Origin of the sequence: Streptomyces changchenzhani (assembly GCF_039766235.1) — a bacterium.
In the GTDB taxonomy this organism is placed as follows: domain Bacteria; phylum Actinomycetota; class Actinomycetes; order Streptomycetales; family Streptomycetaceae; genus Streptomyces.
Map to the genome: position 1 here is coordinate 1 of NZ_JBDHNH010000005.1, position 57475 is coordinate 57475.

Here is a 57475-nt window from a genome sequence, read left to right on the forward strand (position 1 = left end):
AGGGAGCTTGACTGTGAGACCGACGGGTCGAGCAGGGACGAAAGTCGGGACTAGTGATCCGGCAGTGGCTTGTGGAAGCGCTGTCGCTCAACGGATAAAAGGTACCCCGGGGATAACAGGCTGATCTTCCCCAAGAGTCCATATCGACGGATGGTTTGGCACCTCGATGTCGGCTCGTCGCATCCTGGGGCTGGAGTCGGTCCCAAGGGTTGGGCTGTTCGCCCATTAAAGCGGTACGCGAGCTGGGTTTAGAACGTCGTGAGACAGTTCGGTCCCTATCCTCTGCGCGCGTAGGAATATTGAGAAGGGCTGTCCCTAGTACGAGAGGACCGGGACGGACGAACCTCTGGTGTGCCAGTTGTCCTGCCAAGGGCACGGCTGGTTGGCTACGTTCGGAAAGGATAACCGCTGAAAGCATCTAAGCGGGAAGCCTGCTTCGAGATGAGTATTCCCACCACCTTGAGTGGTTAAGGCTCCCAGTAGACGACTGGGTTGATAGGCCAGATGTGGAAGCCCGGTAACGGGTGGAGCTGACTGGTACTAATAGGCCGAGGGCTTGTCCTCAGTTGCTCGCGTCCACTGTGTTAGTTCTGAAGTAACGAACTGTGTATACACCGGTTGGTTAACTTCATAGTGTTTCGGTGGTCATAGCGTTAGGGAAACGCCCGGTTACATTTCGAACCCGGAAGCTAAGCCTTTCAGCGCCGATGGTACTGCAGGGGGGACCCTGTGGGAGAGTAGGACGCCGCCGAACAATTATTCAACGCTGGTCCCAGAACTTCGGTTCTGGGACCAGCGTTTTTTTATGCCCTGTCACTTGTTGTTCACGTTGTGCGACCACGATCCGAGTCATGGGGACGATCGGAATACTGAAGTGCGCAGGTGTCGGTGCCGGCGACGAGGTCATCGTGTCGGCTTATGGGAACGTCGAGGTGACAGAGGCGGTGCTCGCCGTGCGGGCGCTGCCAGTGTTCGTGGACATCGATCCGGACAGCTACTGCCTGGATGCGGGCGCCGCTGCCGCCGCCGTGACATCGCGTACAGCGGCCGTCGTGGCCGTGCCTCGATTCGGCTGTCCGGCCGATCTGGGATGGCTGCAGGATCTCGGGCGCAGGCATGGGCTCCTGGTTCTGGAGCACCCCGATGCGGCCGACGCCGAGGAGAGCGCGTTGGTTCAACGGCGGGCTCAGGCCGCGTACTTCGACGAGAGGCTCACCGGAGTACGTACTCCGGTGGCTCGCGCAGGGCACGCGTACCAGCAGTACGTCGTGCGGGTCCCCGGCAATGGGCGGCCCGACCGTGACGCGTTCGCGCGCGCCGTGCGGCGCAAGGGCGTGGACTGTCACGTGCCGGTGAAGACGCCCGTCCACCGGCTGCCGGGATTTCGGCAGCCGGTGTGTCTGCCCGAGACGGAACATGCCGCGGACGAGACGCTGGCGCTGCCTGTCGGCGGCGGACTCTCGCGGCGGGACCTCCAGCGCGTCGTGTCGGCGTGCAACGCGCTCGGGGGACTTCTTCAGCCTGCCTTCTGAATGCCCTGCCTGGCAGGGGCGGAGGGGGGTGGTCCAGAGGAATGGGCGGTTTCGAAACGCACGCAGACTCGGGTATGATCGATTCCGTTGCCACAGAGCAACAGGCCCCAATAGCTCAGTCGGTAGAGCGTCTCCATGGTAAGGAGAAGGTCTACGGTTCGATTCCGTATTGGGGCTCAGGACGAAAGGCCCCCGCCTGTTGGCGGGGGCCTTTCGCGTACCCACTGGGCCTTCGGGGGGCTTACTGGGCGTGCAGTTCGGGGACGCGCATGGCGAGGATGGCCATGTCGTCGGAGGCCGGTTCCGCGGCGAAGCGCTCGACGGCGCGCAGGATGCGGGCGGCCACCGCGCCGGCCGTCAGGCCCGTGCAGGTCGCGAGGACATCGGCGAGACCGTCGTCGCCGAGCATGCGGGTGCCCTCCCGGCGCTCGGTGACGCCGTCGGTGACGCACAGGAGTACGTCGCCGGGCTCCAGGGTGACGGTCTGCTCGTACAGCTCCAGATCCTCCATGACGCCCAGCAGCGGCTGCGGTTCGGCGGCGGCTTCGACCGAGCCGTCCTGGCGCAGGCGCAGCGGCAGTGGGTGGCCCGCGCAGACGATCTTGAGGATGGAGCTGCCGTCCTCCTGGGGCCACAACTCCCCGTACAGGAGCGTCAGGAAGCGGCTGCGGGCTCCCTCGTCGAGGATCGCCGCGTTGAGGCGCTCCAGGACTGCGGGGCCGGAGAAGCCCTCGCGGGCGAGCAGACGCAGGGCGTGGCGGGCGAGGCCGGTGACGGCGGCCGCCTCCGGGCCCGTACCGCAGACGTCGCCGATGGCGAAGCCGTACGCCCCGTCGCGGATCGGGAAGAGGTCGTAGAAGTCGCCGCCGACCTCATTGCCCTCGCCCGCGGCGCGGTAGATGACCTCGACCTCGACGTTCGGGACGTGTGGCAGCTCGGGCGGCAGCAGGCTGCGCTGGAGGGACTGGCTGATGGCCATGCGCTCGGAGTACAGGCGCGCGTTGTCGAGGGCGAGCGCGGCGCGGCGGGAGAGGTCCTCGGCGAGCTCCAGGATCTCCTGGCGGAAGTGGTCGTCGGTGGGCTTGCCGAGGGTGAGCATGCCGATGACGCGGTTACGGGCGACCAGCGGCAGGACCACGGTCTCGCCGCCGACCGCGGCTGCGGTGGCGAGCGTGGTGCCGATGCCCGAGCCGAGGTGCGGGGTGGAGCCCAGACCGAGACTGCGCATGGACGTACGCAGCGCGGACTGGTGGGCCGCCTCGCTCGGGGCGGTCCAGATGCGGGCGCCCGGCGTCGGGACCGGATCCGGTGGGTCGATCTTGGAGAGCAGGGCCTTGAGCCCGTCGATGCGCTCCTCGTCCTCGTGGAGTACATAGGAGAGGTACGGCTCGGAGGACTGGTCGGCGATGGTGTAGACGGCGCACCAGGTGGCGAGCGTGGGCACCGTCATTTGGGCCATCAGCGCGAGGGTCTGGTCGCGGTCGAGTGTGCCGGCGAGGAGGTCGGAAGCCTCTACGAGGAACGAGAGCGAACCGCGGCGCAGACGCTCCAGCTCGCCCAGCCGCGCGGACTCGACGGCCAGTGCGATGCGGTCCGCCGCGAACTGCAGGCGCAGCGCCTCCTCGTTGGAGTAGCGACCTGCCGCCTCGGCTGCGACGCCGAGGGACCCGGTGAGGCGACCCTCGACCTTGAGGGGGACGGTGACGACGGAGCGCATGCCGGTGCCACTGAGGAGCGGGACAGCGCCTGGGACGGCCGTGAGGTCCTCGTGGACGGCGGGCATCCTGGCGGAGCCGTAGCGGCCTGTGCCGGCCTCCACAGGGACGCGGGCGAAGCGTTGGCGGGCGGAGGGCAGGCCGGTGGTGGCCCGTACCTCCAGCTCCGTCTCGTCGTCGGTGGCGAGCAGCAGGAACGCGGAGTCGGCGTCGAGCATGTCGCGGGCGCGCTCCACGGTGCGCTGGAGGAGGCCGTCGAGGTCGTCGGGGGCGGGAGAGCCGATGAAGACTTCGAAGGGGTCAGCGGCGCGGCTGTCGGTGAGCCCGCCGCCCGGGGTGTCCGTGGGGGTGCGCTGCGGGGACTGGATGACGGCGCGCTCCGCGTCGCGCACCAGCAGGCAGACCGTGGACGGCTCGCCGTTCACGTCCCGGACGCGCAGATGGGACGCGTAGACGGCGATGACGCGGCCGTCGGAGCTGCGGATGCCGTAGCTGCCTTCCCAGCGGGACAGCTGCAGGGCGTCGGCGATGCCGGTGGCGATGCCGGGGGTGTGCGGCCAGGCGGCGAAGTCGGTGAGCTGCTTGCCGGTGACCTGCTCGGCGTCGTAACCGAAAAGCTCGTCCGCGTCCTCGTTCCAGGCGCGGATGGCGCCGGTGCGGTCGATCTGGACGACGGCGACGCGCACCCGGCCGTCGGCGACCGGGAGCAGCTCGATGGGGAGCACGGGGCCGGCGGAGCGTATGCCGACGGGGCGGTGCGGGAGGTCGAGTTGGAACCAGACCTGCTTCCGGGTGGGGGCGTACTCGACGCCCCAGCGGGAGGCGAGGGCCGCGCAGAGCAGGAGGCCGCGACCGCCTTCGCGGTCGGGGCTGCCGAATTGCTGGGGGGTCCCCTGGAGGGGCACCTCGCGCTCGGGGTAGCGGTCGGCCACCTCGACGCGTACACCGTCTTCCGTACGCAGGCAGAGCACGTCGGCGGTGGTCCCCGCGTGCACCACCGCGTTGGTGACCAGTTCACTGGTCAGAACGACCGCGTCGTCCACGATGTCGGAATAGCCCCACCCCTGAAGGGTGTCCCGCACAAAGGCGCGGGCGGTCGCGACGGACCGCCCGACAGGGTCGAAGCTGGCAGCGGCCCGCGCGGTGATCACAACGCTCCTCGTTCGTGTCTCGACGCCCGGTTCTGCCATGGTCGGCCCGCCCCTCCGGTGCCCGGTGGTGGATCTCACGTCACCGCCCCCGCCGGGCGGACCGGGGCGGCTGGACAGCCGGATGCCAGGTTACTTACCTTCGCAGTCCGTGCGGATGCCGGTCACCGGTGTTTCCGCCCCCGAGGTGCGGGGATGGTGTGCGAAGCTGCCGAACTGTTATGGCCGGGTTCGGCCAGGGTGAAACACTGGGAAAGCTTCGGGAGAAGCCCGGTGCGTAAGCCGGTGAGTACGGTCGACCCCTGCGGGAGGGACACGGTGGAGTCTGGCGCAGCCGCGCGGAGCACAACTTCGCGCGCAAAAGGCGGACGGTCCCGGAGCAATGGGACAACCGAAGTGGACACGGCGGCCCTGAATAGGCTGCTGGCGGCACTGGTAACGATGAGAGACGGCAACTTCCGCAAGCGCCTGACGGTGTCGGGCGATGGGGTGATGTCCGAAATTGCGGCTGTTTTCAACGAGGTCGCCGACCGGAATTTGCATCTGACCGGTGAGATCGCCCGGGTGCGCCGCATGGTCGGACGTGAGGGAAAACTGGCCGAACGGCTGGAAACAGGCGCCTGTGAGGGTTCTTGGGCCACCGCGATCGATGCCTCGAACGAGTTGGTCGACGATCTCGTACGACCGGTTTCCGAGGTCGGACGGGTGCTGTCGGCGGTCGCCGACGGTGATCTGGACCAGCGGATGGAACTGCGCTCGCAGGTCGCGGAGGGCTCCGGGCACCCGCTGCGCGGGGAGTTCCTGAAGGTCGGACGTACGGTCAACAACCTTGTCGACCAGCTCTCCGCGTTCACCGACGAGGTCACCCGAGTCGCCCTGGAAGTGGGTACCGAGGGCAAGCTGGGCGGTCAGGCCCAGGTTCGCGGAATGTCCGGTTCGTGGAAAGATCTCACGGATTCGGTCAACACCATGGCGTACCGGCTCACGGCTCAGGTACGTGACATTGCTCTCGTCACGACAGCGGTCGCCAAGGGCGATCTGTCGCGCAAGGTCACCGTGCATGTGGCCGGCGAGATGCTTCAGCTGAAAAACACCGTCAACACGATGGTCGACCAGCTCTCCTCCTTCTCGTCCGAGGTGACCCGCGTCGCACGCGAGGTCGGTACCGAGGGCGAACTGGGCGGGCAGGCCCAGGTGCCCGGCGTGGCCGGCGTGTGGAAGGACCTGACCGACTCCGTCAACCTCATGGCCGGGAACCTGACGGCGCAGGTACGCGGTATCGCCGAGGTGACCACGGCGGTCGCCAACGGCGATCTGTCGCGGAAGGTCACGGTGAGCGCCAGGGGCGAGGTCGCCCAGCTCGCCGAGACCATGAACCAGATGACCGAGACGCTGCGAACGTTCGCGGACGAGGTCACACGAGTGGCGAGCGAGGTCGGTGGCGAGGGTCTGCTCGGCGGTCAGGCGCAGGTGCCGGGCGCTGCGGGGACCTGGAAGGACCTCACCGATTCGGTGAACACCGTCTTCCGTAACCTCACCACACAGGTGCGGGACATCGCCCAGGTGACGACGGCGGTCGCCAACGGCGACATGTCGCAGAAGGTCACCGTTGATGTCGCGGGCGAGATGCTGGAACTGAAGAACACCGTCAACACGATGGTGGACCAGCTCCAGTCCTTCGGCTCCGAGGTCACCAGGGTGGCGCGCGAGGTCGGTGTCGAGGGGTTGCTCGGCGGTCAGGCGCAGGTGCCGGGCGCTGCGGGGACCTGGAAGGACCTCACCGATTCGGTGAACACAGCCTTCCGTAACCTCACTGGGCAGGTCCGCAACATCGCGCAGGTGACGACGGCGGTCGCCAACGGCGATCTGTCGCAGAAGGTCACCGTGGATGTCTCCGGCGAGATGCTGGAGCTCAAGAACACCGTCAACACGATGGTGGATCAGCTGTCGTCGTTCGCCGATCAGGTAACGCGCATGGCGCGTGACGTGGGTACGGAGGGCCGCCTCGGCGGCCAGGCCCGGGTGGACGGCGTCAGCGGCACCTGGAAGGAACTGACCGACTCCGTCAACTTCATGGCGGGGAATCTGACCTCACAGGTGCGTCAGATCGCTCAGGTGACGACAGCGGTCGCCCGCGGTGACCTGTCGCAGAAGATCGACGTGGATGCGCGCGGCGAGATCCTGGAGCTCAAGAACACCATCAACACGATGGTCGACCAGCTCTCCTCGTTCGCCGACCAGGTGACCCGGGTGGCCCGCGGGGTGGGTACGGACGGACGGCTCGGTGGTCAGGCGCAGGTGCCCGGCGTCGCCGGTGTGTGGCGTGATCTGACCGATTCGGTGAACGGCATGGCCGGGAATCTGACCGCTCAGGTCCGTAACATCGCGCAGGTCGCGACAGCGGTCGCCCGTGGTGACCTGTCGCAGAAGATCGACGTGGATGCGCGCGGCGAGATCCTGGAGCTCAAGAACACCCTCAATACGATGGTCGACCAACTGTCGAACTTCGCGGAGCAGGTGACCCGGGTGGCCCGCGAGGTGGGTACCGAGGGCATGCTCGGCGGCCAGGCTGAGGTCCAGGGCGTCAGTGGCACCTGGAAGGATCTCACCCAGTCCGTCAACTTCATGGCGAACAACCTGACTTCGCAGGTCCGCAACATCGCCGAGGTGACGACGGCGGTCGCCAAGGGCGATCTGTCGAAGAAGATCACCGTTGATGCCAAGGGCGAGATCCTGGAGCTGGTGACGACCGTCAACACGATGGTCGATCAGCTGTCGTCGTTCGCCGACGAGGTGACCAGGGTCGCCCGCGAGGTGGGCACCGAGGGAATCCTCGGGGGCCAGGCCCGGGTGCGTGGGGTCACCGGCATCTGGAAGGACCTCAGCGACAACGTCAACCTGATGGCGAACAACCTGACTTCGCAGGTGCGCAACATCTCGCAGGTCTCGGCGGCGGTCGCCAACGGAGACCTGACGAAGAAGGTGACGGTCGAGGCACGCGGCGAGGTCGCGCAGCTCGCCGACACGGTCAACACGATGGTGACGACGCTGTCGTCGTTCGCCGACGAGGTCACCCGGGTGGCCCGCGAGGTGGGCACCGAGGGCGAACTCGGCGGCCAGGCACGCGTTCCTGGCGTGTCAGGTACGTGGAAGGACCTCACCGAGTCGGTGAACTCGATGGCGTCCAACCTCACCGGTCAGGTACGCCAGATCGCCATGGTCACCACCGCCATCGCCAAGGGCGACCTGACCAAGAAGATCGACATTGATGCGCGCGGCGAGATCCTGGAGCTGAAGACGACCATCAACACGATGGTCGACCAGCTGTCGTCGTTCGCCGAGCAGGTGACGCGAGTCGCCCGCGAGGTGGGTACGGACGGCCAGTTGGGCGGCCAGGCGCGGGTACGTGACGTGGACGGCACCTGGCGCGACCTGACCGAGTCGGTGAACGAGATGGCGGGGAACCTGACCCGTCAGGTGCGCGCGATCGCCGCCGTGGCCACCGCGGTGACCCGCGGTGATCTCAATCTGAAGATCGACGTCGATGCGGCGGGCGAGATCCAGGTCCTGCAGGACAACATCAACACGATGATCGCCAACCTGCGCGACACCACCCTGGCCAACAAGGAACAGGACTGGCTCAAGGGCAACCTGGCGCGGATCTCCGGCCTGATGCAGGGCCGCCGTGACCTCGACGACGTGGCCTCGCTGATCATGAGCGAGCTCACCCCGGTGGTCTCGGCGCAGCACGGGGCGTTCTTCCTGGCGCTGAGCAGGCAAGTGGCCGCCGAAGTGGGAGCCGACGCGGACAGCGCGTACGAGCTGCGCATGCGGGGCAGTTACGGCTACTCGTCGGGTTCCATGCCGACCTCCTTCAAGCCCGGGGAGACACTCATCGGCACCGCCGCCGAGGAGAAGCGAACCATCCTGGTGGACAACGTGCCGCCCGGCTATCTCAAGATCTCCTCCGGTCTCGGCGAGTCCCCGCCGGCGCATGTGATCGTGCTGCCGGTGCTCTTCGAGGGGAAGGTCCTCGGCGTGATCGAGCTGGCGTCCTTCCAGCCCTTCACTCAGATCCAGAAGGACTTCCTGAACCAGATCGCCGAGATGATCGCGACGAGCGTCAACACCATCAGCGTCAACTCGAAGACCGAGGTGCTGCTGGAGCAGTCCCAGGAGCTGACGGAGCAGCTGCGTGAGCGCTCGGAGGAGCTGGAGAACCGGCAGCGGGCGCTCCAGGTGTCCAACGCCGCACTGGAGGACAAGGCCGAGCTGCTGGCGCAGCAGAACCGCGACATCGAGGTGAAGAACACCGAGATCGAAGAGGCCAGGCAGGTTCTTGAGGAGCGCGCCGAGCAGCTCGCGGTCTCGATGCGGTACAAGTCCGAGTTCCTGGCGAACATGTCGCACGAGCTGCGTACGCCGCTCAACTCGCTGCTTATTCTGGCGAAGTTGCTCGCCGACAACGCCGAGGGGAATCTCTCGCCGAAGCAGGTGGAGTTCGCCGAGACGATCCACGGCGCCGGTTCCGACCTGCTCCAGCTGATCAACGACATCCTCGACCTGTCGAAGGTCGAGGCGGGCAAGATGGACGTCAGTCCGACCCGGATCGCGCTGGTCCAGCTCGTCGATTATGTCGAGGCGTCCTTCCGGCCGCTCACCGCGGAGAAGGGCCTGGACTTCTCCGTCCGGGTCTCTCCGGAGCTGCCGGCGACGCTGCACACCGACGAGCAGCGGCTGTTGCAGGTGCTGCGCAACCTGCTGGCCAACGCGGTGAAGTTCACCGACACGGGCGCCGTCGAGCTGGTCATCAGGCCGGCCAGCGCCGATGTGCCGAACGCGATCCGTGAGCAGCTCCTGGAGGCCGGCTCGCTGCGTGACGCGGACGCCGACCTCATCGCCTTCTCGGTGACCGACACCGGCATCGGTATCGCGGCGAGCAAGATGCGGGTGATCTTCGAGGCGTTCAAGCAGGCCGACGGGACGACCAGCAGGAAGTACGGCGGTACGGGCCTGGGGCTGTCCATCAGCCGGGAGATCGCCCGGCTGCTCGGCGGCGAGATCCACGCGTCCAGCGAGCCGGGCCGCGGCTCCACCTTCACGCTGTATCTGCCGCTGCACCCGAGTGAACTGCCTCCGCAGGGCTACCCGCAGCTCGCGCCCGGCGCTCTGGAGCCGCTGCGGGGGAGCGCCACCGAGGACGGTTCCCCGGTGGAAGCGCTGCCGCCGGTCGACCCGGACTCCCGGCCCGGCTCCTCGCAGCCCGGTTCCTCCGGGCTGTTCAGGCGGCGCCGCAAGGCGCTGAGCGGCACCGGGCAACTGCCCGCGCTGTCCGCGGGCAAGCCGTCGGCCGCACCCGCGGAACAGCTTTCCCAGGAGCCCTGGGAGCTGATGAGCCAGTCGACGACGCCGGAGCCGCGTCGCGGCATCCAGTTCAACCATGAGAAAGTGCTGATCGTCGACGACGACATCCGCAATGTCTTCGCGCTCACCAGCGTGCTGGAGCAGCACGGACTTTCCGTGCTGTACGCGGAGAACGGACGCGAGGGCATCGAAGTCCTTGAGCAGCACGACGATGTGACGGTCGTGCTGATGGATATCATGATGCCGGAGATGGACGGTTACGCGACGACTACGGCGATCCGTAAGATGCCTCAGTTCGCGGGCCTGCCGATCATCGCGCTGACCGCCAAGGCGATGAAGGGCGACCGGGAGAAGGCCATCGAGGCCGGCGCCTCCGACTACGTCACGAAGCCGGTCGATCCCGATCATTTGCTGTCGGTGATGGACCAGTGGATGCGTGGGGAGTGATCGTTGGTTGTACGAAAGTGAGCTGGTTGCTGACTGACTGTGGCCGGAGGCGTGTGAGGGCGCGGTATTCGGGGAACCTTCTGGTCTCCCACTGCGTTTCTGCTACGTGCACGGTGACATGGCGGTGACTGGGTGTGGCGACAGGCGGGGTGCGGCTAGCATGACCGGCACAAGGACGGGCGACGCAAGAGAGTCGTCCCCTGGGGCGGCGCCCGGTGCACTGCCGGGGCGAGGAGGACGGGCCATGGTGCAGAAGGCCAAGATCCTCCTGGTCGATGACCGGCCGGAGAATCTGTTGGCGCTGGAGGCCATCCTCTCTGCGCTCGATCAGACACTGGTACGGGCATCGTCAGGGGAGGAAGCGCTCAAGGCGCTGTTGACGGACGACTTTGCGGTTATTCTGCTGGACGTTCAGATGCCGGGTATGGACGGTTTTGAAACCGCGGCCCACATCAAGCGGCGAGAGCGGACCCGGGACATCCCGATCATCTTTCTCACCGCCATCAACCACGGCCCGCATCACACCTTCCGGGGTTACGCGGCGGGCGCGGTGGACTACATCTCCAAGCCCTTCGACCCGTGGGTGCTGCGCGCCAAGGTCTCGGTGTTCGTCGAGCTGTACATGAAGAACTGCCAACTGCGGGAACAGGCCGCGCTGCTGCGCCTTCAGCTGGAGGGCAGCAACCAGGCCGGCGGCGGGGGCGACGTCAAGGAGCCTGCCGGGCTCCTCGCCGAACTCTCGGCGCGGCTCGCGGCCGTTGAGGAGCAGGCCGAGGCGCTCTCCAAGCAGCTCGACGACGACTCGGCCGACGCGGCCGCGGTCGCGACCGCGGCTCACCTGGAGCGCAAGCTGACGGGTCTGCGCCGGGCGCTCGACGCGCTCGAACCGGGCACCGGCGGCAATGCGCCTCCGCTGTCCGCGCAGAACTGACGCCCGGAAGCGGCACGCAGGACCGACGCCCCGGCTCGGCGCCGGGAATTGGCGGTCGGGACTGGCGGTCAGGATTGGCGGTCGGGACCGACGCGCAGGAATGGGCCCGGCACCGGGCAACGTGCCCTGGTGCCCGCCCTGTCGGCCGCTTGAAGAAGTGTCAGACCCACCGTCAGTTCCGGGCCACTTGTCACACGACACGAACGGGTGAAGCAGTGGGCACACGTGTCCGCCGGGGTCCGCACAGGTAACCTCTAGCACCATGGCCTCACGTACGTCCGGCAAGGGCTCCCAGGGCACGGCGGGCACCGCGAAGCCGCGCGCCGGCCGTACAACTGGCGCCGCGAAGAAGGCAGCGCCCGCCAAGAAGCCCGCGCCCGCGAAAAAAGCGCCCGCCAAGAAGGCTGCGGCCAGGCCCGCACCCAAGGCCGCGCCGTCCCCCACAGGGGGCGTGTACCGGCTGGTGTGCGCAGTCTGGCTGGGCATGGCGCACGGCGTGGGCGCGATGTTCCGCGGAATAGGGCGGGGCGCGAAGGGGCTCGATCCGGCGCACCGCAAGGACGGCCTGGCGCTGCTGCTGCTCGGTCTCGCGCTGATTGTCGCGGCCGGTACCTGGTCCCAGCTCCGCGGCCCGGTCGGCGACCTCGTCGAGATGCTGGTGACCGGCGCCTTCGGCCGACTCGACCTGCTCGTGCCGATACTGCTGGGCGTCATCGGCGTACGGGTGATCCTCTATCCCGAGAAGCCCGAGGCCAACGGCCGGATCGTCATCGGGCTCTCCGCGCTCGTCGTGGGCGTGCTCGGCCAGGTCCACATCGCGTGCGGCTCGCCGGGGCGCGCCGACGGCACCGAGGCGATGCAGGACGCGGGCGGGCTGATCGGCTGGGCCGCCTCCATGCCGCTGATCTTCACCATGGGCGAGGTCCTCGCCGTACCGCTGCTTCTGCTGCTCACGCTCTTCGGGCTGCTGGTCGTCACCGCGACTCCGGTCAACGCCATCCCGCAGCGGCTGCGGCTCCTCGGGGTCAAGCTCCGGATCATAGAGCCGCTGCCGGGTGAGGACGAGACCGAGGACGACGAGCGCTACGACGAGCAGTGGCGCGAGGCGCTTCCCAAGAGCGCGCGCCGCCCGTCCGCGCGCCGGAGTGAAGCGCCCGAGGTGTACGACGCGGAGCAGGCCGAGGAAGAGGCACTCACCAGGCGCCGCCGGCCCCGCAGAGCCTCCGTGCAGCCCGCTCCTCCGCGCCCCATGGACGCCGTGGACGTGGCGGCCGCCGCCGCTGCGGCGCTCGACGGCGCCGTGCTGAACGGGCTGCCGCCCTCGCCGCTGGTGGCGGATCTGACGCAAGGGGTGTCCACCGAGCGTCCCGCCGCCGTACCCGGCGCGCGGGAATCGGCGGCAGGGCCCGAGACGGCACCCGCGCCCACGGCAGCCGCCGGCCCGCCCGCCCGTCCGCAGGTGGCCGACCGGACGAAGGCGCGTCCCGACGAGTCCCAGTCCCAGCCGCTGCCGCCCCGGGCCGAGCAGCTTCAGCTGGCCGGGGACATCACGTACTCCCTGCCCTCGCTCGACCTGCTGGAGCGCGGCGGCCCCGGCAAGACGCGCAGCGCCGCCAACGACATCGTCGTCGCGTCACTGACCACCGTCTTTACGGAGTTCAAGGTCGATGCGGCCGTCACCGGCTTCACCCGGGGGCCGACGGTCACCCGGTACGAGGTGGAGCTCGGCCCGGCCGTGAAGGTCGAGCGCATCACGGCGCTGGCCAAGAACATCGCGTACGCCGTCGCCAGCCCCGACGTACGCATCATCAGCCCGATCCCCGGCAAGTCCGCCGTCGGTATCGAGATTCCCAACACGGACCGCGAGATGGTCAAGCTCGGCGACGTGCTGCGGCTCGCCGACGCGGCGGAGGACGACCATCCGATGCTGGTCGCGCTCGGCAAGGACGTCGAGGGCGGCTATGTGATGGCCAACCTCGCGAAGATGCCGCACGTGCTGGTCGCGGGCGCCACCGGCTCCGGAAAGTCGTCCTGCATCAACTGCCTCATCACCTCGGTGATGGTCCGGGCGACCCCGGAAGACGTCCGGATGGTGCTGGTCGACCCCAAGCGGGTCGAGCTCACCGCGTACGAGGGCATCCCGCACCTGATCACCCCGATCATCACCAACCCCAAGCGCGCCGCCGAGGCGCTCCAATGGGTCGTGCGGGAGATGGACCTGCGCTACGACGACCTCGCGGCCTTCGGCTACCGGCACATCGACGACTTCAATCAGGCCGTGCGGAATGGGAAGGCCAAGGCGCCCGAGGGCAGTGAGCGGGAGCTGACGCCGTATCCGTATCTGCTGGTGATCGTCGACGAGCTCGCGGACCTCATGATGGTCGCGCCGCGCGACGTCGAGGATTCCATCGTCCGCATCACCCAGTTGGCCCGAGCGGCCGGCATCCATCTGGTGCTCGCCACGCAGCGTCCTTCCGTGGACGTCGTCACCGGCCTGATCAAGGCCAATGTGCCCTCTCGGCTTTCCTTCGCGACCTCGTCGCTGGCGGACAGCCGGGTCATTCTCGACCAGCCGGGCGCCGAGAAGCTGATCGGCAAGGGCGACGGTCTTTTCCTGCCGATGGGTGCGAACAAGCCGACCCGTATGCAGGGCGCGTTCGTGACGGAGGACGAGGTCGCACTGATCGTCCAGCACTGCAAGGACCAGATGGCTCCGGTCTTCCGGGAAGACGTCGTGGTCGGGACCGCGAAGAAGAAGGAAATCGACGAGGACATCGGCGATGACCTGGACCTTCTGTGCCAGGCGGCCGAGCTGGTGGTCTCTACGCAGTTCGGCTCGACTTCGATGCTCCAGCGAAAACTGCGTGTCGGTTTCGCGAAGGCGGGCAGGCTCATGGATCTGATGGAGTCACGGAACATCGTCGGTCCCAGCGAGGGGTCGAAGGCGCGTGACGTCATGCTGAAACCGGACGAACTGGATGGCATGCTGGCCGAGATCCGGGGCGAGTCTCACCCGTAAGAGATCGACGAGCAACCGTTTCTCTTGTTCGCACGTCAAGTTGAGGGGGGGACAGCCAAATGGTCCCGCTATCGGGCTGTCAGGCGATTCTGATGGCGTACAAAGACCGCCCTCCCGGTTGCCCCTCTCTTTCATACCCCCCCTAGACTGAACATCCAGCAGGTGGCTCACGCTCGAAAGGCGCCCCCGTGTCTATCGGCAACTCTCCCGAAGACGACCGGCCTTCGATCGGTCGTGCCATCCAGCAGGCTCGTATCGCCGCAGGTCTGACGGTCGACGAGGTCAGTTCATCGACTCGCGTCCGCATTCCCATCGTGCATGCGATCGAGCAGGACGACTTCAGCCGCTGCGGCGGCGATGTGTACGCGCGCGGACACATCCGCACGCTGGCGCGGGCCGTCGGCCTGGAACCGGCAGAACTGATCGCGCAGTACGACGACGACCACGGCGGGCGCCCCTCGCCGACGCCCGCGGCACCGATGTTCGAAGCGGAGCGGATCCGACCCGAGCGGCGTCGCCCCAACTGGACCGCGGCCATGGTCGCCGCGATCGTCGCCGTGGTGGGCTTCGTCGGCTTCACGCTCTTCAGCGGCGGAGACGACGGCAATGGCTCGGCGAACGTGGCCGAGGGGTCCACGTCCGGCACCAAGCCGACCACCAAGCCCACCCCCACCAAGCCGGCCGACCCCAAGCCCAACCCCTCGGACAGTGCCATCGCGGCGGCCCCGCAGGACAAGGTCACGGTCAAGCTGACCGCGAAGGACGGCAAGAGCTGGATCTCCGCGAAGGACCACAACGGACGGCTGCTCTTCGACGGCCTGCTCCTCCAGGGCCAGTCCAAGACCTTCACGGACAACGAAAAGATCGACCTCGTACTGGGTGACGCCGGAGCGATGGACCTCTTTGTGAACGGCAAGGCGGTCAAGGACGAATTCCAGCCCGGACAGGTCGAGCGGCTGACCTACACGAAGGGCGACCCGGAGGTCGGCTGACCCGCCGAGAAGGGCCTGAGCGCGGTACCGCACCCGCCGCGAGGCCGGTCGCGGGCCGGGTCGCGGGCCCTGGCTGCCCTCGCGGCGGGGGCGTGCGTCGGGACAAAGTAGGCTGGAGCCCATGTCCGAACGCCGTACCGTCGCCCTTGTCACTCTTGGCTGCGCCCGTAACGAGGTGGACTCGGAGGAGCTGGCAGGCCGCTTGGCAGCGGACGGCTGGCAACTTGTCGAGAACGCCTCGGACGCGGACGTCGCCGTCGTCAACACCTGCGGATTCGTCGAGGCCGCCAAGAAGGACTCCGTCGACGCCCTGCTCGAAGCCAATGATCTGAAGGGTCATGGCAAGACCCAGGCCGTCGTCGCCGTCGGCTGCATGGCCGAGCGGTACGGCAAGGAGCTGGCGGAATCGCTGCCCGAGGCCGACGCCGTGCTGGGCTTCGACGACTACGCCGACATCTCCGACCGCCTCCAGACCATTCTCAACGGAGGCGTGCACGCCTCCCACACCCCGCGCGACCGGCGCAAGCTGCTGCCCATCAGCCCCGCCGACCGGCAGGGCGCCTCCGATGTGGCGCTGCCCGGACACGCGCAGGACACGCCGCCCGAGGACCTTCCGGAGGGTGTCGCGCCGGCCTCGGGGCCGCGGGCGCCGCTGCGGATCCGGCTGGGCAAGAGCCCCGTCGCCTCGGTGAAGCTCGCCTCCGGCTGCGACCGCCGCTGCTCCTTCTGCGCCATCCCCTCCTTCCGTGGCTCCTTCATCTCCCGGCGCCCCTCCGACGTGCTGGGGGAGACGCGCTGGCTGGCCGAGCAGGGCGTGAAGGAGGTCATGCTGGTCTCCGAGAACAACACGTCGTACGGCAAGGACCTCGGCGACATCCGTCTCCTGGAGACGTTGCTGCCGGAGCTGGCCGAGGTCGACGGCATCGAGCGGGTGCGGGTCAGTTACCTGCAGCCCGCCGAGATGCGGCCCGGACTGATCGACGTCCTGACCTCGACGCCCAAGATTGCGCCGTACTTCGACCTGTCCTTCCAGCACTCGGCGGCCGGTGTGCTGCGCTCTATGCGGCGCTTCGGCGACACCGACAGCTTCCTCCAGCTGCTGGAGACGATCCGCGCCAAGGCGCCGCAGGCGGGTGTGCGCTCCAACTTCATCGTTGGCTTCCCCGGCGAGAGCGAGGCCGACCTGGCGGAGCTTGAGCGCTTCCTGACGGGCGCACGGCTCGACGCGATCGGCGTCTTCGGGTACTCCGACGAGGACGGCACCGAGGCGGTCACGTACGACAAGAAGCTCGACGCCGATGTCATCGCGGAGCGGCTGGCGCACATCTCGCGGCTCGCCGAGGAGCTGACTTCGCAGCGGGCCGAGGAGCGGCTCGGTGAGACGCTGGAGGTGCTCGTCGAGTCCGTGGGCGCCGCCGAGGACGACGAGGCCGCTGTGGGCCGGGCGGCGCACCAGGCGCCCGAGACGGACGGCCAAGTGATCTTCACGACGAGCCAGGGGCTGACCGTCGGTCGTATGGTCGAGGCAAAGGTGGTCGGAACCGAGGGCGTGGACCTGGTGGCCGAACCGCTCGGATGTCATGAGGAGGCGGGCAGATGACCGGAGTCCCGGCGTCCGCGGCGGGCGGGACCGCCAGGTCTACGTCCGGCGCCGGCAAGCTGGGCGCGGTGGCCGTCGATCAGGCCAGCTTGTGGAACATCGCCAACATTCTGACCATGGTGCGGCTGCTGCTCGTGCCCGGTTTCGCCTTCTTGCTTCTCCACAACGGCGGCTATGACCCGGTCTGGCGGTCGTTCGCTTGGGCGGCCTTCGCGGTCGCCATGATCACGGACCTTTTCGACGGTCACCTGGCCCGCAGGTACAACCTCGTCACCGACTTCGGGAAGATCGCCGACCCGATCGCCGACAAGGCGATCATGGGTGCGGCCCTGATCTGTCTGTCGGCCCTCGGGGATCTGCCGTGGTGGGTGACGGCGGTGATTCTCTTCCGTGAGCTCGGCATCACGCTGATGCGCTTCTGGGTGATCAGACACGCGGTGATTCCGGCCAGCCGCGGCGGCAAGATGAAGACGCTGATCCAGGGCATCGCGGTCGGGATGTACGTTCTCGCGCTGACCGGTCCGCTCGCCTCGCTGCGGTTCTGGGTAATGGCGGCGGCGGTCGTGCTGACCGTGGTGACCGGCCTCGACTATGTGCGGCAGGCAGTGCTGCTGCGCCGGGCCGGGCTCGCGGCGGAGCGGGCGGCCGATCGGGCCACCGCGGAGTCGGCGGGTTCGTCCTCGTCGGAGCCGTCCCGGTGACCGGCGGCCGGGCGGCGCTGGTCGGCGTGCCTGCGCAGGTGCTGGAGCTGCTCGCGGGACGGGGCGAGACGCTCGCCGTCGCCGAATCGCTGACCGGTGGTCTGGTGGCCGGCGAGCTGACCGCCGTGCCCGGCGCCTCACGCGTGTTCCGCGGGTCCGTGACGGCGTACGCGACCGAGCTGAAGCGGGACGTCCTCGGGGTCGACGGAGCGCTGCTGGCGCAGCGCGGGGCCGTGGACCCCGAGGTCGCGCGGCAGATGGCGGCAGGGGTGCGGCGGGTGCTCGGGGCCGACTGGGGAATCGCGACCACAGGTGTCGCGGGGCCCGACGCGCAGGACGGACAGGCTGTCGGCACGGTGTTTGTGGCGGTCGAGGGACCTGGTGGTACCGGGAAAGTCGCCGCGTTGAGGTTGAACGGAGACCGAGCGGTAATCCGTATGGAGAGTGTACGTAGCGTGCTGACCCTGCTCTCCGGCGAACTGATCGAGAACGCGCGGGCACAGGATACGGAACAGAACGGGGGGAATTGATGTTTGCAGCCCTGAGTGAACACGACATCGCTCCCCGCACGGCCGCAGCGCGAGGCGGTACGGTGGGGCGTGAAGGATGCGGCTACGCGGTCCGAGGAGGGAGCCACCGATGATTCTGCTCCGTCGCCTGCTTGGTGACGTACTGCGTCGGCAGCGCCAGCGCCAGGGCCGTACTCTGCGCGAAGTCTCCTCTTCCGCCCGAGTCTCGCTCGGCTATCTTTCCGAGGTGGAGAGGGGGCAGAAGGAGGCTTCCTCTGAGCTGCTCTCTGCGATTTGCGACGCGCTTGATGTACGGATGTCCGAGCTCATGCGTGAAGTGAGCGACGAACTGTCGCTCGCTGAACTGGCGGCGTCGGCAGCGGCGAGCGAGCCGGTGCCGGTGCGTACGATGCTCAACTCTGTTTCTGTGGCTTCGGTGGCCGGTGTGCCGCCGAAGCGGGTGACGATCAAGGCACCTGCGGAAGCGGTGGACGTGGTTGCCGCCTGACTCCGGTGTGAGTCCGGCCTGAGTTCGTGGCGCAGCCCCGGTTGGTCCTGATGGACCGGCCGGGGTTCTTTCGTGCGCCTACTCCTCTGTGCTCCGGTTCGGCGGCTATTCATACACCCTTGCATGACCCTTTTAGGGCGTATGTGCCATGGTGGGGTGAAGTATGAAAATCGGTTCCTGAGGAGGAAGCGGATGTCTGTCGTGAAGAGCACCCTGCCCGAGGCTGATCTCAAGGTGGTCGGCGAGGCGCTCCAGGGTGCGCTTGTGGACCTGGTCGATCTCTCCCTGGCTGCCAAGCAGGTCCACTGGAACGTGGTCGGGCCGCGCTTTCGCTCCGTACATCTGCAGCTGGACGACGTGGTCGTCACGGCGCGGCAGCACTCCGACACGGTGGCGGAGCGGGCCTCCGCGATCGGCGTCAATCCGGACGGGCGCTCCACGACGGTGTCGGAGTCGACCGCGATCAGCGAGGTGCCGGCCGGGTGGATCAAGGACGTCGATGCCGTACGGATCCTGGTGGACGCGCTCGGAGTGGTGATCGGCCGGATGCGCGAGCGGATCAGGGTCACTGGTGACCCGGACCCGATCACTCAGGATCTCCTCATCGGGCTCACCGCGGAGCTTGAGAAGCACGCGTGGATGTTCCAGGCAGAGAGCGCTTAGGGCGCGTAGCGGGAGTGCGCGCGCCGGGCGTGCTTCCGGTGCGCCCTCCCGCCGGGTGATCGCGCCCGGTTAGCGTCGGCCGCCGGAGGAGGCAGCCATGACATGGCGTGACTTCTGGGGGCGCGGGGGATCTGAGGGGCGCGAGGGGCGTGTGTGGCGTGGGCGGGCACTTCGGCGCGGCCCGTTGCTCGCCCTGGCGCTGGTGCTGGGTGCGCTGTGGTGGTGGGCCGTGCTGCGGCTCGCGCTGCTGCCTGAGCAGACAGGGGCCATCGAGGGCGCGGTGGCGGCGGGCGGCTGGGGGCTGAGTCTGCTGCCGGTGCATGTGATTTCGGCTGCCTCGGCCGGAGTGACTACCAGGGCATCACGACGCCGCCGTTCGGGCGCAGAATCTGACCCGTCGTGAAGGCGGAGGCATCGGACGCGAGGTGCAGGATCGCGTGCGCGATGTCCTCGGGCTCGCCCACCCGGCCGAGCGGAGAGGCCCGCACCATCATGGACTCGACCTGGTGCTGGAGTTCCGCGTCGTGGCGTTCCGTCATGGGGGTGCGGACCCAGCCCGGAGCGACGGCGTTGACGCGGATGGCATGGGGGCCCAGTTCGGTGGCGAGTGTCTTGGTGAGCTGGATCACGGCGGCCTTCGCCGCGCTGTAGCAGAGCAGGCCGGCGCTCGCGGAATCTACGGCGCCCGAGGCCATGGTGATGATGCTGCCCGGGACCTTGGCGGCGATCATGGCGCGGGCCGCCTCCTGGCAGGCGTACAGGACACCCTTGAAATTGACCGCCAGGACCCGGTCCAGGTCCTCGTCGCGGGTCTCAAGCACCGTGCTGCTGTGCATGATTCCGGCGACGGCGGCCAGGATGTCCAGACGTCCGGCTCGGGCGACCGCCTCGGTCAGCTGGGCGCGGTCGGTGACGTCGAGGGGGTGGGCGTGCGCGGCGCCGCCTGCTTTGACGATCAGGTCGGTGGTCTCGCGCAGCCCGTTCTCGTCGCGGTCCGCGCAGTGGACGGTCGCGCCGGCCTCCGCGAGGAGCAGAGCGCTCGCGCGGCCTATGCCGCTCGCGGCGCCGGTGACGAGTGCGGTGCGGCCGGTGAGGTCGTACGCCTTGAGGGGCATGCGGGGACGGTACGACCAGATCTGATGGACCGTCAACTGTGCGGCCGGGCCAAGCTTGTCAGGGGGTCGGGCCCAATTGGCAGCGGGGGCACCAATAGGTGGGACGGGCGCGGCTGCCGTCGCCCTGCTCGGCGAGACGCACCGCGATGCCGCAGCGCAGGCAGGGGCGGCCCTCGCGGCCGTACACGTACAGGGGCGGGGCGAGGGCGCGCAGAGTGGTGCGGCGGCGGCCCGGGTGGTCGCGGTTCGCCTCCAGGAGGCGCTTGGCGGCTGCCACGAGGCGCTCGGGGGCGGGGAGTTCACCGGTGGGCAGCCAGGGGGTGACTCCGGCGATGAAGCAGAGCTCCGACTTGTAGACATTGCCGATGCCCGCGAGATTGCGCTGGTCAAGCAGCGCCTCGCCAAGGGGTCGGTCGGGGGCGCCGAGGAGACGCCGCAGGGCCTCGTCGGCGTCCCAGCCGGGGCCCAGGAGATCGGGGCCGAGGTGGCCGACGGCCTGTTCCTCGTCCTGGGTGCGGATGAGCTCCAGGACGGGCAGGCGATAGCCGACGGCCGTGTGGTCCGCGGTGCCGAGGATGGCGCGGATCTGGTGGGCGGGTCCGCCGCGCCAGCGCTCGCCCGGGGCGTAGACCTTCCAGGCGCCGTCCATGCGGAGGTGCGAGTGCAGGGTCAGGCCGCCCTCGATGCGGGTGAGCAGGTGCTTGCCGCGCGGGGTGACGTCCAGCACGGTGCGGCCGGTCAGGTCGGCGGTGGCGAACCTGGGGACGCGGAGGTCGGAGCGGGTGAGGGTGTGGCCGGCGAGGGCGGAGTGCAGGCGGTGGGCGGCCTGCCAGACGGTGTCTCCTTCGGGCATGGGATCCATCATGCGGGGGGCGGGGCGGGGGGCGCCTCCGGTGGGGGTGGTGGGGTGAGGTGTCTTTGCGGTGTGGTCGGCTCGGCTGGTGGGGTGCTCTCGTGGGCTCCGGTCGCCGGGTCCGGGCGTCGTCGTAGGTGGTGGTCAGGCGCGGAGGCGGAGGCCTCTGGGGGTGGCGTGGAAGCCTGCCGCTTCCAGGGTTTGGCCCAGGGGTGAGGTCAGAGCGGGGGAGCCGTTGGTGCGCTCCACCGTGATGGTGCCCAGCGCGCCCCCACGGGCCGCCGTCGCGAGTGCTTCCGCTGCCGCGGCGAGGCGCGGATCCGGGGCCGAGGGATCGTCCGGGGTGGCGGGCCAGGCCAACAGGGTCTTGCCGCCACGCTCCATGTAGAGGGTCAGCTCGCCGTCGACGAGGACGACCAGGGAGCCCGCCTTGCGGCCGGGCCTGTGGCCCGCTTCGGCAGGGGACTCGGGCCAGGGCAGGGCCGCGCCGTACGCATTGGCCGGGTCGGCCGCGGCCAGGACCACCGCGCGGTTGGTGTGCTCCGCGTCCCCGCGGTCGCGGGCGGTCGCCGCTGCCCGCAGGCGGTCGACCGCACCGTCCATCGCGAACTGGGCGGCGCCCAGTCCTTCCACGACGTAGCCACGGCGCGCCTGCCCGCTGTCCTCGAAGGCGGCAAGGATGCGGTACGTCGCGGAGAAGCCGCCCTCGACTCCTTCGGCGGCGACCGCGCCCCGCGTGACCACGCCGTGCCGGTCCAGCAGGGTGCGGGCCAGGGCGTGCGCGCGGTGGGTGGGGTCCGTTTCCAGGGCCGGCAGCAGTGACCAGCGGCCGGAGGCGGTGGGCGGGCCGGTGCGGGAGGCGGTGCGGACAGAGGTCGTCAGTGTGCGGTAGCGCCCGCGCGGCACCGTGCGTTTCGCCCGGTGTGCGGTGGAGCCCGCGGTGCGCCCGGAGCCGAGAAGGGAGCGCAGCGGCGCGAGGGTGTCGTTGGTGAGTCGGCCCGACCAGGCCAGGTCCCATACGGCGTCGGCCAGTTGGGGATCGGTGCAGTCGGGATGGGTGGTGGCGCGGACCTGGTCGGCGATCTGGCGGAAGAACAAGCCGTAGCCGCCGGAGAGAGTGGTGAGGACGGATTCGTGGAGCGCCGTCAGCTCAAGCGGGTGTGGCTGAGGGAGAAGCAGGGGGGCCGCGTCGGCGAGATAGAGGGAGATCCAGCCGTCCTTGCCCGGCAACGCGCCCGACCCGGCCCACAACACCTCACCGGTGGTGGTCAGCTCGTCGAGCATGGCGGGTGTGTAGCCCGCGACACGGGACGGCAGGACCAGCTTTTCGAGCGCGGAGGCGGGGACCGGGGCACCCTGCAACTGCTCGACGGCGCGCACCAGCCCGTCGATGCCCCGCAGGCTGCTGCTCCCCAGGTGCTGCCACCGGGGGAGGAACATCGCGAGCGCCGCGGGCGGGACCGGCTCCAGCTCGTGGCGCAGCGCGGCCAGCGAACGGCGGCGCAGCCGCCTCAGCACCGTCGTGTCGCACCACTCCTGGCCGATCCCGGCGGGGTGGAACTCGCCCTGCACGACCCGGTTGTTCGCGCCGAGACGCTGCAGGGTGCCGTCCGTGACCGCGGACCCCAGGCCGAACCGGGCCGCCGCCGCGGCAGACGTGAAGGGCCCATGGGTGCGGGCATAGCGGGACAGGAGGTCACCGAGGGGGTCCTTGACCGGCTCGGTGAAAGCTTCCGGTACGCCGACGGGCAGCGGGGTGCCGAGCGCGTCGCGCAGGCGGCCCGCGTCCTCGATGGCCGCCCAGTGGTCCGCCCCGGAGATCCGGACGCGGATCGCCCGGCGTGCGGATGACAGCTTGTCGGCCCATTGGGGCTCGGCCCCGCGCGCGGCAAGCTCGGCGTCCGTAAGGGGCCCCAGGACGCGCAGCAGGTCCGCGACACCTTCCATGTCTTTGATCCGGCGGTCCTCGGTGAGCCACTGGAGCTCCTGCTCCAGCTCGGTCAGGACCTCGGCGTCGAGCAGCTCCCGCAGCTCGGCCTGGCCGAGGAGCTCGGAGAGGAGCTTGGAGTCGAGGGAGAGCGCGGCGGCCCGGCGCTCGGCGAGGGGCGAGTCGCCCTCGTACAGGAACTGGGCGACGTATCCGAAGAGGAGGGAGCGGGCGAAGGGGGACGGCTCGGTGGTGGTGACCTCGACGAGCCGGACCCGCCGGGCCTCGATGTCGCCCATCAGCTCGGTCAGGCCGGGAACGTCGAAGACGTCCTGCAGGCATTCGCGCACGGCTTCGAGGACGATCGGGAACGACCCGAACTTCGATGCGACCTGAAGCAGTTGGGAAGCGCGTTGGCGCTGCTGCCACAGAGGGGTGCGCTTGCCGGGGCTGCGGCGGGGCAGCAGCAGCGCGCGGGCGGCGCACTCGCGGAAACGGGCGGCGAACAGCGCTGAGCCGCCGACCTGGTCGGTGACGATCTGGGTGACCTCGCCCTTGTCGAAGGCGATGTCGGAGGCGCCCACCGGGGCCTGCTCGCTGTCGAACTCCGCGCCCTGCCGCGACGGTTCCTCGTCGAGCAGGTCGAGGCCCATCAGGTCCGCGTCGGGCAGGCGCAGCACAATGCCGTCGTCGGCGTGCATGACCTGGGCGTCCATGCCGTACCGCTCGGCCAGGCGGGAGCCGAGTGCCAGCGCCCAGGGGGCGTGCACCTGGGCGCCGAAGGGGGAGTGGATGACGACGCGCCAGTCGCCCAGCTCGTCGCGGAAGCGCTCGACGACGATGGTGCGGTCGTCCGGAACGTGCCCGGCGGCGCGGCGCTGCTCGTCCAGGTAGGAGAGCACATTGTCGGTGGCCCAGACGTCGAGCCCAGCGGCCGTCAGGCGCTCCCGGGCGGCCTCCGGGGTGACCGAGCCGATCTCACGGAGAAACGCGCCGAGCGCACGGCCCAGTTCGAGGGGGCGGCCCAGCTGGTCGCCCTTCCAGAACGGCAGCCGTCCCGGCACACCGGGCGCGGGAGAGACCAGGACCCGGTCGCGGGTGATGTCCTCGATGCGCCAGGAGGTGGTGCCCAGGGTGAAAACGTCGCCCACCCGGGACTCGTAGACCATTTCCTCATCGAGCTCCCCGACACGGCCGCCCCCCTTCTTCGGGTCCGCCCCCGCCAGGAAGACGCCGAAGAGGCCGCGGTCGGGGATCGTGCCGCCGGAGGTGACGGCGAGGCGCTGCGCACCGGGGCGGCCTGTGACCGTACCGGCGATACGGTCCCACACGACGCGGGGGCGCAACTCCGCGAAGGCGTCGGACGGGTAGCGCCCCGCGAGCATGTCCAGGACGGCCGTGAAGGCGGAATCGGGGAGTGAGGCGAAGGGGGCCGCGCGGCGGAAGAGGGCGAGTAGGTCATCGGCCTGCCAGGTGTCGAGGGCGACCATGGCGACGAGCTGCTGCGCCAGGACGTCCAGCGGATTGCCGGGGACGCGCAGGGCTTCGATGGAGCCGCTGCGCATGCGCTCGGTGACGACGGCCGACTGCACCAGGTCGCCCCGGTACTTGGGGAAGACGACGCCCGTGGAGACCGCGCCGACCTGGTGGCCCGCGCGGCCGACGCGCTGAAGCCCGGAGGCGACGGACGGTGGTGACTCGACCTGGATGACGAGATCGACCGCGCCCATGTCGATGCCCAGCTCCAGGCTGGAGGTGGCGACGACGGCGGGGAGCCGGCCGGCCTTGAGGTCCTCTTCGACGAGAGCACGCTGCTCCTTGGAGACCGAGCCGTGGTGCGCGCGGGCGAGCAGCGGCGGGGCTCCCTTGGCGGCGCCCGATTCGGCCATGATCTCGGCGGGGGAGTGCGCGTCGGGCATGGACTCGCCGGTGGCGCGCTCGTACGCGATCTCGTTGAGCCGGTTGCACAGACGCTCCGCGAGGCGCCGTGAGTTGGCGAAGACGATCGTGGAGCGGTGCGCCTGGACGAGATCGGCGATGCGCTCCTCCACATGGGGCCAGATCGACGGCTTGTCGCCCGCGTCGTCCTCCTTGGCGGGGGAGCCGCCCAGCTCGCCCAAATCCTCGACGGGGACGACCACCGACAGGTCGAACTTCTTGGCCGACGGCGGCTGGACGATCTCCACCTTGCGCTGCGGCGAGAGGAAGCGGGCCACCTCGTCCACCGGCCGGACCGTCGCGGACAGGCCGATCCGGCGGGCCGGCCTCGGCAGCAACTCGTCCAGCCGCTCCAGGGACACGGCGAGATGAGCGCCTCGCTTGGTGCCCGCGACGGCGTGCACCTCGTCGAGGATCACCGTCTCGATGCCGGACAGGGCGTCACGGGCGGCGGAGGTGAGCATGAGGAACAGCGACTCGGGTGTGGTGATGAGGATGTCCGGCGGCTTGGTGGCCAGTGACCGCCGCTCGGCGGGCGGGGTGTCGCCGGAGCGGATGCCGACGCGGATCTCGGGCTCCGGCAGACCGCGACGCACCGACTCCTGGCGGATCCCCGTGAGAGGGCTGCGCAGATTGCGCTCGACGTCGACCGCGAGGGCCTTGAGCGGCGATACGTACAGCACCCGGCAGCGCTTCTTGGCGTCGGCGGGCGGGGGTGTGGACGCCAGGTCGTCGAGGGCGGCGAGGAACGCGGCCAGGGTTTTGCCGGAGCCGGTCGGCGCCACGACCAGGACGTCGGAGCCCTCGGAGATGGCCCGCCAGGCGCCTTCCTGCGCCGCGGTGGGCGCGCTGAAGGCCCCCGCGAACCAGCCGCGGGTCGCGGGGGAGAAGGAGTCGAGCGCAGTCCTGACCATGCCCCCATCGTGCACCGGACCACTGACATCGGGCGTCCAGAACATGGACGCGCAGGTCAGGGATGCGGAGGCGGCGCAGAATGGACCTATGGCGACAGCGATGGCGGCGGATGGGAAGGACGAGTGGGCGCGGCACTGGCAGTACCCGGGGGTGCCGGGCCTGGACCTGCTGCGGGCTCGCTATGTCCGCCATTCCTTCTCGCGGCACAGCCATGAGGGGTTCGTTTTCGGCGCCGTCTTCCGCGGGATCGAGGACGTGGTCATGCCGCACGGCACTATCCGGGCCCGCCCCGGCACCGTCGTCATGATCAACCCGGAGGTTCCGCACTCCGCCCATGCCGGGGTGCCCGAAGGCTGGTCGTACGCCACGCTGTATCCGTCGGCGCAGGTGGTCGCCGACATCGCCGAAGAGACGACCGTGCTGCGGGGGACGGCTGTTTTCGCCGAGACCATCGTCGAGGACCCGGACACCGCGCGGCTCATTCGCGCGGTGCACCAGGCGGCGGAGGAGGGCAACGCGCTCGCCGCCGACAGCCTGCTGCGCATAGCCGTGGCCCGGCTGCTGCGCCGGCACGGCCAGGCCCTGCCCGCCCGCACGCCCGCCGCGGCCGGCGCCCACACCGCGGCCCTCGCCAAAAGCCTCCTGGAGGAGCGCATGGCCGAGCCGCCGTCCCTGGAACAGTTGGCGCGGGAACTGGGCACCGGTCCCTTCGCGCTGCTGCGCGCCTTCAAGGCCGCCTACGGCATGCCGCCGCACACCTGGCTCACCAACGCGCGCGTGCGCAGCGCCCGCCGGCTCCTGGAGGCCGGGACGGCGCCCGCCGACGCGGCCGTCGCCGTCGGCTTCACCGACCAACCGCACCTCAACAGGCACTTCACCCGGATCGTCGGCGTGCCGCCGGGCGCGTACCGGCGGGAGCGCGCAAGAACGTACAAGACCACATAGGGCACGGCACGTAACGTCCGGCAGGTGGCAGAACAGATAGCACTCCCAGCGCAACCGATACACACCGAACCAGAGGCCAAACCCGACAGCGCCGTCGTCCGCGACGCGCTGGGTGTCGGCGTCGCCGTCGGCCTCTCCGGCTTCGCGTTCGGCGTGACCTCGGCCGGATCCGGCCTCACCCTCCTGCAGACCTGCGCGCTCAGCCTGCTGGTCTTCACCGGCGCCTCACAGTTCGCGCTCGTCGGCGCGCTCGCGGCAGGTGGCAACCCCTTCACCGCGGCGGCGGGCGCCTTCTTCCTCGGCGTACGCAACGCCTTCTACGGGTTGCGGCTGTCCCAACTCCTCGCACTCCCGCGGTTCGTGCGCCCCTTCGCCGCCCACTGGGTGATCGACGAGACCACGGCCGTCACCCTCGCGCAGCCCACGCGTCGCAGCGCCCGGCTCGGGTTCACCGTCACCGGACTGAGCCTCTACGTGCTGTGGAACCTCACCACCCTCGCCGGCGCGCTGGGCGCTGAGGCCATCGGGGACACCGACGCGTGGGGCCTCGACGCCGCCAGCCCCGCCGTCTTCCTCGCCCTGCTCGCTCCCATGCTGCGTACCGGGATGGAACGGGCCGTCGCCGCTCTGGCGGTCGTTCTGGCGCTCGGTCTCCTGCCGGTGCTGCCCGCGGGCGTGCCGGTGCTCGCCGCCGCGCTCGCCGCCCCGGCGGTGCTCATGGTCCAGGGCCGTAGGGCACGCGACACGGCCAAGAGGGAGCGACGATGAGCGTCTGGATCGCGATCGGCGCCACCGCCGTAGGCTGCTACCTCGTGAAACTGCTGGGGCTGCTGGTGCCCGCCGGGGCACTGGAGCGCCCCCTTGTGAAGCGCCTGGCCGCTCTGCTGCCGGTGGCCCTGCTGGCCGCGCTCACCGCCCAGCAGACCTTCAGCACCGGCCAGCACCTCATGCTGGACGCCAGGGGCGCGGGGCTCGCTGCGGCGGCGCTCGCACTGGTCCTGCGCGCCCCCTTCCTCGTCGTGGTCGGGGCGGCCGTGGCGGTCACCGCCGGAGTGCGCGCGCTGGGCGGATGACCGGTTCGCCCACCCCGGCCTGACGCCTGTGCCGGCCTGACGCCCACCCCGGCCTGACGCCCGTGCCGGGCACGGCGGCCGGGACGGCGCACGGTCAGGAATCGGTCGATGTCCCACCGCCCCCAGTGCGGCCCTCGTCGATGACCCGCCCATAGGCCCGCAGCGTCAGCAGCGCGTCGATCGTCACCATCGGTCGGCACTCCAGAGCGGTCCCCGGAGCCCATTGCCGCCAGCGGATCGGCCAGCCCCCGTCCTCCTGCTGCTCGGCCGCGAGGAAGTCGAGCGAGCGGCTCATCTCCTCGTCGGTGAACCAGCCACGGGCCATTGAACCGGGCACAGCGGCGAAGTCGTACGGAAAATGGTGCTCACCCGGCGCGTACCCCGGCGAGAGGCGCTGCTCCCCGGCCCGCGCCGGGTCCAGCACCACGAGCCGCTGCTCGCGCACCAGGCGGCCGAGCCGGTCCGCCGCGGCCTCGGCCCGCGACCGGTCGGGCACGCCGTCCAGGAAGGCGACCGCCGCCCGGATCTCGTAGGGGTGGGAACTGCGCAGCGCGTCGATGGCGGCCCAGCAGAAATCGGTCGCCCTGAAGAGCCACGCGTGCCACACCTCGTTGCGGTGCAGCAGCCCCACCACGGGCCCGGTCGCCAGCAGCTCGCTCGGAGGGTCGTCGACGATGGGGATGAAGGGCGCGGCGGGATAGCCGCGCAGCGAAGGGTGGACGGCGGGCAGTGCCCCGTCCTTCGTCGAGACGTCGGACAGGTAGCGGCACATCCGCTCCACCCGCAGGCCTTCGCAGCGGCCGATGGAGTCGAGGACGGACAGCGCGTGCGCGGTGTGCAGCGGTTGGCTGACGGGCCCCCGCAGATCGGGTTCGAGCGCGTGCCCGTAGCCGCCGTCCTCACCCTGGTACGCGGCGAGCGCCGCTTCGACCGCATCGCTGCCGCCGCCCAGGAAGTGGTAGGCGAAGCGCCGCTGTTCGAGCACCCGGGCCGTCAGCCAGATGAAGTGCTCGCCGCGCGAGAGAAGGGATGCTCCGGATCCAGCCATGCAACGACCGTAGGGCCCAAAACGCTCACGGCAAGGTGTACGGACAGGGCTGCACTCTCAGGGCGCGATACTTGTTTCATGCGGTTGACGATTTTCTGGGATCGGATGGCGGACCACTTCGGCGAGGCGTACGCCGATTCCTTCGCCCGTGACCATGTGATGACCGAGCTCGGGGGCCGTACGGTGCACGAGGCACTCGCCGCGGGGTGGGACGCCAAGGCCGTCTGGCGCGTCGTCTGTTCCGCGATGGACGTCCCCGCGGACAAATGCTGACGCCAGGGCGGGCGGCCGGACCGTACGGGCATGGGCGAGACTGATCCGGTGGCACCCACTGACGAGTCCGCCGAGAAGTCCGCCCAGAACAAAGAGTCACCGACCGCGTCGCCGCCCGCGGCCTCCGCGGTGGCCATGGCTTCGGCCCTTATGCCCCGTTGGCTGCCCCGCGCGATGGTTCTCGCGCTCGCGCTCTATGCCTGCTTCCGACTGGGCGACTGGGCGTTCCACCAGCTCATCGGACTGCTGACCAACATCCTGATCGCCTTTTTCCTGGCGCTGGCGATCGAGCCGGCGGTCGGCCGCATGGCGGCGCGCGGCATGCGGCGGGGCCTCGCCACCTTGCTGGTTTTTCTGGGCGTCGTGATCGCGGCGGTCGGCTTCGTCGTGCTGCTCGGCTCGATGCTGGCCGGACAGATCATCGAGATGGTCGAGGACTTCCCCAAGTACCTCGACTCGGTGATCAACTGGATCAACCAGAGCTTCCACACGGAGCTCTCCCGGGTCGAGGTCCAGGACAGTCTGCTGCGCTCCGACTGGCTGCAGAGGTACGTACAGAACAGCGCGAGCGGCGTTCTGGACGTGTCGGCGACCGTCCTGGGCGGGCTGTTCAGACTGCTGACGATCTTTCTGTTCTCGTTCTACTTCGCGGCCGACGGACCGCGGCTGCGCCGCGCCCTGTGCTCCGTACTGCCGCCGGCCCGGCAGGCCGAGGTGCTGCGCGCCTGGGAGATCGCGGTCGACAAGACGGGCGGTTATCTCTACTCGCGTGGCCTGATGGCGCTCATTTCCGGTTTCGCGCACTACATCCTGCTGGTGATCCTGGATGTGCCGTACGCGCCCGCGCTCGCCGTGTGGGTGGGGCTGGTCTCGCAGTTCATCCCGACGATCGGCACGTATCTGGCGGGCGCCCTGCCGATGCTGATCGCCTTCACCGTCAACCCCTGGTACGCGCTGTGGGTGCTCATCTTCGTCGTGATCTACCAGCAGTTCGAGAACTATGTGCTGCAGCCGAAGCTGACCGCGAAGACGGTGGACATCCACCCGGCGGTGGCCTTCGGGTCGGTTGTCGCCGGGACGGCGCTGATGGGCGCGGTCGGTGCGCTGATCGCGATTCCGGCGGTGGCGACACTGCAGGCTTTCCTGGGCGCGTATGTGAAGCGGTACGACGTGACGGACGACCCGCGGGTGCACGGCAGGCATCCACGGCGACGGGGTTTCCCGGGCCTCGTGCGGCTGCGGCGGACCTTGCGCCATGAGCCGCGGCAGGCGGCCAGGACGCCCGGAACGTCGGGGAAAGCCGGGACGCCGCCGTCCGAGGATGACGGCTCCTGAGACTCGGGTGAGGTGGGCGTGGTGCGCTTGACACCAAAATCGAACATCCATTCTCATGGGGTTCTGGCCCGGTTTCTCTCCTTGAGTTATCCACAGGTCAGGACGGCGCCGGGACGCATTGTCAGTGGCAGGGGTTAGCGTCTTGGGTGTGAAGCGATCGACTCAAGCAAATCGGGTGGAACCCATGGCAGCAGGCACCGACCGCGAGAAGGCGCTCGACGCCGCGCTCGCCCAGATTGAACGGCAATTCGGCAAGGGCGCCGTCATGCGCCTCGGCGACCGGCCGAACGAAGCCATCGAAGTGATCCACACCGGATCGACCGCACTGGACGTCGCACTCGGCATCGGCGGACTGCCGCGCGGCCGCGTGGTGGAGGTGTACGGACCGGAGTCCTCCGGCAAGACGACACTGACGCTGCACGCCGTGGCCAACGCGCAGAAGGCCGGCGGCACCGTCGCCTTCGTGGATGCTGAGCACGCGCTCGACCCCGAATACGCCAAGGCGCTCGGTGTCGACACGGACAACTTGATCCTTTCCCAGCCGGACACCGGCGAGCAGGCGCTTGAGATCGTGGACATGCTGGTCCGCTCCGGCGCCATCGACCTCATCGTCATCGACTCCGTGGCGGCCCTGGTGCCGCGTGCGGAGATCGAGGGCGAGATGGGCGACTCGCACGTCGGTCTCCAGGCCCGGCTGATGAGCCAGGCGCTCCGAAAGATCACTGGCGCGTTGCACCAGTCCCAGACCACCGCGATCTTCATCAACCAGCTCCGCGAGAAGATCGGTGTGATGTTCGGCTCCCCGGAGACCACGACCGGTGGTCGGGCGCTGAAGTTCTACGCCTCGGTGCGACTCGACATCCGGCGGATCGAGACGCTGAAGGACGGCACCGACGCGGTCGGCAACCGCACCCGCGTCAAGGTCGTCAAGAACAAGTGCGCGCCGCCCTTCAAACAGGCCGAGTTCGACATCCTCTACGGCCAGGGCATCAGCCGCGAGGGCGGCCTGATCGACATGGGCGTGGAGAACGGCTTCGTCCGCAAGGCCGGCGCCTGGTACACGTACGAGGGCGACCAGCTCGGCCAGGGCAAGGAGAACGCCCGCAACTTCCTGAAGGACAACCCCGATCTCGCCGATGAGATCGAAAAGAAAATCAAGGACAAGCTGGGCGTCGGCGTCAAGAAGCCGCAGACCCCGGCTGTCGAGCCCGCAGCGGACACGGCGGTTGTCGGCGCGGCCGCAGCAGGTGCGGCGGCGGCCACGGATGCGGTGACGGTCGACGCGGCGAAGTCGGTACCGGCTCCGGCGACCAAGGCCAAAACGGCCAAGACCGCGGCGGCCAAGAGCTAAGCCATGACCCGGAGAATGGACTGGCCGGGGAGCACGGACGCAGAGGACAGTGGCAGCCCCGCCCCGTCGAAGGCCGGGAAGGGGCTGCTGCCTCAGGATCCGGGTGAGCAGGCGCGCGCGATCTGCCTGCGCCTGCTCACCGGGAATCCGCGTACGCGCAAGCAGTTGGCGGACGCGCTCCAGAAGCGGGACATCCCCGAAGAGATTTCGGACGAGGTGCTGTCCCGCTTCGAAGAGGTCGGGCTCATCAATGACGCGGCCTTCGCGGACGCCTGGGTGGAGTCCCGCCACCACGGCCGGGGTCTGGCCCGGCGGGCGCTCGTACGGGAGCTGCGGACCAAGGGAGTGGACGCGGCTCTGATCGACGAGGCCGTGGGGCAGCTCGACTCCGATCAGGAGGAGGAGCGGGCCCGCGAGCTCGTCGCCCGTAAGCTCCGTTCCACCCGCGGCCTGGAGCGCGACCGCCGAATGCGCCGCCTCGTGGGCATGCTCGCCCGCAAGGGCTACTCGGATGGCATGGCCCTGAGGGTGGTCAGGCGCGCATTGGAAGAAGAGGGCGAGGACGACACGGGGGGCGTGGAATACGACCCGCTCTGAGCGACGCGGGGCGTGGAGTACGACTCGCTCTGAGCGGAGCTGAGGCGGGGCCGGACCCCGGACTACCTCCGAGCGGCCCCGGCCTGGCTTCGGCCCTGGCCCCCGGCTTCGGATCTGGCCCGGGCTTCGGCTTGGGCCCCGGCTTCGGTCCCGGCCTTGCTTCGGCCCTGGCTCTGGCCCGGCCGGTCGGACTGCGGCATCGGCCCAACGGGCTTACCCACAAAGGCTGGTGGGGTTAACCCCCGGGTGAATGCGCAGGTCGGCTCCAGTGCACAGCTGCTTGTGCACAGGCAATTGTGTACGCATGGCAAAGCAACCCGGCGGTACCGAGATCGCGGAGCTGGCCGCCCTCAAGGCGCTGGCGCAGCCGCGGCGGCAGCAGATTCTTCAGCAACTCTCCCTCCACGGTCCGGCCACCTCGGCGATCCTTGCCCGAGCCCTGGGGCTGAACACCGGCGCCACCAGCTACCACCTTCGTGAGCTCGCCAGATACGGATTCGCCGAGGAGGCCGAGCCCGAGGCCATGGGGCGGGGAGGCGCACACCGCGAGCGCTGGTGGCGAGCTGTCCCCGGAGACCGCCGTTTCCCCCGGCGCACCCAGCAGAGTCCCGAAATGCGGCTCGTCATGGACGAGTTGAACCACCATGCCTATGCAACCGACCTCGACCTCTTCGAGCAGGCCCAGCACGGCAGTGCGGACGAGGACCTCGGCGAGTGGGCCGATGCCTTCCCGTACTCCCGGAGCTTCATCCGGCTCACCCTCCCTGAACTCCGGGAGTTCTTCGAGGAGTACATCGCCCTCCTCGACCGCTACAAGCGCCCCGATGCCGCCACGCCGCCCGAGGCGCGCACCGTACTCACCCGCCTGCTCGCCTTCCCCGCACCCGAGGACGCGTCATGATGCTGAGTTACGCCTTGCAGAGCGTCCGGGACCGCAAAGGCGAATTCCTCGGAGCCTTTGTCGCCCTGATGTGCGCCGCCGCCCTCATCACGGCTTGCGGCGCCCTCCTGGAGACCGGTCTTCGCGGCGCGATCGCCACCGAGCGTTACGCCGCGAGCCCCCTCGTTGTGTCCGCCGACCAGAACGTGCACAAGACCACGGTCAAGCACAAAGGCAACGGCAAGACCAAGACCAAGACCAAGCACAAGGCGAAGCCGATGGCAGAGCGCGCCTGGCTGCCCGCGCCGACCGTGCGGCGCGTCAGCGCGGTCGAAGGTGTACGCGCCGCCGTGCCCGAGCTCACCTTCCCCGCCCGTCCCGTGGGCCCGGACGGCCGTTTCCTGCCGGCCGCCGACGGCCGGACCTACTACGGCCACTCCTGGGCCTCCGCCGCGCTGACCCCGTTCACCCTCACCCGCGGCGACGCCCCCAAGGCCGCCACCGACCTGGTCGTCGACCGTGAATTCGCCGCCCGCGCCGACCTCGCGCCCGGCGACCGGCTCACCGTGCAGTCCACCGGCTCCCCGCGTACGTACCGGATCACCGGCATCGCGGCGCCCGAACCCGCAGCGGACCGCAGCGGTGATCTGCGCCATCAGACGTCCCTCTTCTTCTCCACCGCGGAAGCCGAGCGGTTGGCCGTCCACCCCGGCCAGGTCACCGCCATCGGTGTGCTCCCCGAAAACGGCACGGACATCGCCCAGTTGAAGAAGGACGTCACCCAAGCTCTCGCCGGCAGCCTTGATGGCACCCCGGCCGGCGCCAGAACCGCACTTGTCTCCTCCGGTGACGACCGCGGACCGGTCGAATTCCTCGACGCGGCTGGCGCCCGGATCAAGCTCGTCAGCATGGGAGGCGCCATCGGCGGTACGTCGTTGCTCGTCGGCGCGAGCGCCGGGTTGGTCGGTTCACTCGTGGGGCTGCCACTCGGGGCCTGGCTGCACGGTCGGTTCGTCGAACTGGGTGCAGTCCCCGCGACTCTGGAACGCACGGCCAGTGTCTTCCCGATGTTCGCCGCGATCGGTGCGACGCTGCTCGGAGCCTGGGCCGCGGCCCGTATCTCGGGCCGCCGGATCGCCCGTATCCGCCCTGCGGAGGCCATGGCAGAGGCGGCGGTCGACGCCATGGGGCTGGTCCTGGCCTTCACCGCAATCGCCGTCGTGAACACCCTCGCCATGTCGGTCTCCGAACGCATCCGTGAGTTCGCGATGCTCAGGCTGGCCGGCGCCACCCGCCGTCAGGTCCTGCGGATGCTCCGCACCGAAGCTCTGACAGTCCTGCTGATCGGTGCCTTCCTCGGCACCGGAATCGCGCTCGCGGTGCTGACGGCGTTCAGTGTCGGCATGACGGGCAACGCGGCTCCGGCTGTACAGCCCTTGGTGTACGCCACCGTGGTCTGTGCCGCAGGGCTGCTCGCCCTGGTGGCGACGGCGCTGCCGGGCCGGGCGGCGCTGAAGGCCCGCCCGGTGGAGGTGGCCATGGCCACGCAGTAGTAGCCACTGTCCGGACGGACCCGGCCCCCGCACCGTCAGCCCCGCATACCGTCAGCCCCGCACAGCGGTAAGGGGCGTCCTCCATGGAGGACGCCCCTTACCGCGTCACGACAGCGGTGTCACCGCAGCGTCACCGGCAGCCCCGCCGCGCGCCATGCCTGGAAGCCGCCTTCGAGGTCCGTCGCCCGGTGCAGCCCCAGCTGCCGCAGTGAGGCTGCCGCGAGGCTCGACGCGTATCCCTCGTTGCAGATCACCACGACCCGCAGGTCGTGGTCGGTGGCCTCCGCGGCCCGGTGGCTGCCCTGCGGGTCGAGCCGCCACTCCAGCTCGTTGCGCTCGACGACCAGCGCCCCGCGAATCAGCCCGTCCCGCTCGCGCAGGGCGACGTACCGGATGTCCACCAGCAGGGCGCCCGCCGAGGCCGCCTCGAAGGCCTCCTGCGGGCCGACGCGGTCGAGCCCTTCGCGGACCCGCTCCAGAAGTTCGTCGATGCCGACCGGCTTCCCGCTCACTGCCACTCCTCGGGATGTTCCACGTGCTCCAGGCGCAGCACCGTGCCGGTGCGGCTGTAGCGCCGCATCATCGGCAGCGGCGGGTAGTAGGCGTGCACCGAGATGGCGTGTTCGTCCGGGGACTCGTTCAGTACCTGGTGGACATGATGGGCGCCGAAGGCACGCCCCTGACCGGCTGTCAGTCGCCGCTCGCGGTCGACACCATCGGCCAGTTCGAGGGTTTTCCAGCCCTCGGTGGGAAGGCGCGCCGCGAGTGACTCCTCGCGCAGTGAGCCTCCCGCGGCGGCGAAGGCCCCGTGCGAGCCGCCGTGGTCGTGCCAGCCGGTTCCGCTGCCGGGCGGCCATCCGATGAGCCACGCCTCACTCCCGGCGGGCCCGTCGAGCCGTACCCAGGTACGCCCTTCGGGGTCGAGCGGAAGGGAGCCCACGAACGAGGTGTCGGCAGCGATGCGACGTACGAATTCGAGCAGTTCCGCGGAGGAGGGACCCGCGGAGGCGGGACGCGCGGTGGAAGAGACCGCGGCGCGGTCGGCAGGGGTGGTGGTGGCTGCGGCGCGCTCGGGCACAGCGGAAAGGGGTGCGGGAAGGGACACAAGGACCGTCCTGAGAGTTCGCGTGGGCGCGCGGCCATGAGCAGAGCACGGCACGGCGCGAGGAAAGAGGGCGAATCAGCAGGACGGCCGACACACGCAGCCCGCATAGCGGACGAGGTCCATATGGACTCTCCGCCACAGGCGCACATTGGTGTCGGTCACGCTTCGGAGTACACCATGTGCGCCTGTGACGGTCAATTGATGTCCGCAGTCCGGTCGGTCCGGTCGGTCCGGCCGGGACTGTCGGCGTGCGGAGGGGCGCCCGCCGTGGACGGTGCGCCCCCGCGAGCCGCGTCCGCCGCCGCGTAGAGATCGGCGGGCCGCACCCCGTTGAGCGCGGTGACCAGATGCCCGTCGGGCCGTACGAGCAGCACAGTGTGCGCGGACGCCCCCGGGTAGCTCTCCACGACCAGCAGCTCGGCCGTCACCGGCAGGGCCGTCACCGCGGCGTCCAGCCGTGGCATCACCCCGGCGCTCATCCAGTGACGCCGGTCCCATACGCCGGTGCCCGGTGCGACCAGCGTCACCAACAGCCGCCCGCGTCCCAGCCGGTCCCGCAGCCTTACGGTCGTGCCGTCCGTCGCGGTCGCCCTCACATCCGCGACCGGTCCGCCCAGCGGCGTACCGACGAGCGTCTGCGCCTCGGAGTGCGGGGGTGCGAGGGGGGAGCGCGTGTACTCGGGTGGCGCCCCCAGCGCGCCGCGCCCCAGATGCCCGTCCGTCAGCATCAGATCGTGCCCGCGCGCGGTGCCCGGCAGGTACGTGCGCAGGCCGCCGCCACCGCGCAGTATCGGCAGCGCCTGGTCGGCGGCGCGCAGCCGGGCGGCGACGGCGGTGCGCCGCTCCGCCTGATAGCTGTCCAGCAGCGTCTCCGACGCCCCCAGGTGCCAGGCCTGCGCCAGCTTCCAGGCCAGGTTGTCGATGTCCCGCAGGCCCTCGTCGAGGCCCTGGGTGCCCAGCGCGCCGAGCAGATGGGCCGCGTCTCCGGCGAGGAAGGCCCTGCCCACCCGCCAGCGGCGGGCCAGCCGGTGGTGGAGGGTGTACACACCGGTGTCGATCAGTTCGTACGGAGGCGTCTCGCCGCACCAGCCGGCCAGGGTGTCCCGCACCCGCGTCACCAGGGCCTCAGGTGTCACCAGCTCGCCGCGCGCCGGCAGTAGCCAGTCCAGCCGCCACAGGTCACCGGGCAGCGGCCGGGCCGTCACTTCCTCGCCGCCCGTGCGCCACGGGGGCAGCCTGTGGAGTAACGCCTCGCCGGGCCAGGGAAGCTCGGCGTGCAGCGCTGCCACGGCGTGCCGCTCCACCGCCGTGCGCCCCGGGAAGCGGATGCCGAGGAGCTTGCGCACGGTCGACCGTGCCCCGTCGCAGCCGACCAGGAAACTGCCGCGCCACCAGGTGGAGCCGGGCTCACGGGTGTGCGCGGTGATGCCGTCGGCGTCCTGCTCGACGGTGTCGAGACGACTGTGCGTGACGATCCGTACGAGCTTCTGCTCGGCGGCGGCGTCCCGCAGACCGTTGGTGAGGGTGTGCTGCGGCAGATGTAGCGGAGAGGGCAGGTCGCCGTCGTCACCGAGGGAGAGATACCTGATGTCCTGCTTGCGCCGCATGGAGCGCCATCCGGTCCAGTGCGCCCCCGCGTCACGGACGGCGTCGCCCCCGAGCCGCTCGACCAGCTCGGCGGTGTCCGGCCGCAGGACGGCCGTACGGGCCGTACGCAGCTCTTCGTTGCCGGACCCCTCGTCGAGGACTACGGAGGGAACGCCCTGGGCGGCGAGAGCCAGGGACAGGGCCAGTCCGACAGGACCGGCACCAACGACGATCACCGGGTCCACGGCGCGTCCCCTCCGGTCCGTACGGACATGCGGGAAGTGGCAGTTTGAACCCGGTGCACGATCACAGAACGTATGCAACCCACTGGGAGTGCTTGCGTCAAGTGACGTAAGGCAGCGGCGCGGGGCCGCTGTCTTACATATCGTCAGTTCTTCTTGTCAGCAGGCCCGTCGGGATCGGCGGCCCCGCCCTTGGTGTGCGGCCCAAGCGGACCCCCGGCTGCGTCCAGTACACCGGGCGCCTCCAACGGCTCGACCGCGGCGGCCGGCGTGATGCCGGTCTTGGCCCGGCGGCCGCGCTTCTCGATCCAGGTGGCGAGCGAGGAAAGCGCCAGACACATCGAGACATAGATGGTGCCGACGACGATGACCACGGGAACGTACGGGTTTTCGTCGTTGACGATGGTGTTGTTGGCCAACGTCCTGGCTGCGTACAGCAGCTCCGCGTACGTGATGATGTAGCCGAGCGAGGTGTCCTTGAGGGTCACCACCAGCTGGCTGATGATCGTCGGCAGCATGGAGCGCACTGCCTGCGGTATCAGCAGCATTGTCATGACCTGCGACTTGCGCAGACCAAGTGCGTACGCGGCCTCTACCTGGCCCTTGGGCACGGCGTTGATACCGGCCCTGAGCACCTCGGCCTGGACGCACGCGTTGTAGACGGTGAGTCCGATGACCAGCGCCCAGTAGGCCGAACTCTCGCCGATGAAGCCCAGGTTGCTCTTGTAGGTCAGGAAGAGAACCCACAGCGCGTAGATGGTGATCAGCAGTGGGACGGCCCGGAGCAGCTCGATGAACCCGGTGGCGACCGCGCTCACCCACCGGTGCTCTGAGAGCCGCGCCACGGCCAGCAGGGCGCCGAACACCATCGACAGCACCGCTGCCACCGCGAAGACCTGGAGGGTGGACAGGATCCCTTCGGCGATTCTCGTCCGGAAGCCTGCGTTGTTGAAGATGTCCCACATCTCGGGCGCGAGATAACCCCGGTCGCCGAGCCGGACGACCACGAAGGCGATCAGTCCGAGCACCATGAGGGACCCGAGAACGGAGTAAGTGCGGTTACGTACCCGAGCCTTGGGACCCGGGGCGTCGTACAGGACGCTCGAACTCATCGTGCGACCTCCAGGCGCCGCTCAAGCAGCCGGAAGAGACCGCTGATGGAGAAGGTGATGACCAGGTAGGCGAGAGCCACCCAGAGGAAGATCGGGGCGATGGCGAAGCCCTTGTCGCTCAGCAGTTTCTGCACACCGAAGAGCTCGGTGACACTGAACGCTCCCGCGATCGCCGAGTTCTTGGTGAGCGCGATGAAGATGCTGCTCAGCGGTGCGACCACGGTGCGGGTTGCCTGGGGCAGGACGATCAGCTGCAGGGTCTGGAAGAACGACATGCCCAGCGACCTGGCCGCTTCGGCCTGGCCGAGCGACACGGTGCTGACACCGGATCTGACGGCCTCGCAGACGAATGCGGAGGTGTAGCAGCTGAGCGCCAGCAGGGCCTTGGTCCACGGGTTCATGCCGGTGCCGAAAACGGGGGGCACCACGAACCAGACGACCAGGAACAGCAGCGTCAGCGGGGTGTTTCGGAAGAGTGTGACCCAGGCGGTGCCGAAGAACCTCAGGGGCGGGACGGGAGAGACACGGAAGCCGGCCATGACAACGCCCAGCACCATCGCGAACAGCGCACTGGCGGCGGTCAGCAGAACGGTGCCTATGAAGCCGTCACGGAACTCCGGCAAGTGGTCGAGCAATACATTCACGGGGAAGTCCTCGTGGGCGACAGCGAACGGGCAGGGGACACCGCGCCCCGTACGCTCCCCTCAAGCGCGTACGGGGCCCGGTAGGTCACTCCGGAAGCGGCGCTATCAGTAGCGCTCGAGCGCCGGCGGCTCGGAGAACGGCGAGCCCGACAGGCCCAGCGTCGCGTCGTACGCCTTCTTGTAGTCGCCGTTCTTCAGGTGCGACTCAAGCGAGTCGTTGACCGCGTCGCGCAGCGCCTTGTCGTCCTTGCTCATACCGATGCCGTAGGGCTCCTCGGTGAACGGCTTGCCGACCACCTTGAGCTTCGTCGGGCGCTGGGCCGCGTAGCCCTTGAGGATCGCGTCGTCCGTGGTGACCGCGTCGACCTCGTTGTTGATGAGCTGCTGCACGCACTCGGAGTACTTCGACAGCTCGACGGTCTTCGCGCCGTACTTCGGCTTCTTGATCTCCTGGAGGGGAGTGGAGCCGACGATGGAGCAGACCTTCTTGCCCTTGAGGTCCTCGGAGCTGTTGATCGAGGTCTCGTCCTTGCGCACCAGGAGGTCGGCGCCCGCCAGGAAGTACGGACCGGCGAAGCCGACCTGCTTCTTGCGCTCGTCGTTGATCGTGTACGTACCGACGTAGAGGTCCACGTCGCCCTTGGAGATGGTCGTCTCACGGACACCGGAGTCGACCGTCTTGAAGGTGATCTGCTGCGGCGAGAAGCCGAGGTCGGCGGCGACCATCTTGGCGATCTCGACGTCGAAGCCGGAGCGCTTGCCGTCCGTGTCCTCGAAGCCGAGGAACGGCTGGTCGTTCTTGGCGCCGATGGTGATCTTGCCGGCCGACTGGGCCTTCTTCAGGACCGAGGAGTCGATCTTGACGTCCTTGGCCACGGTGTACGTCGGAAGCTTGGGGGCTTCCTTGCCGCCGGCCGGGTCCTTGGGCTTGTCGCCGGCGGTCCCGGACTCGCCACCACAGGCGGTAGCGGTCAGCGCGAGCACGGCAATGGCGACAGCAGCCGATTTGCGGAGCTTCATCGTGAACATCCTTATGTCGTGGTCGTGGGTCGTCAGTGGTGAAGGATCTTCGACAGGAAGTCCTTGGCCCGGTCGCTGCGCGGGTTACTGAAGAACTGGTCGGGCGTGGCCTCTTCGACGATCTTGCCGTCCGACATGAAGACGACCCGGTTGGCGGCCGAGCGGGCGAAGCCCATCTCGTGCGTGACGACCACCATCGTCATCCCGTCGCGTGCCAGCTGCTGCATGACTTCCAGCACCTCGTTGATCATCTCGGGGTCGAGCGCCGAAGTGGGCTCGTCGAAGAGCATGACCTTGGGGTCCATCGCCAACGCCCGCGCGATCGCGACGCGTTGCTGCTGGCCCCCGGAGAGCTGCGCGGGGTACTTGTCCGCCTGGGAACCCACGCCCACCCTGTCGAGCAGGACGCGTGCTTTTTCCTCGGCGGTCTTCTTGTCCATCTTGCGGACCTTTATCTGGCCCAGCGTGACGTTCTCCAGCACCGTCTTGTGTGCGAAGAGATTGAACGACTGGAAGACCATGCCGACATCGGCACGCAGGCGGGCCAGTTCCTTGCCCTCCTGGGGCAGGGGCTGGCCGTCGATGGTGATCGTGCCCGAGTCGATCGTCTCCAGGCGGTTGACGGTGCGGCACAGCGTGGACTTGCCGGACCCTGAGGGTCCGATGACGACCACGACCTCGCCACGGGCGACGGTCAGATCGATGTCCTGGAGCACATGCAGCGCGCCGAAGTGCTTGTTGACGTTGCTCAGCACGACCAGGTCGTCGGCTGCGGGTGCAGCATCCTCGGCGGCCTTGGTCACTGGAACTCCGCTCATCGGCTTCTTGCTCCGTCCCACTCGATTGGGAGGACCCTAGTCAGCCGCTGCGACCAGCGTCATTACATCTGAGCGGAAATTGAGCATAACGATCCGGCTTCGGCAGGACACTCCGCGTGAACGGGACGACGGCGGCGGATACCGGGTCCATAACGGAACATGCCCGTAACGGGAAGGGCCTTGACTCGACCGTGACGTATCGGCGTGGATGCAGCGAGACCAAAACGACCAATACTCCGGAGGGGGGCCATGAGACTGCTGCTCGTCGAGGACGACAACCACGTCGCGGCGGCCCTCGCCGCCATCCTCGCCCGTCACGGTTTCGAGGTCGTCCACGCCCGCAGCGGCGAGGAGGCCATCCAGGCGCTGCTGCCTGCCGACAAGGAGCCCTTCGGGGTCATCCTGCTCGACCTCGGGCTGCCCGACCAGGACGGCTACGAGGTGTGCGGCAAGATCCGCAAGCGCACCGACACCCCTGTGATCATGGTGACCGCGCGGGCCGACGTACGCTCCCGGATTCACGGCCTCAACCTCGGCGCCGACGACTATGTCGTCAAGCCGTACGACACCGGTGAGCTGCTCGCCCGTATCCACGCCGTCAGCCGGCGCACGACGAGCGGCGACGCGCCCCCCGCGGGCGCCGACAGCGCCCTCGCGCTCGGCCCCGTACAGATCGAACTGCCCACCCGGCGGGTCACCGTCGACGGTACGGACGTACAGCTCACCCGCAAGGAGTTCGACCTGCTCGCGCTCCTCGCGCAGCGTCCCGGTGTCGTCTTCCGGCGCGAGCAGATCATCAGCGAGGTGTGGCGCACGAGCTGGGAGGGGACGGGCCGCACACTGGAGGTTCATGTGGCGTCGCTGCGCTCCAAGCTGCGGATGCCCGCCCTCATCGAGACGGTGCGCGGAGTCGGCTACCGGCTCGTCGCGCCGCCCGTCCTGCAAGGACCGTAGTCCCACGTGCGTACCCGTCTCCTCCCGCTGCTCATCGTGCTCCTCGCGGGCATCCTCCTTGCGCTGGGCTTCCCGCTCGCGGTGAGCGTGGCCGCGGCGCAGCAGCAGCGGGTGGTCGTCGACCGGATCGACGACACGGCGCGGTTCGCGGCGCTCGCCCAGTTCGTCACCGAACGCAAGAAGACCGAACGCGACACGAGCGGCGAGGACGAGCGGCGCAGGACCCTGGAGACCGAACTCGCCAGCTACAGCGGGGTGTACGGGATCAAGGCCGGGGTCTTCTACCGGGATGGCGAGGCCATGGCCAGCGCCCCCGCGGACTGGGCCGTCCCCAGCGCCGGCGAGGGCCGAGACGCCTTCCAGGAGGCTCTTTACAAGCGGCGCAGCCACGACCCGCAGCAGGTCTGGCCCTGGCAGAGCGGGCGGCTGGTCGTCGCATCGCCGGTGGTGCGCGACGGTGACGTGGTCGCGGTCGTGGTCACCGATTCACCGACCGGGCAGATGCGCTCGCAGATCCTCCAGGGCTGGTTGCTGATCGCGGCGGGCGAGTGCGCGGCGATGCTCGTCGCGCTCGCCGCCGCCGTCCGGCTGGCCGGCTGGGTGCTCCGGCCCGTACGGGTCCTGGACGCGGCCACCCACGACATCGCGACCGGGCACATGAACTCCCGGGTGGCGGCGGGCAGCGGCCCGCCGGAACTCAGGCGGCTGGCCCGCTCGTTCAACGAGATGGCGGACAACGTCGAGGACGTGCTGGAGCAGCAGCGCGCCTTCGTCGCCGACGCCTCCCACCAGCTGCGCAATCCACTGGCCGCCCTCCTCCTGCGCATCGAGCTGCTCGGCCTGGAGCTTCCCGACGACAACGAGGAGATCGCCTCCGTGCGTACGGAGGGCAAGCGCTTCGCCCAGGTGCTCGACGACCTGCTGGGCCTGGCGCTGGCCGAGCACGCCCCCGCCGACCTCCGGCTGATCGACCTCGGCGCGCTGGCCGCCGAGCGGGTCGCCGCCTGGCGGCCCCTCGCGGACGACAAGGGGGTGCGCCTCCTGCAGCAGGGTTCCACCGCCGTCGCCGCCTGGGGCGACTGGGTCGCGCTCTCCAGCGTCCTCGACGCGCTGCTCGACAACGCCCTGAAGTTCACGCCCGACGGGGAGGCGGTCAAGGTCACCGTCGCGTCGAACGGCGAGCATTGCACGGTCGACGTCGCTGACGGCGGCCCCGGCCTCACCGAGGACGAGCTGTCCCGCATCGGAGACCGCTTCTGGCGCAGCAACCGCCACCAGAACGTCAAGGGCTCCGGGCTCGGCCTGTCCATCTCGCGGGCCCTGCTGACGGCTGGCGGGGGCAGACTCTCGTACGCGCAGAACACGCCCTGCGGCCTGCGGGTGACCGTCACGGTCCCGCGCACGTCTCCCAAGCCGTCCATGCCGTCGGACGGGACCGTGCGGTGACCTGTCGCTACGGCTTGACCGACCGGTAGTAGCGCTGCGCCCCTTCGTGCAGCGGCAGCGGGTCCGTATAGATCGCGGAACGCAGATCCACCAGCTGCGCCGCGTGCACCTGATTGCCGATCCGGTCGCGGCTCCCTATCACCGTGCGGGTCAGGCCCTCGGTCAGTGACGCGTCCATCAGCTCCGTGGTCACCAGCAGGTTGGCGACCGCCACCGTTGGCACGGCCTCCCCGTTCTGGGCATTGCGATAGGCGTCGGCGGGCATCACGGCCGACCGGTAGTGGCGGGTGCTGCCGCCCGTCGCGTGCAGCTTGTCGACCAGCCCGCCCAGCGGGACGAGCCGGATCTCGAACCGTTTCGACAGGTCCCGGACGGCGCTGGTGGGCAGGCCGCCCGACCAGAAGAAGGCGTCGATGTCACCGTCCTCAAGGAGCGCCGGCATGGTGTCGATACCGGCGGACACCGGGGTGATGTCCAGATGGGGATTGAGCCCGGCGGCCGTCAGCAGCTGGTTCGACACCAGCCGCACGCCCGAGCCGTCCTGCCCGACGGCGACCCGCTTGTCGCGCAGGTCGGCGGTGGAGCGCACCTTGGAGTCCTTGGGTACGACGAGCTGCACATAGTCGTCGTACAGCCGCGCACAGCTGCGCAGCAGCTCGGCGCCCGGCATCCCGTCCGCCAGATACTTCGCGACGGCGTCCGCGGTGGCGATGGTGAAGTCGGCCTCACCGCTCGCCACCCGCGCCAGGTTCTGCTGCGAGCCCTCGCTGGTCTGGAGCGTCATCTTCACGTCCGGCAGATCGTGCGCCAGGGCCGTGTCGAGGAGCTCGCCGTAGCGCTGATAGACCCCGGTCGGTACGCCCGTACTGAAGGTGATGCTCCCGCGTGGCTCGGACTCCCCGATCGGCAGGAGCCACCACATCAGCAGCCCGAACACCACAAGCGCGGCGGCGGAGCCCTGGAGGGCGCGGCGGCGGCTGATTCGGGGGAGGGCTTGGAGCATGCGCGCGATCCTGCCAGTTCAGTGCCCTGGAGGACCAGGGGGTACGGGGCCCCGTACTCTGGTGAGCGAGATGAGCGAGAAGACATATGAGGTGCGCACTTACGGGTGCCAGATGAACGTCCACGACTCCGAGCGGCTTTCCGGCCTCCTGGAGGGCGCGGGCTATGTCCGCACGCCCGAGGGCACGGCGGAGTTCGACGCCGATGTCGTCGTCTTCAATACCTGCGCGGTCCGTGAGAACGCCGACAACAAGCTGTACGGCAACCTCGGCAGGCTCGCGCCGATGAAGACGAAGCGGCCCGGCATGCAGATCGCCGTGGGCGGCTGTCTGGCGCAGAAGGACCGCGACACCATCGTCAAGAGGGCCCCGTGGGTCGACGTCGTCTTTGGTACGCACAACATCGGCAAGCTGCCGGTGCTCCTGGAGCGCGCCCGTGTCCTGGAAGAGGCGCAGGTCGAGATCGCCGAGTCGCTGGAGGCTTTCCCCTCCACGCTGCCGACGCGGCGCGAGAGCGCGTACGCCGCCTGGGTCTCCATCTCCGTCGGGTGCAACAACACCTGCACCTTCTGCATCGTCCCCGCGCTGCGCGGCAAGGAGAAGGACCGCAGGACCGGCGACATCCTCGCCGAGATCGAGGCGCTGGTCGCCGAGGGCGTCTCCGAGATCACCCTGCTCGGACAGAACGTGAACGCGTACGGCTCCGACATCGGTGACCGCGAGGCCTTCAGCAAGCTGCTGCGCGCCTCTGGGCGCATCGAGGGTCTTGAGCGGGTCCGCTTCACCTCGCCGCACCCCCGGGACTTCACGGACGACGTGATCGCGGCGATGGCCGAGACGCCGAACGTGATGCCGCAGCTGCACATGCCGTTGCAGTCGGGCTCGGACACGGTGCTCAAGGCGATGCGCCGCTCGTACCGGCAGGACCGTTTCCTGGGGATCATCGACAAGGTGCGCGCCGCCATGCCGCACGCCGCCATCTCCACCGACATCATCGTGGGTTTCCCCGGCGAGACCGAGGCGGACTTCGAGCAGACCATGCACGTGGCGCGCGAGGCACGCTTCGCACAGGCCTTCACCTTCCAGTACTCCAAGCGCCCCGGAACCCCGGCCGCCACCATGGAGGGCCAGATCCCGAAGGCAGTCGTCCAGGAGCGCTACATGCGGCTGGTCGCCCTCCAGGAGGAGATCTCCTGGGAGGAGAACAAGAAGCAGGTCGGCCGGACCCTGGACGTCATGGTCGCCGAGGGCGAGGGCCGCAAGGACGGCGCCACGCACCGCCTCTCCGGCCGAGCCCCCGACAACCGTCTGGTGCACTTCACCAAGCCCGACGGCGAGGTGCGCCCCGGCGATGTCGCCACGGTCGAGATCACCTACGCGGCGCCACACCACCTGCTGGCCGAGGGCGAGACCAAGGGCATACGGCGCACCCGCGCCGGCGACGCCTGGGAGAAGCGCAACACGGTCGCTGCCGCCAAGCCGGCTGGCGTGATGCTCGGGCTGCCGTCCGTCGGAGCGCCCGAGCCCCTGCCGGTGGTCACGGGCGGCTGCGGCAGTAACTGACCTCGCGGCGGGTCGCAACGGTTCACACATCATGGGGGAGTGGGCATGGTGCGCTGGGGACTGCTGCTGGACAAGCCCGCAGGGCGCGGTGACTCCAAACCGCTGGAACTGCTCGGCACGGTGGACGGCACGCGGGAGAGCGCGGAGGCGCAGCTGCGGGAGCTGGTGCGCCGGTACCGGCCGAGCCATCCCATGAGGCCGAAGCGCACCCGGATCTACCGGACGGTGGACGGCTGGATGCTGATCGGCGACGGTGCCTCCGGCCAGTCCTTCGCGTACCGCTTCATGATGTGCGAGCTGGAGTGGGACTCGGGGCCGGGCGACGGGCCCAAAACCGTCTGGCAGTAGCGCGGCGGCAGTCGCCGCCGTTGGTTCGATCAGCTGGATTAGGCTGCCGGACATGCTTGTCGCCGCCGCTGTATGTCCCTGTCCGCCGCTGCTCGTGCCCGAGGTCGCCGCGGGCGCCGCCCCGGAACTCGACGCCGCACGGGCCGCCTGCGCCGACGCCCTGGGGGTACTGGCGGCCTCGCGTCCCGACCTGCTCGTCGTGGTTGGGCCCGCCGGGCCGGACGGCCTGGGAACCCACCCGCAGGGTGCGGTCGGCAGCTTCAGCGGCTTCGGCGTGGACCTGAAGGTGCGGCTCGGCCAGGCGGCCGACGACGGCGCCCAGGAGCGCGAGCTGCCGCCGTCCCTCGCGGTGGCCGCGTGGCTGCTCGCCCGTACGGACCGGTCCGGTGCGCCGGTCCGGGGGCTCGGTGTCGGGGAGCAACTGGCCGGTGAGCGGTGCGCGCAGGCGGGCCGGGAGCTCGCTGCGGAGGCCGAGCGGGTGGCCCTGCTGGTGATGGGTGACGGGAATGCCTGCCGGACGCTCAAGGCCCCCGGCTATCTGGACGGGCGGGCGGTGGACTTCGACGCGGCGGCGGCCCTGGCGCTGGGCGCGGCCGACACGACCGCTCTGCTGGCGCTGGACGAGCAGGCGGCGTACGAACTCAAGGTGGCGGGCCGGGCACCCTGGCAGGTCCTCGCGGGCGCCGCGCAGGGCGCTGGGCTGGGCGGCACGCTGCTGTACGAGGACGCTCCGTACGGCGTGGGGTATTTCGTCGCCGCCTGGTCCTAGGGGCAGACGCCGGGCGGTGTGGACACGGGGACGGCCGTGGAGCGAGTGCGCTCCACGGCCGTCCACCGTTGATCTGCCGGACCGATCCGCCGGACCGCTGTCTGCGGCCCGGTCCGTCAGTCCGTCATCGTTGCGTCAGCCCGTCAGCCCGTCAGCCCGTCAGCCCGTCAGCCCGTCAGGAGGAGGTCGGGGGCTTGGTGCCTCCGGCCGGCGGCGGGGTGCCGTCGTCCTTGTGGGCGATGCGGTCCAGGGCGTCCTTGGCCTTGCCCGTGCCCGACTGGATCTGGCTGCTGTACTTGCCCTTGGTCTTGCTGTCGACCGCCTTGGCGGCCTTGCTCAGGCCCTGCTCGATCTTGCCCTCGTGCTGTTGCGCGAGGCCGGAGACCTTGTCCTTCGCAGGAGCAAGCTTGGCCTTCAACGAATCCAGGAAGCCCATGGATCACCTTTGCTCTTCGGGGGGACTACTTACGAGCGCTCTCGCCGGCCCCATTGTCCGCCGCTTCCTCCACCGACTGCTGCTTGGGGATCTCCACGCTCTCGGCGGCGGCAGCCGGCTCGGCGGGCTCGGAAGCCTCCGCGGTCTTTTCGGCCGCTACTTCCTTGCTCTCCGCTTCGGCTTCCTCCGCGGGGTCGGCCGTCAGAGTGGCGGTCTGCCCCTCCTCGGCTGCGCCTTCGGCGGCATCCTTGGACTTGCGGCGAAACCGTGCAAAAACGCCCATATCTACTCCATACGTTACTCGTGTGGGCGAAATTCCGCGCCACCCGGAGCGTCTCATTGCGTCGCCCGGGGGCACCGGTCCGGAAACCGGCGGTCGGAACCTCGCAACAGGCAACGACCCCGCCCGCGCGTCGTCACGTAGCTCGTTCGGGAAGGTGTCCGCGGGTTTGCGAGACTGGGGCAGTGAGAAATGCAGCTACTGCCCCGCGGGTCATCGCCGTTGTCGGCCCCACAGCGGCCGGAAAATCCGATCTGGGTGTCGCCCTGGCCCAGCATTTCGACGGCGAGGTCGTCAACGCGGACTCCATGCAGCTCTATCGGGGGATGGACATCGGCACCGCCAAGCTGACGCCCGAAGAGCGTGACGGAGTCCCGCACCAGCTGCTCGACATCTGGGACGTCACCGAGGCGGCGAGCGTCGCCGAGTACCAGCGGCTCGCCCGTGTGCAGATCGACCGGCTGCTCGCCGAAGGCCGCACGCCCGTCCTGGTCGGCGGCTCGGGGCTGTACGTACGCGGGGCCATCGACGCCCTCGACTTCCCCGGCACCGACCCTGCCGTACGGGCCCGCCTGGAGGAGGAGGTGACGCTGCGCGGCCCCGGCGCGCTGCATGCGCGGCTCGCCGCCGCCGACCCCGCCGCCGGGCGAGCGATCCTGCCGAGCAACGGCCGGCGCATCGTTCGCGCCCTCGAAGTGATCGAAATCACCGGGCAGCCCTACACGGCCAATCTCCCCGGCCACGAGTCGGTGTACGACACCGTCCAGATCGGCGTCGATGTCGCCCGCCCCGAGCTCGACGCACGCATCGCCGCACGGGTGGACCGCATGTGGGAGGCGGGGCTCGTGGAGGAGGTGCGCGCGCTGGAGGCGCGCGGCCTGCGGGAGGGGCGCACGGCGGCACGCGCACTCGGGTACCAGCAGGTGCTCGCGCTGCTGGCGGGAGAGTGCACCGAGGAGGAGGCGCGCACCGAGACCGTGCGCGCCACCAAACGCTTCGCGCGCCGCCAGGACTCCTGGTTCCGGCGGGACCCCCGGGTCCACTGGTTGAGCGGCGCCGACGAGCACCGCACGGAACTCCCGCACCAGGCGCTCACGTTGGTCGAACGAGCGGTCACAGCCTGATCACGTGATGGCATCGGGACGCTCCGCACGTCAATCTGGCACCCGCACGCGTGCCATCATCGAGCTTCGATCGACCAGTGAATCCAAGTTGGGAGGGCGCGTGGCGATGGAAGCCGGCCCTCGTGACAGAGCACAGGAAGACCCGGAGCGGTTGAGCCCCGACGGGCCCGACGAGCAGGACGTGACCGCCGGGGCGGATGTGGGCCCCGAGGTCGAGGTCGAGCTGCGTCCGCAGCGACGCCTGCGGATCTGGCAGCTCGCGCCGATCGTGGCCCTCGCCGCGCTCGGCTCACTGATGTTCGCCTTCCCCCTCGCCTTCGAGTTCGGTGACGGCGGCGCCGTCGTCGCCATGCTCGGCCTGCTGATCAGTGGCTGCGCCGCGGGCTGGGGCATGATGGCCGCCCGTCGGGTGGGCTACACCTGGCCCGGACTGCAGCCCAGGGAGTCGGGCGGGCGCCCGGACTGGCGGGTCGTCGCGCTCTACGTGGTTCTGTGCGCCGGCCTCGTCGCCCTCGCCGTCTGGCGTGTGGCCCGGCTCCGCTAGCGCGCCCTCGCCCGACCGGCCGGGCCGAGAGGTGCGACCGGCCCGGCCGACAGGTGCTACCCGGTCGGCCTGTCGTACCCGCCCCTTACGATTGACCGCGTGAGCACTTCGCCGATCACCTTCCTCAAGGGCCACGGGACCGAGAACGACTTCGTGATCGTCCCCGACCCGGACAACACCATCGACCTGCCTGCCTCCGCCGTCGCGAAGCTGTGCGACCGCAGGGCCGGCATCGGCGGCGACGGTCTGCTGCACGTCGTACGGACCGCCGCGCATCCCGAGGCGCGCGCCATGGCGGCGCAGGCCGAGTGGTTCATGGACTACCGCAACGCGGACGGCTCGATCGCCGAAATGTGCGGCAACGGCGTCCGCGTATTCGCCCGCTACCTCCAGCGCACCGGTCTGGTGGGCGAAGGCGGCCTCGCGGTCGCCACCCGGGGCGGCATCAAGCAGGTCCACATCGACAAGCGGGACGCGAGCGGGGAGCCCGGCGACATCACCGTCTCCATGGGCCGCGCCGACCTCCCCGCGGTCGACGTCACAGTCACCGTCGGCGGGCGCGAGTGGCCCGCCCGCAACGTGAACATGGGCAATCCGCACGCCGTCGCCTTCGTCGACGAACTCGCCCACGCGGGAAACCTGTTCGGTGCCCCGGGCGTCAGCCCCGCCTCCGCCTACCCGGACGGGGTCAATGTCGAGTTCGTAGTCGACCGCGGCCCGCGTCATGTCGCGATGCGGGTGCACGAGCGCGGCTCCGGCGAGACCCGGTCCTGCGGTACGGGCGCGTGCGCCGTGGCCGTCGCGGCGGCCCGCAGGGACGGCCAGGACCCCTCCGTCACGGGCGCCCCCGTCTCGTACACCGTGGACCTCCCGGGCGGGCGCCTGGTGATCACCGAGAGGCCGGACGGAGCCGTCGAGATGACCGGCCCCGCCGTGATCGTCGCCGAGGGCACCATCGACCCCGGCTGGATCGCCACCGTCGACGCCGGCCGGATCGCTCCCGGCCCAAAGGAAACGGCTGTCGCATAAAGCTTCGCTCGAATGGGTGATCCGTTTCACGCTGGGCGAGAGCGGGTCTTCGACGCGTGATGGGCTCGGTAGCATCAAGCACCGGCCCGGACGTGGGTCCACCCGTCCACCGCCGGTCGATTCTGCCGGAGGTGCCCCATGAGTGCAGAGGCCACCAACCCTGGTGCTCCCAGCCGCAGGCGCGGCCGTCCCAGGATCGATCTGCGCAGGCTGGGCCGGGTCGCCCTGCTGGGCCCCGTCTCGCGCGACCGGCTGCCCGACGCGATCGGCCATGTCGCCGAGGCCCATCGCGCGCACCACCCCGACGCCGATCTCTCCATCCTGCGCCGGGCGTACGTACTCGCGGAGTTCTCGCACCGCGGGCAGATGCGCAAGAGCGGTGAGCCGTACATCACACATCCGCTCGCCGTGACCCTGATCCTCGCCGAACTCGGCGCCGAGACAACCACGTTGACCGCGGCGCTCCTGCACGACACCGTCGAGGACACCGATGTGACACTCGATCAGGTGCGGACGGGGTTCGGTGAGGAGGTCTGTTTCCTCGTCGACGGTGTGACGAAGCTGGAGAAGGTCGACTACGGCGCCGCCGCCGAGCCCGAGACCTTCCGCAAAATGCTCGTATCCACCGGCAACGACGTCCGGGTCATGTCGATCAAGCTCGCCGACCGCCTGCACAACATGCGCACCCTCGGCGTGATGCGCCCCGAGAAACAGGCGCGCATCGCGAAGGTCACCCGCGACGTCCTGATCCCTCTCGCGGAACGGCTGGGCGTGCAGGCGCTCAAGACCGAGCTTGAGGACCTGTCCTTCGCGATCCTCCACCCCGAGGACTACCAGCACACCCGCGCCCTGATCGCGGCGGACGCCGCCGCCGGGGACCCGCTGGGCGTCATCGCGGAGAACGTCAGGACGGTGCTGCGCGAGGCGGACATCGGCGCCGAAGTCCTCATCAGGCCGCGGCACTTCCTCTCCGTCCACCGGGCCGGACTCAAACGCGGTGAACTGCGCGGCACGGACTTCGGACGGCTGCTCGTCCTCGTCGGCGAGGACGCCGACTGCTACGGGGTGCTCGGCGAGCTGCACACCTGTTTCACACCGGTGATCTCCGAGTTCAAGGACTTCATCGCCTCCCCCAAGTTCAACCTCTACCAGTCGCTGCACACGGCGGTCGTCGGACCGGAGGGGGAGGTCGCCGAAGTCCTCATCCGTACGCACCAGATGCACAAGGTCGCCGAGGCGGGCGTCGTCGCCCTGGGCAATCCGTACGCACCGACCGAGAGCGCCGAGCCCGCCGTCGAGGGCGAGCGCGCGGACCCCACCCGGCCCGGCTGGCTCTCCCGGCTCCTTGAGTGGCAGGAGTCCACGCCCGACCCCGACACCTTCTGGACGTCCCTGAGGGCGGACCTGGCGGAGGACCGGGAGGTCACCGTGTTCCGTTCGGACGGCGGCACGCTGGGACTGCCGGCCGGCGCGAGTTGTGTGGACGCGGCGTACGCGCAGTACGGCGAGGTGGCGCACGTGTGCATCGGGGCACGGGTCAACGGCCGTCTGGCGACGCTCAGTACGGTCCTCAGTGACGGCGACACGGTGCAGTTGCTGCTCGCCCACGACAGCGCCTCGGGGCCCTCGCCCGACTGGCTGGACCACGCCCGTACGCCCGCCGCACGGATCGCCATCACCGGCTGGCTCGCGGCGCACGCTGACGACGAGCCGCCGACCACCGCAGGGCACCCCCCGGACCCCCGCACCGCACCGCAGGAGCCCGCCGCGACCGGCCCGGGGCCCACCGCCCCCGCGCCACCCGGCCCGTCGCGCCGCGGCGCGGAGAACGCCGTGGTGGACCTGCCGGACACGACTGTGCGGCTCGCCGGCTGCTGCACGCCCGTACCGCCGGACGCCGTCACCGGCTTCGTGGTGCGCGGCGGCGTCGTCACTGTGCACCGCGAAGCGTGTCCCGCGGTCGGCCGGATGCAGGTGCGCGGCCGCGAGCCCGTCCCCGTGCGCTGGCTGACCACCGGGGACTGCCGGGTGACCCTGGTCGCCGAGTCCTTCGGCCGCCCGGGGCTGCTGGCCGATCTCACCGAGGCCATCGCCACCGCCGGAGTGGCCGTCGTCTCGGCTACGGTCGAGCCGCCCACCGAGCAGCGCGTCAGGCACACCTACACCCTGCAACTGTCGGACGCGGCCGAGCTCCCCGGGCTGATGCGGGTGATGCGCGAGGTGCCGGGTGTGTACGACGTGAGCCGCGCCCAGCACCAGGCGACCGCCTGACCCGGGATCGGCGCTCTTTCGAGTGGGACCGACGCGCGCCGCCCCCCTCGGTGCGGTGCGCGCTGATAGCGATAGGCCATGCTGCTCACCTCCCGGCGCCTGCGCGGCGCCCTGCTGGCCGTCGCCTCGGTCACTCTCGTCGCGGCGACACTGCCCGCCCCCGTACCGCCCGCCCCCGTACCGCTCGGCATCGGCGATCCGCTCTTCCCGCACCTGGGCAACCCCGGATATGACGTCCTCTCGTACGACATCGCCTTCACCTACGGCGGCAGCAACACCAAGCCACTGGACGCGGTGACGAAGATCGAGGCGCGGACCCTGGAGCGACTCGACCGGGTCAACCTCGACTTCGCGCGCGGCAAGGTCGATGCCGTGGAGGTGAACGGGGAGAGCGCCACGTTCGCCTCGGCCGGCGAGGACCTCGTCGTCACGCCCGCCGAGCCGGTGGACAAGGGGCGGTCGCTGCGGATCACCGTCCGGCACACCAGCGACCCGGCGCCCAAGGACGAGGGGGACGGTGGCTGGGTGCGGACGGCCGACGGCCTGGCGATGGCGAACCAGGCCGACGCCGCCCACCGGGTCTTCCCGTGCAACGACCACCCCGCGGACAAGGCGTACTTCACCTTCCGCATTACAGCGCCCAAGGGACTGACGGCGGTCGCCAACGGACTGCCGGCGGCCAGGACCCGGCCGGGCGCGAACGGCACCACCTGGGCGTACCGGACCGAGCACCCCATGGCCACCGAGCTCGCCCAGGTCTCGATCGGCCGCTCGACCGTCGTGCACAGGCAGGGGCCGCACGGGCTGCCCGTCCGCGATGTCGTGCCGACCGCGGACCGCGAGCGGCTCGAACCGTGGCTCAAGAAGACACCGGGTCAGCTGGAGTGGATGGAGCGGCAGGTTGGCCGCTACCCCTTCGAGACGTACGGAATCCTCGTCGCCGACGTGGCCACCGGCTTCGAGCTGGAGACCCAGACGCTGTCGCTCTTCGAGCGGGCGCTGTTCACCCGGCCCGAGTACCCGGCCTGGTACGTCGACGCGATCATGGTGCACGAGCTGGCGCACCAGTGGTTCGGCAACAGTGTCTCGCCGCGCACCTGGTCCGACCTGTGGCTCAACGAAGGACATGCCACCTGGTACGAGGCGCGGTACGCGGAGGAGCACGCCAAGAAGCCGCTGGAGACGAGGATGCGCCAGGCGTACGCGCGGTCCGACGAGTGGCGGGCCGCCGGCGGCCCGCCCGCAGCGCCCAAGCCCCCCGCGCCGGGGCGGAAGATCAGTCTGTTCAGGCCCGTTGTCTACGACGGCAGCGCGCTGGTGCTCTACGCGCTGCGCAAGGAGATCGGGAACGAGACCTTCGAGCAGCTGGAGCGGCGCTGGGTGCGGACCCACCGCGACTCCACCGCGACGACGGCCGACTTCACCGCCCTCGCTTCGCAGCTCGCGGACCGGGACCTGTCCGGGTTCTTCCAGAAGTGGCTGTACGGGCAGAAGACACCGCCGATGCCCGGTCACCCGCAGTGGCGGAGCGGGCCGAAGGTCTCACCGGCACCGGTGCGGGCCGCGGCGCAGGGGCCGAAGCAGCACTGAGGGCGGGCCGGGGCAGGGCCGGGGCAGGACTGAGGCAGCGCTGAGGGCGGGGCTGAAACCCGAGTGACGGGTCCGGCCGGGCCGTGCCACTATCTGTGTGCAGCGACCCGGCCGGGACGGCATACCTGGGGGATTCTTCGGGAATCTTCCAAGAACGTCACGCGTTGTGACTGCTGTAACGACTTCCCTATCGACGTAAGGATCCAATGACCTCCTCTTCCTCCCCTTCCAAGGACACACAGGCAGCCTCCGCCCCCGTCGGCGGCGCTGAGAGCCCCCGGGCCGACGCCCTGATGGAAGAGGACGTCGCCTGGAGCCACAAAACCGACGGAGAGCGCGACGGCGACCAGCTCGACCGCTCCGAGCGTGCCGCGCTGCGCCGCGTGGCCGGTCTCTCCACGGAGCTTCAGGACGTCACCGAGGTCGAGTACCGCCAGCTGCGCCTGGAGCGCGTCGTGCTGGTCGGCGTCTGGACCTCGGGGACCGCGACCGACGCGGACAACTCGATGGCCGAGCTGGCCGCACTCGCCGAGACGGCGGGCGCCCTGGTGCTCGACGGCCTCGTACAGCGCCGCGACAAGCCCGACCCGGCCACCTACATCGGCTCGGGCAAGGCCCAGGAGCTGCGCGACATCGTGCTCGAAACGGGCGCCGACACGGTCGTCTGCGACGGTGAGCTCAGCCCCGGCCAGCTGATCCATCTGGAAGACGTAGTCAAGGTCAAGGTGGTGGACCGCACCGCCCTGATCCTCGACATCTTTGCCCAGCACGCCAAGTCCCGTGAGGGCAAGGCGCAGGTCGCGCTGGCACAGATGCAGTACATGATGCCGCGACTGCGCGGCTGGGGTCAGTCGCTGTCCCGGCAGATGGGCGGCGCCGGTACCGGCGGCGGTGGCGGTATGGCCACCCGTGGTCCCGGTGAGACCAAGATCGAGACGGACCGGCGTCGGATTCGCGAGAAGATGGCGAAGATGCGCCGGGAGATCGCGGAGATGAAGGTCGGCCGCGACATCAAGCGCCAGGAGCGCAAGCGCAACAAGGTGCCTTCGGTCGCGATCGCCGGATACACAAACGCGGGCAAGTCCTCGCTGCTCAACCGGCTCACCGGCGCGGGCGTGCTGGTGGAGAACTCACTGTTCGCCACCCTCGACCCGACCGTGCGCCGAGCGGAGACGCCGAGCGGACGTATCTACACCCTGGCCGACACTGTCGGATTCGTACGGCACCTGCCGCACCACCTCGTCGAGGCGTTCCGTTCCACGATGGAGGAGGTCGGTGACTCCGACCTGATCCTGCACGTGGTGGACGGTTCGCACCCGGCGCCGGAGGAGCAGCTGGCCGCCGTACGCGAAGTGATCCGCGACGTCGGCGCGCTGGACGTGCCCGAGATCGTGGTGATCAACAAGGCGGACGCTGCCGATCCGCTCGTGCTGCAGCGGCTGCTGCGCGTCGAGCGGCACGCGATCGCGGTGTCGGCCCGTACGGGCGCGGGCATGGACGAGTTGCTGGCCCTCATCGACTCCGAACTGCCGCGCCCCAAGGTCGAGATCGAGGCGCTCGTGCCGTACACGCAGGGCGGGCTCATCTCCCGTGCGCATGCCGAGGGCGAAGTGATCTCCGAGGAGCATCTCGCGGAGGGCACGCTGCTCAAGGCGCGGGTGCACGAGCAGTTGGCCGCCGACCTGGCCCCGTATGTGCCGGCGGCGACCGCCTGACGCGACGGGCACCAGCGTGCGACCCAGCAGGTCAGCACGCACGACCCGGCAAGCAAGCACGAAGGCCCGTCCCTCCGCAGGGGGCGGGCCTTCGTTGTGACGAGTGCCTGTCGACTACTTGTCGCCGTACTTCTCACTCATCGTCGTGAAGATCTGCTCGGCGCCCTTGCCCAGGCGCGGGCCCGCGAGCCAGCCGGAGGTGACCGGACCGATCGAGGTGTTGGACACCAGCGCCGTCTTGCCGTCCGGCTGCGCCGCGAACCAGCCGCCGCCGGAGGAACCGCCGGTCATGCTGCAGCCGATGCGGTGCATGGGGGGCGTACCCGGGCTGATCGAAAGCCGGGTCGGCCGGTCCTGGCACTTGTGCATGAGCGCACCGTCGTACGGGGGTGCGGCCGGGGCCCCAGGCGCCCATCGAAGCGACCTGCTGGGTGTCGGGGACGTCGAACGCGACCGGCAGGGCGTTGCCGACGGTCTCCTCCAGGGACTTGCCGCCGTTCTCCGGCTTCACATGCATCACGGCGTAGTCGTACGGGGCGCCGCCGCCACCCGTCGGACCGCCGTCGTTGATCCACTCACCGGAGGTCGAGACCCAGTCCGCCCAGTAGACGCCGTACGGGTTGACCTCGTGGGCCGGGGCGTTCGGCACCGCGGCCGCCGACCTGCCCAGGTCGTTGTACGACGGGACGAAGGCGATGTTGCGGTACCAGCCGCCCTCCTGGCCCCCGTGGACGCAGTGGCCCGCAGTCCACACCAGGTTGGACTTACCCGGGTTCTTCGGGTCCTTGACGACGGTCGCGGAGCAGACCATCGAGCCCTTGGGGGAGTCGAAGAAGACCTTGCCGACCGGGGCGGCGTGCTTGTGGTACGGGGTCTTCTCCTGCTCGGCCCTGACCGGACGCGGCTCCGGGTCGGAGACTCCCTGGCCACCGGAGGTGTCACTGG

47 protein-coding genes, 1 tRNA gene, 2 rRNA genes and 1 pseudogene (1 of these 51 cut by a window edge) are annotated in these 57475 nt (G+C 69.7%); 34 read left to right on the forward strand and 17 right to left on the reverse strand.

All coding sequences use genetic code 11. The features are described 5' to 3' along the window. The 4 genes from ABCR94_RS17055 to ABCR94_RS17070 all read left to right on the forward strand — a co-directional run. Positions 1–564, forward strand: a 23S ribosomal RNA gene (locus ABCR94_RS17055); the annotation flags it as partial. A gap of 73 nt (positions 565–637) precedes the next feature. Then, positions 638–754, forward strand: a 5S ribosomal RNA gene (gene rrf / locus ABCR94_RS17060). A gap of 97 nt (positions 755–851) precedes the next feature. Further along, positions 852–1532: a DegT/DnrJ/EryC1/StrS family aminotransferase gene (locus tag ABCR94_RS17065; protein WP_347120170.1), complete on the forward strand. Its 681-nt coding sequence runs from the start codon at positions 852–854 to the stop codon at positions 1530–1532. 104 nt (positions 1533–1636) lie between these two features. After that, a tRNA-Thr gene (locus ABCR94_RS17070) sits at positions 1637–1709 on the forward strand. A gap of 64 nt (positions 1710–1773) precedes the next feature. Here ABCR94_RS17070 and ABCR94_RS17075 read toward each other — a convergent pair. After that, the gene (locus ABCR94_RS17075) at positions 1774–4437 is read right to left on the reverse strand and encodes a SpoIIE family protein phosphatase (protein WP_347120171.1); all 2664 of its coding nucleotides are present in this window, start codon (positions 4435–4437) and stop codon (positions 1774–1776) included. Between the two features lie 276 nt (positions 4438–4713). Between ABCR94_RS17075 and ABCR94_RS17080 the strand changes: the two genes are divergently transcribed. The 10 genes from ABCR94_RS17080 to ABCR94_RS17125 all read left to right on the forward strand — a co-directional run bounded on the left by ABCR94_RS17080 (position 4714) and on the right by ABCR94_RS17125 (position 19532). Next, positions 4714–10206, forward strand: a complete 5493-nt coding sequence (locus ABCR94_RS17080) for a HAMP domain-containing protein (RefSeq protein WP_521977163.1) — start codon at positions 4714–4716, stop codon at positions 10204–10206. A gap of 244 nt (positions 10207–10450) precedes the next feature. Continuing rightward, positions 10451–11137, forward strand: a complete 687-nt coding sequence (locus ABCR94_RS17085) for a response regulator (protein WP_347120173.1) — start codon at positions 10451–10453, stop codon at positions 11135–11137. Positions 11138–11399: 262 nt separating this feature from the next. Further along, the gene (locus tag ABCR94_RS17090) at positions 11400–14156 is read left to right on the forward strand and encodes a DNA translocase FtsK (protein ID WP_347120174.1); all 2757 of its coding nucleotides are present in this window, start codon (positions 11400–11402) and stop codon (positions 14154–14156) included. 188 nt (positions 14157–14344) lie between these two features. After that, complete coding sequence (locus ABCR94_RS17095) at positions 14345–15148, forward strand: helix-turn-helix domain-containing protein (RefSeq protein WP_347120175.1); 804 nt, start codon at positions 14345–14347, stop codon at positions 15146–15148. A 121-nt stretch (positions 15149–15269) separates the two neighbouring features. After that, on the forward strand, positions 15270–16748 hold the full coding sequence (gene rimO / locus ABCR94_RS17100; RefSeq protein ID WP_347120176.1) for a 30S ribosomal protein S12 methylthiotransferase RimO: 1479 nt from the start codon (positions 15270–15272) through the stop codon (positions 16746–16748). Next, on the forward strand, positions 16745–17449 hold the full coding sequence (pgsA, locus tag ABCR94_RS17105) for a CDP-diacylglycerol--glycerol-3-phosphate 3-phosphatidyltransferase (protein ID WP_347120177.1): 705 nt from the start codon (positions 16745–16747) through the stop codon (positions 17447–17449). The genes rimO and pgsA overlap by 4 nt, the downstream gene beginning before the upstream one ends. 17 nt (positions 17450–17466) lie before the next feature. After that, entirely contained in the window at positions 17467–17979 is a 513-nt protein-coding gene (locus ABCR94_RS17110) for a CinA family protein (RefSeq protein WP_347120707.1), read from the forward strand. A 109-nt stretch (positions 17980–18088) separates the two neighbouring features. Next, entirely contained in the window at positions 18089–18466 is a 378-nt protein-coding gene (locus ABCR94_RS17115; RefSeq protein ID WP_347120178.1) for a helix-turn-helix domain-containing protein, read from the forward strand. 192 nt (positions 18467–18658) lie between these two features. Continuing rightward, positions 18659–19129, forward strand: coding sequence for a Dps family protein (locus ABCR94_RS17120; RefSeq protein WP_347120179.1), 471 nt, complete (start codon positions 18659–18661; stop codon positions 19127–19129). Positions 19130–19226: 97 nt separating this feature from the next. After that, positions 19227–19532: a hypothetical protein gene (locus ABCR94_RS17125; protein WP_521977168.1), complete on the forward strand. Its 306-nt coding sequence runs from the start codon at positions 19227–19229 to the stop codon at positions 19530–19532. Here ABCR94_RS17125 and ABCR94_RS17130 read toward each other — a convergent pair. From ABCR94_RS17130 to ABCR94_RS17140, 3 genes are all read right to left on the reverse strand, one after another. Further along, positions 19480–20244 carry an SDR family NAD(P)-dependent oxidoreductase gene (locus ABCR94_RS17130; protein ID WP_347120180.1) on the reverse strand — a complete coding sequence of 255 codons (765 nt, stop codon included), beginning with the start codon at positions 20242–20244 and terminating at the stop codon, positions 19480–19482. The two genes, ABCR94_RS17125 and ABCR94_RS17130, sit on opposite strands and share 53 nt — an antisense overlap. 58 nt (positions 20245–20302) lie before the next feature. Next, positions 20303–21097: an Fpg/Nei family DNA glycosylase gene (locus ABCR94_RS17135; RefSeq protein ID WP_347120181.1), complete on the reverse strand. Its 795-nt coding sequence runs from the start codon at positions 21095–21097 to the stop codon at positions 20303–20305. A gap of 144 nt (positions 21098–21241) precedes the next feature. Beyond that, positions 21242–25876 (reverse strand): ATP-dependent helicase, encoded by a 4635-nt coding sequence (locus tag ABCR94_RS17140; RefSeq protein ID WP_347120182.1) that lies wholly within the window; start codon positions 25874–25876, stop codon positions 21242–21244. An 88-nt stretch (positions 25877–25964) separates the two neighbouring features. On the opposite strand from ABCR94_RS17140, the gene ABCR94_RS17145 reads away from it, so the two are divergent. Genes ABCR94_RS17145 through ABCR94_RS17155 form a run of 3 tightly spaced genes read left to right on the forward strand, consistent with a single transcriptional unit; the run spans position 25965 to position 27895 of the window. After that, the gene (locus ABCR94_RS17145; protein WP_347120183.1) at positions 25965–26822 is read left to right on the forward strand and encodes an AraC family transcriptional regulator; all 858 of its coding nucleotides are present in this window, start codon (positions 25965–25967) and stop codon (positions 26820–26822) included. A 24-nt stretch (positions 26823–26846) separates the two neighbouring features. Next, a complete protein-coding gene (locus tag ABCR94_RS17150) occupies positions 26847–27590 on the forward strand; it encodes an AzlC family ABC transporter permease (RefSeq protein WP_347120184.1) in 744 nt (247 codons plus the stop codon). Beyond that, positions 27587–27895 (forward strand): AzlD domain-containing protein, encoded by a 309-nt coding sequence (locus ABCR94_RS17155; protein ID WP_347120185.1) that lies wholly within the window; start codon positions 27587–27589, stop codon positions 27893–27895. The genes ABCR94_RS17150 and ABCR94_RS17155 overlap by 4 nt, the downstream gene beginning before the upstream one ends. 94 nt (positions 27896–27989) lie before the next feature. Here ABCR94_RS17155 and ABCR94_RS17160 read toward each other — a convergent pair whose 3' ends face one another. Further along, positions 27990–28943: a hypothetical protein gene (locus ABCR94_RS17160; protein WP_347120186.1), complete on the reverse strand. Its 954-nt coding sequence runs from the start codon at positions 28941–28943 to the stop codon at positions 27990–27992. Positions 28944–29021: 78 nt separating this feature from the next. Here ABCR94_RS17160 and ABCR94_RS17165 point away from each other — a divergent pair, with 78 nt between their 5' ends. From ABCR94_RS17165 to ABCR94_RS17190, 6 genes are all read left to right on the forward strand, one after another. Next, positions 29022–29216, forward strand: a complete 195-nt coding sequence (locus ABCR94_RS17165) for a DUF3046 domain-containing protein (RefSeq protein ID WP_347120187.1) — start codon at positions 29022–29024, stop codon at positions 29214–29216. Positions 29217–29366: 150 nt separating this feature from the next. Further along, positions 29367–30551, forward strand: coding sequence for an AI-2E family transporter (locus ABCR94_RS17170; protein ID WP_347120711.1), 1185 nt, complete (start codon positions 29367–29369; stop codon positions 30549–30551). A gap of 184 nt (positions 30552–30735) precedes the next feature. Beyond that, a complete protein-coding gene (gene recA / locus ABCR94_RS17175) occupies positions 30736–31902 on the forward strand; it encodes a recombinase RecA (protein WP_347120188.1) in 1167 nt (388 codons plus the stop codon). Positions 31903–31905: 3 nt separating this feature from the next. After that, on the forward strand, positions 31906–32499 hold the full coding sequence (gene recX / locus ABCR94_RS17180) for a recombination regulator RecX (RefSeq protein WP_347120189.1): 594 nt from the start codon (positions 31906–31908) through the stop codon (positions 32497–32499). Between the two features lie 304 nt (positions 32500–32803). Continuing rightward, entirely contained in the window at positions 32804–33400 is a 597-nt protein-coding gene (locus ABCR94_RS17185; RefSeq protein ID WP_347120190.1) for an ArsR family transcriptional regulator, read from the forward strand. Continuing rightward, positions 33397–34932, forward strand: a complete 1536-nt coding sequence (locus tag ABCR94_RS17190) for an ABC transporter permease (RefSeq protein WP_347120191.1) — start codon at positions 33397–33399, stop codon at positions 34930–34932. The genes ABCR94_RS17185 and ABCR94_RS17190 overlap by 4 nt, the downstream gene beginning before the upstream one ends. 119 nt (positions 34933–35051) lie before the next feature. Here ABCR94_RS17190 and ABCR94_RS17195 read toward each other — a convergent pair whose 3' ends face one another. The 8 genes from ABCR94_RS17195 to ABCR94_RS17225 form a co-directional block, all read right to left on the reverse strand. Then, a complete protein-coding gene (locus tag ABCR94_RS17195; RefSeq protein WP_347120192.1) occupies positions 35052–35444 on the reverse strand; it encodes a rhodanese-like domain-containing protein in 393 nt (130 codons plus the stop codon). Beyond that, the gene (locus ABCR94_RS17200) at positions 35441–35914 is read right to left on the reverse strand and encodes a cupin domain-containing protein (protein ID WP_521977311.1); all 474 of its coding nucleotides are present in this window, start codon (positions 35912–35914) and stop codon (positions 35441–35443) included. The genes ABCR94_RS17195 and ABCR94_RS17200 overlap by 4 nt, the downstream gene beginning before the upstream one ends. 198 nt (positions 35915–36112) lie before the next feature. Further along, positions 36113–36199 (reverse strand): putative leader peptide, encoded by an 87-nt coding sequence (locus tag ABCR94_RS39120; protein WP_319285218.1) that lies wholly within the window; start codon positions 36197–36199, stop codon positions 36113–36115. Positions 36200–36231: 32 nt separating this feature from the next. Then, positions 36232–37869, reverse strand: a complete 1638-nt coding sequence (locus ABCR94_RS17205; protein ID WP_347120193.1) for an FAD-dependent monooxygenase — start codon at positions 37867–37869, stop codon at positions 36232–36234. A gap of 143 nt (positions 37870–38012) precedes the next feature. Further along, a complete protein-coding gene (locus tag ABCR94_RS17210; protein WP_347120194.1) occupies positions 38013–38978 on the reverse strand; it encodes an amino acid ABC transporter permease in 966 nt (321 codons plus the stop codon). Beyond that, complete coding sequence (locus tag ABCR94_RS17215) at positions 38975–39622, reverse strand: amino acid ABC transporter permease (RefSeq protein WP_347120195.1); 648 nt, start codon at positions 39620–39622, stop codon at positions 38975–38977. The genes ABCR94_RS17210 and ABCR94_RS17215 overlap by 4 nt, the downstream gene beginning before the upstream one ends. A gap of 105 nt (positions 39623–39727) precedes the next feature. Beyond that, a complete protein-coding gene (locus ABCR94_RS17220; RefSeq protein WP_347120196.1) occupies positions 39728–40642 on the reverse strand; it encodes a glutamate ABC transporter substrate-binding protein in 915 nt (304 codons plus the stop codon). A gap of 32 nt (positions 40643–40674) precedes the next feature. After that, positions 40675–41460, reverse strand: a complete 786-nt coding sequence (locus ABCR94_RS17225) for an amino acid ABC transporter ATP-binding protein (protein ID WP_347120197.1) — start codon at positions 41458–41460, stop codon at positions 40675–40677. A gap of 249 nt (positions 41461–41709) precedes the next feature. On the opposite strand from ABCR94_RS17225, the gene ABCR94_RS17230 reads away from it, so the two are divergent. Together ABCR94_RS17230 and ABCR94_RS17235 are read left to right on the forward strand one after the other, a co-directional pair. After that, positions 41710–42414 (forward strand): response regulator transcription factor, encoded by a 705-nt coding sequence (locus ABCR94_RS17230; protein ID WP_347120198.1) that lies wholly within the window; start codon positions 41710–41712, stop codon positions 42412–42414. Between the two features lie 6 nt (positions 42415–42420). After that, the gene (locus tag ABCR94_RS17235; RefSeq protein WP_347120199.1) at positions 42421–43860 is read left to right on the forward strand and encodes a HAMP domain-containing sensor histidine kinase; all 1440 of its coding nucleotides are present in this window, start codon (positions 42421–42423) and stop codon (positions 43858–43860) included. Positions 43861–43867: 7 nt separating this feature from the next. Here the strand turns inward: ABCR94_RS17235 and ABCR94_RS17240 are convergent, their stop codons facing one another. Continuing rightward, the gene (locus tag ABCR94_RS17240) at positions 43868–44863 is read right to left on the reverse strand and encodes a TAXI family TRAP transporter solute-binding subunit (protein WP_347120200.1); all 996 of its coding nucleotides are present in this window, start codon (positions 44861–44863) and stop codon (positions 43868–43870) included. Positions 44864–44933: 70 nt separating this feature from the next. Here ABCR94_RS17240 and miaB point away from each other — a divergent pair, with 70 nt between their 5' ends. Genes miaB through ABCR94_RS17255 form a run of 3 tightly spaced genes read left to right on the forward strand, consistent with a single transcriptional unit; the run spans position 44934 to position 47541 of the window. Then, positions 44934–46424 (forward strand): tRNA (N6-isopentenyl adenosine(37)-C2)-methylthiotransferase MiaB, encoded by a 1491-nt coding sequence (gene miaB / locus ABCR94_RS17245; RefSeq protein ID WP_347120201.1) that lies wholly within the window; start codon positions 44934–44936, stop codon positions 46422–46424. 45 nt (positions 46425–46469) lie between these two features. Further along, positions 46470–46772: a hypothetical protein gene (locus tag ABCR94_RS17250; RefSeq protein ID WP_347120202.1), complete on the forward strand. Its 303-nt coding sequence runs from the start codon at positions 46470–46472 to the stop codon at positions 46770–46772. Positions 46773–46824: 52 nt separating this feature from the next. Continuing rightward, on the forward strand, positions 46825–47541 hold the full coding sequence (locus ABCR94_RS17255; protein ID WP_347120203.1) for a class III extradiol dioxygenase subunit B-like domain-containing protein: 717 nt from the start codon (positions 46825–46827) through the stop codon (positions 47539–47541). A 175-nt stretch (positions 47542–47716) separates the two neighbouring features. Here ABCR94_RS17255 and ABCR94_RS17260 read toward each other — a convergent pair whose 3' ends face one another. Together ABCR94_RS17260 and ABCR94_RS17265 are read right to left on the reverse strand one after the other, a co-directional pair. Then, positions 47717–47977 carry an antitoxin gene (locus tag ABCR94_RS17260; RefSeq protein WP_347120204.1) on the reverse strand — a complete coding sequence of 87 codons (261 nt, stop codon included), beginning with the start codon at positions 47975–47977 and terminating at the stop codon, positions 47717–47719. 25 nt (positions 47978–48002) lie between these two features. Further along, positions 48003–48260, reverse strand: a complete 258-nt coding sequence (locus ABCR94_RS17265; protein WP_347120205.1) for a hypothetical protein — start codon at positions 48258–48260, stop codon at positions 48003–48005. 182 nt (positions 48261–48442) lie between these two features. Here ABCR94_RS17265 and miaA point away from each other — a divergent pair, with 182 nt between their 5' ends. From miaA to hflX, 6 genes are all read left to right on the forward strand, one after another. After that, positions 48443–49381: a tRNA (adenosine(37)-N6)-dimethylallyltransferase MiaA gene (gene miaA, locus ABCR94_RS17270; RefSeq protein ID WP_347120206.1), complete on the forward strand. Its 939-nt coding sequence runs from the start codon at positions 48443–48445 to the stop codon at positions 49379–49381. Positions 49382–49487: 106 nt separating this feature from the next. Continuing rightward, positions 49488–49925, forward strand: a complete 438-nt coding sequence (locus ABCR94_RS17275; RefSeq protein ID WP_347120714.1) for a hypothetical protein — start codon at positions 49488–49490, stop codon at positions 49923–49925. Positions 49926–50024: 99 nt separating this feature from the next. Further along, positions 50025–50954: a diaminopimelate epimerase gene (gene dapF / locus ABCR94_RS17280; RefSeq protein WP_347120207.1), complete on the forward strand. Its 930-nt coding sequence runs from the start codon at positions 50025–50027 to the stop codon at positions 50952–50954. A gap of 138 nt (positions 50955–51092) precedes the next feature. After that, complete coding sequence (locus ABCR94_RS17285) at positions 51093–53225, forward strand: RelA/SpoT family protein (protein ID WP_347120208.1); 2133 nt, start codon at positions 51093–51095, stop codon at positions 53223–53225. 78 nt (positions 53226–53303) lie between these two features. Next, positions 53304–54815: a M1 family metallopeptidase gene (locus ABCR94_RS17290; protein ID WP_347120209.1), complete on the forward strand. Its 1512-nt coding sequence runs from the start codon at positions 53304–53306 to the stop codon at positions 54813–54815. A 206-nt stretch (positions 54816–55021) separates the two neighbouring features. Beyond that, positions 55022–56530, forward strand: coding sequence for a GTPase HflX (gene hflX, locus ABCR94_RS17295; RefSeq protein WP_347120210.1), 1509 nt, complete (start codon positions 55022–55024; stop codon positions 56528–56530). Between the two features lie 114 nt (positions 56531–56644). On the opposite strand, the pseudogene ABCR94_RS17300 reads toward hflX, so the two are convergent. Beyond that, positions 56645–57475 (reverse strand): annotated as a pseudogene (locus ABCR94_RS17300) (trypsin-like serine peptidase); it runs 352 nt beyond the window's last position.

What these genes read in the sequence shown, in the direction of transcription:
- ABCR94_RS17225 (WP_347120197.1), bottom strand. Translation starts at nt 41,460, where the DNA reads ATGAGCGGAGTTCCAGTGACCAAGGCCGCCGAGGATGCTGCACCCGCA.
- ABCR94_RS17120 (WP_347120179.1), top strand. Translation starts at nt 18,659, where the DNA reads ATGTCTGTCGTGAAGAGCACCCTGCCCGAGGCTGATCTCAAGGTGGTC.
- ABCR94_RS17065 (WP_347120170.1), top strand. Translation starts at nt 852, where the DNA reads ATGGGGACGATCGGAATACTGAAGTGCGCAGGTGTCGGTGCCGGCGAC.
- ABCR94_RS17210 (WP_347120194.1), bottom strand. Translation starts at nt 38,978, where the DNA reads ATGAGTTCGAGCGTCCTGTACGACGCCCCGGGTCCCAAGGCTCGGGTA.
- ABCR94_RS17230 (WP_347120198.1), top strand. Translation starts at nt 41,710, where the DNA reads ATGAGACTGCTGCTCGTCGAGGACGACAACCACGTCGCGGCGGCCCTC.
- ABCR94_RS17285 (WP_347120208.1), top strand. Translation starts at nt 51,093, where the DNA reads ATGAGTGCAGAGGCCACCAACCCTGGTGCTCCCAGCCGCAGGCGCGGC.
- ABCR94_RS17155 (WP_347120185.1), top strand. Translation starts at nt 27,587, where the DNA reads ATGAGCGTCTGGATCGCGATCGGCGCCACCGCCGTAGGCTGCTACCTC.
- ABCR94_RS17130 (WP_347120180.1), bottom strand. Translation starts at nt 20,244, where the DNA reads ATGCCCCTCAAGGCGTACGACCTCACCGGCCGCACCGCACTCGTCACC.
- ABCR94_RS17160 (WP_347120186.1), bottom strand. Translation starts at nt 28,943, where the DNA reads ATGGCTGGATCCGGAGCATCCCTTCTCTCGCGCGGCGAGCACTTCATC.
- pgsA (WP_347120177.1), top strand. Translation starts at nt 16,745, where the DNA reads ATGACCGGAGTCCCGGCGTCCGCGGCGGGCGGGACCGCCAGGTCTACG.
- ABCR94_RS17125 (WP_521977168.1), top strand. Translation starts at nt 19,227, where the DNA reads ATGACATGGCGTGACTTCTGGGGGCGCGGGGGATCTGAGGGGCGCGAG.
- ABCR94_RS17145 (WP_347120183.1), top strand. Translation starts at nt 25,965, where the DNA reads ATGGCGACAGCGATGGCGGCGGATGGGAAGGACGAGTGGGCGCGGCAC.
- ABCR94_RS17075 (WP_347120171.1), bottom strand. Translation starts at nt 4,437, where the DNA reads ATGGCAGAACCGGGCGTCGAGACACGAACGAGGAGCGTTGTGATCACC.
- ABCR94_RS17140 (WP_347120182.1), bottom strand. Translation starts at nt 25,876, where the DNA reads ATGGTCAGGACTGCGCTCGACTCCTTCTCCCCCGCGACCCGCGGCTGG.
- ABCR94_RS17085 (WP_347120173.1), top strand. Translation starts at nt 10,451, where the DNA reads ATGGTGCAGAAGGCCAAGATCCTCCTGGTCGATGACCGGCCGGAGAAT.
- ABCR94_RS17170 (WP_347120711.1), top strand. Translation starts at nt 29,367, where the DNA reads ATGCCCCGTTGGCTGCCCCGCGCGATGGTTCTCGCGCTCGCGCTCTAT.
- ABCR94_RS17165 (WP_347120187.1), top strand. Translation starts at nt 29,022, where the DNA reads ATGCGGTTGACGATTTTCTGGGATCGGATGGCGGACCACTTCGGCGAG.
- recX (WP_347120189.1), top strand. Translation starts at nt 31,906, where the DNA reads ATGACCCGGAGAATGGACTGGCCGGGGAGCACGGACGCAGAGGACAGT.
- ABCR94_RS17190 (WP_347120191.1), top strand. Translation starts at nt 33,397, where the DNA reads ATGATGCTGAGTTACGCCTTGCAGAGCGTCCGGGACCGCAAAGGCGAA.
- miaB (WP_347120201.1), top strand. Translation starts at nt 44,934, where the DNA reads ATGAGCGAGAAGACATATGAGGTGCGCACTTACGGGTGCCAGATGAAC.
- rimO (WP_347120176.1), top strand. Translation starts at nt 15,270, where the DNA reads ATGTCCGAACGCCGTACCGTCGCCCTTGTCACTCTTGGCTGCGCCCGT.
- ABCR94_RS17260 (WP_347120204.1), bottom strand. Translation starts at nt 47,977, where the DNA reads ATGGGCTTCCTGGATTCGTTGAAGGCCAAGCTTGCTCCTGCGAAGGAC.
- ABCR94_RS17275 (WP_347120714.1), top strand. Translation starts at nt 49,488, where the DNA reads ATGGAAGCCGGCCCTCGTGACAGAGCACAGGAAGACCCGGAGCGGTTG.
- ABCR94_RS17240 (WP_347120200.1), bottom strand. Translation starts at nt 44,863, where the DNA reads ATGCTCCAAGCCCTCCCCCGAATCAGCCGCCGCCGCGCCCTCCAGGGC.
- ABCR94_RS17220 (WP_347120196.1), bottom strand. Translation starts at nt 40,642, where the DNA reads ATGAAGCTCCGCAAATCGGCTGCTGTCGCCATTGCCGTGCTCGCGCTG.
- ABCR94_RS17290 (WP_347120209.1), top strand. Translation starts at nt 53,304, where the DNA reads ATGCTGCTCACCTCCCGGCGCCTGCGCGGCGCCCTGCTGGCCGTCGCC.
- recA (WP_347120188.1), top strand. Translation starts at nt 30,736, where the DNA reads ATGGCAGCAGGCACCGACCGCGAGAAGGCGCTCGACGCCGCGCTCGCC.
- hflX (WP_347120210.1), top strand. Translation starts at nt 55,022, where the DNA reads ATGACCTCCTCTTCCTCCCCTTCCAAGGACACACAGGCAGCCTCCGCC.
- ABCR94_RS17135 (WP_347120181.1), bottom strand. Translation starts at nt 21,097, where the DNA reads ATGCCCGAAGGAGACACCGTCTGGCAGGCCGCCCACCGCCTGCACTCC.
- ABCR94_RS17255 (WP_347120203.1), top strand. Translation starts at nt 46,825, where the DNA reads ATGCTTGTCGCCGCCGCTGTATGTCCCTGTCCGCCGCTGCTCGTGCCC.
- ABCR94_RS17265 (WP_347120205.1), bottom strand. Translation starts at nt 48,260, where the DNA reads ATGGGCGTTTTTGCACGGTTTCGCCGCAAGTCCAAGGATGCCGCCGAA.
- ABCR94_RS17250 (WP_347120202.1), top strand. Translation starts at nt 46,470, where the DNA reads ATGGTGCGCTGGGGACTGCTGCTGGACAAGCCCGCAGGGCGCGGTGAC.
- ABCR94_RS17185 (WP_347120190.1), top strand. Translation starts at nt 32,804, where the DNA reads ATGGCAAAGCAACCCGGCGGTACCGAGATCGCGGAGCTGGCCGCCCTC.
- ABCR94_RS17090 (WP_347120174.1), top strand. Translation starts at nt 11,400, where the DNA reads ATGGCCTCACGTACGTCCGGCAAGGGCTCCCAGGGCACGGCGGGCACC.
- ABCR94_RS17115 (WP_347120178.1), top strand. Translation starts at nt 18,089, where the DNA reads ATGATTCTGCTCCGTCGCCTGCTTGGTGACGTACTGCGTCGGCAGCGC.